Raw genomic sequence first — 54,684 nt, 5'->3', positions numbered from 1 at the left:
TCACGCAGGCTGACATCGACGCCGGACACGTTGCCAACGCGGCGACCACCACGGGAACCCCGCCCACGGGGCCCGCAGTGACGCCTCCGCCGGGAACCACGGATACTCCGTTGACCCCGGCTCCGGCCATGGAGTTCAGCAAGACTGCCGATGCTTCGGCTGTCCAGGATCCTTCCAAGGTTGGTGACGTCATTACGTACACCTTCACTTCGAAGAACTCCGGCAATGTGAAGCTCACCAACGTTTCCATCACGGATCCGCTGGCTGGCCTCTCGGCACTGACCTACACCTGGCCCGGTACCCCGGGCGAGTTGCTGCCCGGTCAGACGGTGACGGCTACGGCGACGTACGCGATTACGCAGGCTGATATCGACGCCGGACATATTGCGAACAGCGCCACGACCACCGGTACGCCTCCCACGGGGACGCCTGTCACGCCTCCTCCGGGAACCACGGATACCCCGTTGACCCCGGCTCCGGCCATGGCATTCACCAAGACAGCAGACGCTTCCGGTATTCAGAACCCGTCGGTTGTAGGCGATCGCATCGTCTATACCTTCACGGCCAAGAACACGGGAAACGTCACGCTGACTAACGTGTCGGTCACCGACCCGCTGGCTGGTCTCTCGGCTCTGACGTACACCTGGCCTGGAGCGGCAGGAACACTCCTGCCCGGTCAGACCGTGACGGCTACGGCAACGTATGCCATCACGCAGGCCGATATTGAAGCCGGCCATGTTGCGAACAGCGCTACGACCACCGGTACTCCGCCGGTTGGACCGCCCGTGACGCCTCCGCCGGGAACGACGGATACTCCGCTGACCCCGGCTCCGGCGATGCAGTTCACCAAGAGCTCGGATGCCTCCGCCGTTCAGAACCCTGCAGTTGTTGGCGATACCATCACCTACAACTTCACGGCCAAGAACACGGGCAATGTGAAGCTCACCAACGTTTCCATCACGGATCCGCTGGCTGGTCTCTCGGCCCTGACGTACAGCTGGCCGGGTACTCCGGGCGAGTTGCAGCCAGGCCAAACGGTGACGGCTACGGCAACCTACGCGATTACCCAAGCTGACATCAACGCAGGCCACGTGGTTAACGCTGCGACCACTACAGGCACTCCGCCGGTTGGTCCGCCTGTCACGCCTCCTCCGGGAACCACGGACACCCCGTTGACCCCGGCTCCGGCGATGCAGTTCACCAAGATGGCAGATGCCTCAGCCGTTCAGGACCCGTCTGTCGCAGGCGACAAAATCACCTACACGTTCACGGCCAAGAACTCCGGCAACGTGAAGCTCACCAACGTCTCCATCACGGATCCGCTGGCTGGTCTTTCGGCGCTGGACTACACCTGGCCCGGTACTCCGGGCGAGTTGCAGCCAGGCCAGACGGTGACGGCCACGGCAACGTACGCGATCACGCAGGCTGATATCGACGCCGGTCACGTCGCCAATGCGGCGACCACCACCGGCACTCCGCCCACCGGTCCGCCGGTGACGCCTCCTCCGGGAACCACGGACACCCCGTTGACCCCGAAGCCGGCCATGGAGTTCAGCAAGACTGCTGATGCCTCAGCCGTCCAGCATCCTTCCAAGGTTGGCGACGTCATCTCGTATGCCTTCTCCGCGAAGAATACCGGCAACGTCACGCTGAAGAACGTCTCCATCACGGATCCGATGTCGGGGTTGTCTGCCCTGGCGTACACCTGGCCGGGCACTCCTGGCGAGTTGCTTCCGGGCCAGTCGGTGACGGCGACGGCGACGTACAGCATCACGCTGGCTGATATCGACGCCGGCCACGTGGCGAACGCTGCCACCACAACAGGTACTCCGCCCACCGGTCCGCCGGTAACGCCTCCTCCGGGAACAACGGACACCCCGCTGACCCCGGCTCCGGCCATGGAGTTCACTAAGTCGGCGGACAGCTCGGCTGTTCAGAACCCGACTGTTGCAGGCGACAAGATCACCTACAACTTCACGGCGAAGAACACCGGCAACGTGACCCTGACCAACGTATCCATCACGGATCCGCTGGCTGGCCTCTCGGCACTGACCTACACCTGGCCCGGCGTTGCAGGAACACTGCTTCCCGGAGAGACCGTGACGGCTACGGCAACGTATGCCATCACCCAGGCTGATATCGACGCTGGGCATGTCGCGAACAGCGCCACGACCACCGGTACTCCGCCGGTCGGACCCCCTGTGACGCCTCCTCCGGGCGAGACGGACACCCCGTTGACCCCGGCTCCGGCGATGACCTTCACAAAGACGGCAGACGCTTCGGCGGTTCAGTCGCCGTCAAAGGTTGGGGATCGGATCACCTACAACTTCACGGCCAAGAACACCGGCAACGTGAAGCTCACCAAGGTATCCATCACGGATCCGTTGGCTGGTCTCTCGGCTCTGACGTACACATGGCCTGGTACTCCGGGCGAGTTGCTGCCGGGCCAGACGGTGACGGCTACGGCGACGTATGCAATTACCCAGGCGGACATCAACGCTGGTCATGTTGCCAACAGCGCCACCACCACCGGTACGCCTCCAACGGGAACGCCCGTTACTCCTCCTCCGGGAGAGACGGACACACCGCTAACGCCAAACTCGGGCTTGGAGTTCTCCAAGACGGCCGACGCTTCAGGGGTGGGGGACCCCACACACGTTGGAGACGTGATCATCTACAAGTTCACGATCAAGAACACCGGGAATGTGCCGTTGACCGGCGTCGCTGTCAACGATCCCATGGTGGGCCTCTCGGCATTGACCTACGCCTGGCCAGGGGTGGCAGGAACACTGCTTCCCGGGGAAACGGTGACAGCTACGGCGACGTACGCGATCACCCAGGCCGACATCAACGCCGGTGAAGTTGCCAACACGGCAACCGCATCGGGTAGGCCCCCGGTGGGACCCCCTGTCGCCACACCACCTGCAAGTGTTGTTGTGACCTTCCCGCCGGTGGTTCCGAGCCAACCCGGAGGTTCGCTGGCCAGCACGGGAGTTGTCCTCACCGTGTTGCCCATTAGCCTCCTGGTTGTTGGCGCGGGGCTGTTCCTGTTCCTTGTTGGACGCCGCAGGCGTTCCGAGGCATAGGACAAAAAGTGCGCGGCAATCGGGGCCCCAACCCCGGTTGCCGCGCATTTCATGAACGAATAAAACCCAGAAGAACCAGGAAGCCAGACCATGAAGAAGACAGTCGCATGCATTGCGGGTTTGCTGGTTTCGGCGGCCGCACTCGCTGGTTGCTCGTCGTCCCCGAGCAACGAAGCGGGCACATCGCCGTCGTCAACCACAACCCAAGCCGCCACCACAGGTGAGGCGAAACCTGCCAACCCGGGCGTCGGGATTATCGAGGCCACCACGATGACGTCCTGCGATACCGCGCCGGGAAAGGTGACAGCCAAAGGGACCGTCACACCTCCCGAGGGAACCAAGGGCGCGGTGAAGATCACCGTTAGCTGGGTGGATCCGTCCACCTCGGCGGTTCTGGCCCGCGGCGAGCAGACCTTCAAGGACGCGCAGCCAGGCAAGGCCCTCGACTGGGTTACCAGCAGCGAAGTGACCAAGCCTGCCGCCGCGATCAAGTGTGTTTTGGGCGCCACAGTGGTGTAGTTGGCCCCATTTATTGGGGGGGGCGGCCGATCAGGTAGTTGTTACCTGGTCGGCCGTTTCTTTTGCCACTGCGCCGCGTGCCAGAACAGGAGGGCGGCAGTGAGCAGGACCGCAGCCAGCAGCGCATACGGCGCGTTGGACAGCATCAGGAAGTTCAGTTGGGCGGACTCGGGCTCCTGGCTGGGTGTCGGGCTGATGATCGCTGAGGTGGCCGTGGTCAACGCCCACGCTCCGAACCACGCCAGGCCTACATTCAAAACCCACAGCGCAACGACGAATGGATTGATGGATGGGCGGGACCTCTCCGGGTCAACAGGCTCGGGTGCGTGCGGGCTGATCGCCGTGACGGCCTTGCCGTTCTCGTCAATCTCGCGGAAGCCGATGCGCTCGTGAACGTGGTCCTTCATGGGATCCCCCAGCCCGTGGCCGTTGATGTTCTCTGCACTCTACCCCGTCTGGTCGCACTCAGGATGGTGATCCCTCCGCGCTTCCACGTCAACAAAATCGGCCAACATTGTGCACTTCGGCCGGTGCCAAACAAAGTCAATGACGTACCCGCACGGCAAAAAACCGCAAGAAACCGCCTTCCAAGCGAAATAGGTCACAAAAGTTTGACGGAAAGGCTTACCTAAGTAAGGCTTGCCTTGCTAACAAGCGCCCCAATGCAATGGAAGGAAGCTGACGTGACGTCACCAAGTGTCGAAGAGCGGATCGCTCAGGAGCAGGATTTTGGCTCCAAAGTGGAACTGGCCCTCGCCGCCACCAACCAGCTGTTCAACGCAAGAAATTCGCCCAGTTACGTCGCGCAGGTTCTGCAAGGAGTCAACGCTGTCTCCACCAAAGTGCAGCGGACCGCCAAGCCGTTCACCGGCGTCGGGCATGCTGAGCTGAAAGCGAAGGTTGGCGCCGTCGACCTCGAACGCCCACTGCCTGATACGGCAGCGGCCCTTGAGGAACTCGACGAGCTGTACCTCAAGGACGCCATCTACTTCCACGACGCCCGCTATGCGGCCCACCTTAACTGCCCGGTCGTCATCCCGGCGCTGGTTGGTGAGGCTGTTCTCTCGGCAGTGAACTCCTCCATGGACACCTGGGACCAGAGTGCGGGTGCCACCATGATCGAGCGCCGCCTGATCGACTGGACCGCTGAGCGCATCGGCTTCACCGCCGACGCCGATGGCGTGTTCACCTCGGGTGGCAGCCAGTCCAACTTCCAGGCCCTTCTGATGGCGCGCAACCACGCGGTGGCCGCCCTGCGTGTCGGTAACCCTGACGCCCGTCTGCCGCACTTGCTTGACCGTCTCCGGATTTTCACCTCTGCCGACAGCCACTTCAGCATCCAGAAGTCCGCGTCCATGCTGGGCCTGGGCTTCGACGCCGTTGTTGCCATTCCCACTGCCGAAGACCACCGCATGGACCCCACCGCCCTTGCGGCTGCTTTGGCTGAAGCGCACGACGCCGGGCTGGTGCCGATGGCGGTTGTGGCCACCGCCGGGACCACGGACTTCGGTTCGGTTGACCCGCTTACCGAGCTCGCCGCACTGGTGCGCGCTTACGATTCGTGGCTGCACGTTGACGCCGCCTACGGGGGAGGGCTCATTGTTTCGGGTCGCCACCGGCACCTCCTGGACGGGATCCACCTGGCCGACTCCGTCACGGTGGACTTCCACAAGACGTTCTTCCAGCCGGTCAGCTCCAGCGCTGTGCTGGTCCGCAACGGCTCCATGCTGGGACACGTCACCTACTACGCGGACTACCTCAATCCTGAGAGCGCCGCCAAGGCCGAGATCCCCAACCAAGTGGACAAGAGCATCCAGACCACGCGACGCTTCGACGCCCTCAAGCTCTGGCTGACCTTGCGGATCATGGGTGCCGACGCCATCGGAGCGCTTTTCGATGAAGCGATCGACCTCACCGCCCGGGTAGGTACGTTGCTGGCCGACGACGGCGATTTCGAGCTCGCTGCTCCACCACAGTTGAGCACCCTGGTGTTCCGTTACCGCCCGGTGGTTAACGGTCTGGTCATCTATGAAGACGCGGCCGATGCCATCAATCCCGCGATCCGCGCAGCGATTTTCGCCTCGGGTGACGCTGTGGTGGCGGGCACCAAGGTGGCTGGCCGCCACTACCTCAAGTTCACCCTCCTCAACGCTGAGGCCTCCCTGCAGGACATCCAGGAAATCATCGAACTCATTCGCAGGACGGGCGCCAGTCTCCTCGCAAACACCACGGAGGCCGCCGCATGAGCACCCCAAACAACGGCAGGATTTACGACGTCGCAGGTATCGGCGTCGGGCCCTTCAACCTGGGCCTGGCGGCACTTAGCGAGCCGGTGGCGGATCTCGATTGCGTGTTCCTGGACCGCCGCGATTCCTTCGACTGGCACCCGGGCATGATGCTGGAGCCGGCACACCTGCAGGTTCCCTTCATGGCGGACCTCGTGACCCTCGCCGATCCGACGTCGCCTTTCTCTTTCCTGAATTTCCTGAAGCAGACCGGACGCTTGTACCGCTTCTATATCCGCGAGAACTTCTACCCCCTGCGCGCGGAGTACAACCAGTACTGCCAGTGGGTGGCGGGCCAGCTGGAGTCTGTTCGTTTTAGCACAGATGTGCTTGATGTGAGCTACGACGACGGCGTGTACCACCTTTCCGTTCAGGGTCCCCAGGGCGTTGAGGTGCTTCGCGCCCGGAAACTGGTCCTTGGCACAGGCACATCGCCCTATGTCCCGGACGCCTGTGCAGGAATAGTGGACGCCGGGGGACTGGTCCTCCACAACGCCGACTACCTGTCGAGGAAGAGTGAGTTGCAGTCCAAGCGCAGCATCACCATCGTGGGCAGCGGCCAGAGTGCGGCCGAGCTGTACTACGAACTCCTTCAGGAAATTGATGTCTACGGCTACCAGCTCAACTGGGTAACCCGTTCCGGCCGCTTCTTCCCGCTCGAATACACCAAACTCACGCTGGAGATGACCTCGCCGGAGTACGTGGACTACTTCCATTCGCTCCCCGGCGAGCAGCGCGACCACCTGATCAAGAACCAGAAGAACCTGTACAAGGGCATCAACTCGGACCTGATTGACGACATCTACGATCTCCTCTACACCAAGAGTCTCTCCGGCATGGTGGACACCCAGCTGCACACGCACTCGTCGTTGACTGCAGCCGAGTGGGACGGCTCCACCGGCACCCACACACTCCAGCTTCACCATGAAGAACACGGGCGGGACTACACCCTGGAGTCTGAAGCCGTAGTGCTCGCCACCGGCTACAGCTACAAGGAACCCGCCTTCCTGGCAGGGATCCAGGAACGAATCCGCCGCGACTCCAAAGGCCGTTTCGACGTCGAGCGCAACTACGGAACCGGCGTCGAACCCGGCGAAATCTTTGTCCAGAACGCCGAGCTCCACACGCACGGTTTCGTCACCCCGGACCTGGGCATGGCCGCCTACCGCAACTCCTGCATTCTGCGCGAAATCACCGGTCGCGAGGTCTACCCAATCGAGCGCAGCATCGCATTCCAGCAATTTGGCGCACCGGCTCCCGTGGCGGCCAGCCTGCCGGAGACAACTGGAGCAACCGTATGAGTTTCACATTTCGGCCCGTGGATCCCGTGGCCGATGCACCTGTCCTCCACAGCTGGGTCAGCCAGGAGTACGCCCGCTTTTGGGGCATGGTGTCGGCCACCGAACAGGACGTAGTGGAGGAGTACTCGCGAATAGCCGGATCGGACCACCACCAGGCGTTCTTAGGGCTCGACGACGGCGCCCCCGCCTTCCTGATGGAACGGTACCGCCCGGAATCGTCGCCTTTGGCGGACGCCTACGAAGTCCAAGCCGGCGACGTCGGAATGCACCTGCTCGTGTCCCCACCCAGCCGGGAACCGCAGCCGGGCTACACCACCGCCGTTATGCAGTCCGTCATGACGGAACTGTTCGATGACCCTGCAACCCAGCGGGTCGTCGTCGAGCCTGACGCCCGGAACCACAAGATCCACGTGCTCAACGAAAAGGTGGGCTTCAGGCCACACGGCGTGGTGAGGCTGCCCGCCGTCGATCCTGCCGAAGACCACAAAATGGGGCTCCTGAGCTTCTGCACCCGCGAGGATTTCCTCGCAACCCTGACCCCGATCCTGGCCGCGACTGCCGCGCCAACCAGAGGAGAATCCCTGTGACCACCACTGCCGATAACGTGACCACCGCGGCCGCTGCCTCGGTGTCCCACCTGACGCCCGAGCGCTGGGCCATTGCCAACCGGCACGTGGTCCGCAAGGCGATTGCCGAGTTTTCACACGAACGGATTCTGGTCCCGGAGTTGATCCGGGAGGAAGGCGCCGACGTCGGCCTGTACAAGGTGGTGAGCGACGACGACACCGTGGAGTACCGCTTCCGGGCGCGCGTCCTGCAGCTGGAGCACTGGTCTGTTGTCGCGGACTCCATCGTTCGGTTGCGGGATGGCCAGGAGCTTGGGGTGGACGCCTTGGACTTCATCGCCGAATTCCACGAAGCACTCGCCATCCGCCAGGAAATGTTGCCCGTTTACCTCGAGGAAATCAGCAGCACGCTGGCCAGCCACGCGTACAAGCAAGGCAAGCCGTTCTCCTCCGCGCAACTGGCGGCAGGCGTCAGCGGAGGCGCGTATCGTGCCCTTGACTTCCAAGCCATCGAGCACAGCATGACTGAGGGTCACCCCTGCTTCGTGGCCAACAATGGCCGGCTGGGATTCGGGATCGCGGACTACCATGCGTTCGCGCCGGAAACCGGCGCCACTGTGAAGCTGCAGTGGATCGCCGTGCATCGCAGCAAGGCAGTATTTACCTCGAGCGCCGGGCTGGATTACCGCACGCACTTCGAAGCTGAACTCGGGCCGGCCACGTTGGCTTGGTTCAACGCGGAGCTTTCCGCGTCAGGGCTGGATCCGGAGGACTACCTCCTCATGCCCGTCCACCCATGGCAGTGGGACAACAAGCTCACCGTGACGTTCGCGGCAGAAATCGCCCAGCGCCACATCGTGAACCTTGGCACCGGTGAGGATTCCTACCAGGCACAGCAGTCCATCCGGACGTTCTTCAATACCGACCACCCAGAGAAGGCCTACGTCAAAACGGCCATGTCCGTGCTGAACATGGGCTTCATGCGTGGTTTGTCACCGCAATACATGAAGGCAACACCTGCCATCAACGATTGGCTGCAGGAACTGATCGGCAATGACCAGGAGCTCCAGAACCGGGGCCTGGCCATGATCCGTGAAACAGCGGCCATCGGCTATCACAACCACTATTACGAGGCTGCTTCGGCCAAGGGTTCGCCTTACCGCAAGATGCTCTCGGCCCTGTGGAGGGAAAGTCCACTGCCGTTGCTCAAGGACGGGCAGCAGTTGGCCACTATGGCGTCGCTGCTGCACGTTGATGGCACGGGCCAGTCCATGGTTTCCGCCCTCATTGCGCGATCTGGGCTGGCTCCCACCGAGTGGCTGCGCCGCTACTTCGAGGCGTATCTTGTGCCGCTGCTTCACTGCCTCTACCAGTACGAACTCGCGTTCATGCCGCACGGCGAAAACGTCATCCTGATCCTTGAGGACGGTGTGCCGGTACGGGCGATCATGAAGGACATTGCCGAGGAAATCGTGGTGATGGGGGACCGGCTGGAACTGCCGGAAGAGGTTTCGCGCATCAAGGCCGAAATCCCGGCCGAGGAAATGGTCCTGGCCATATTCACCGATGTTTTCGACTGCATCTTCCGCTTCCTGGGAGCAATCCTTGTGGAGGACGGGACGCTGGGCGAGGACGGGTTCTGGGGCACTGCCGCAACTGTCGTGAAGGAGTACCAGGAGCGTCACCCGGAGCTCGCGGACCAGTTCGCCATGCACGATCTGTTTGCTCCGGACTTCGAACTGTCATGCCTCAATCGGCTTCAGCTGCGGAACAACCAGCAAATGCTGGACATCTCGGATCCATCGGGCGGGCTGCAGATGGCGGGGCGCCTGGCCAACCCCTTGGCGAAGTTCGCCTGACACCCCGCGAGGGGTTAGCTCTCGGCACTTTCGCGGCGCCCAAAGGGGTGGGAGCTAACCCCTCGGCGTGGGCAAGGGGGTGGGAGCTAACCCCTCGGCGTGCGGGCGGCTAGTCTTGGCCCATGACGACTCGAGCCAATGAACTCACCGCCCTGGTTACCGGTGCGACGGCGGGAATCGGTGCTGAATTCGCCCGCCAACTCGCCGAATCGGGGCACCACCTGGTGCTGGTGGCCCGTGACGAGCAGCGCCTGAAGGACAAAGCCGCGGAGCTCGAACGCGACTTCAGTATCTCGGCGGAGGTCCTGCCCGCAGACCTGACAACCGACGTCGGCGTTTCGGTAGTAGCGGACCGTCTCAGGGATGCCGAAAGGCCCGTGGACGTGCTGGTGAACAACGCCGGACGCGGGCTACTGAAGTCGTTCGAGCGCAACGATTTGGATGAAGAACGCCGGCATCTGAGGCTGCATGTCCAGACGCCCATGGAGTTGTGCCACGCTGCCTTGGAGGTGATGTTGCCTCGCGGAAGGGGCAGGATCATCAACGTTGCCAGCGTTGCCGCGTTCGCTAACCGTGGTACCTACTCCGCCGCGAAGGCCTGGCAGGTCACGTTCAGCCGCTGGGCAAACCTGGCCTACGCCAAGTCCGGTGTCCAGGTGACTGCGGTGTGCCCGGGTTTCACGCACACTGAATTCCACGATCGCATGGGGATGGACAAGTCCGTGGCTCCACGGTTCTTGTGGCTGACCGCAGAACGCGTGGTTCGGGCGGGGCTGGAGGACAACGCAAAGGGCAAAGGCGTTTCCATCCCCACCAAACGCTATAAAGTGGTCAGCTTCTTCGCCCGCATTCTTCCAGCAAAGCTCACCTCGGGACCGCCGCGGAGGCCGCTCAAGGTTTAGGCGCTGCCACCGGTGTGGCGTCCAGGCGCAGGAACAGTTTCCCTACTGAAAGTAGGTAACGAGTGCCTGGCTGAGAACCTCGTCCGGAACAGCGTGGCCCTGTCCGGCCAAGGTGAGCGCTTCTGCCGTGGGCGAGGCCGCGGCAATTGCGTGGATGACGTCCAGGGCCCACGGGCTGTGGCTTCCGGCCATGGCCAGGATCGGGGCCTGGATCCGGGCGAGTTCATCGGCGGGGATGCGACCTTCGTTGCAGAGGCGGACATCCGCGGGAAGCGTGTGGGCGAAAGCTTCAAGGTGGCCCCAGTGCGGTCCTTGTTTCATGCCCTGGATCGCCGGCGCGGGTGTGCCCATGAGGCCCAGGAATCTTTCCACCGCGCCGGTGCGGTCACCGGAGGCGACGAGTGCTGAGAGTTCGTCAGCGAATATGGAGCTGGGTCCGCTGGTGAACGGCGGTTCGTAAACGGCGATTTTCCGGAAATGCACTCCGGCAGCTGCGGCTGCAAGGGCCAGGGCCCCACCGGAGGAGTCTCCGAAAACAAAGGGTTCCTCTCCGGTCAGGGCAGCAACCGCGGCGAGGTCTTCGATTTCGAGTCTCGGATCGTTTTCGCCGAGGGGACCGCTGTTGCCGCGGCCCCGGCGGTCGTACTCGTGGACCGTGAACAGCCCCGTGAGCAGTGCGCTGAGGCCCTTCTTGGAATGCCGGTCGCAGAATGCTCCGGCCACGATCACCAGGGCCGGGCCGCTGCCCGTGATGTCGACTGCCAGCGTGGTGCCATCGTTCGACGTGATTGTTGTTGTCATTGCTTTGCTCCGTCTGCGAGGTGGTGGAGGTAATTGCTGAGCTTGTCCAATGTTGTCGCGAATCCCGCCCGGTTTTCGGGGCGCAGCACCTGGTCCGGTATGTCGCTTTGGTGCAGGCTGAAAAGGGTGCGCCCGCCCGGCAGTGCCGTGAAGGTGACGCGAACGGTCATGCCAGTGTGTTCTTCGTGCCACGCAAGGATGTCCGGGGCGTGCACCTCGAGAAACACGGACCGCGTGGCGTACGTGGCGCCCGTGGCGTCGTTGACGATGAGGGTTTCAAAACGCCCACCGGGGCGGAGGTCCACCAGGATTTCCGTTGTGGGTGCACTCGCTCCTTTCGGAGCCCAGAAATGCGTCAGGTGTCCGGGCTGGGTGAAGCAGTCGAACACCAGCTCGGGAGGAGCGTCCAGGACCCGGGAATACTGCAGCCCGGCCGCTGCGTCTTCGGCGCTAGGAGTCATCCCGTTCTTCCTTGCCGCCCTGGAGCTCTGCGAGGTGCTGGTCGAGCTTGTCCAGGCGCTCGTCCCATACCCGCCGATGGTCCTCTATCCAGTCGCCAACGCCATCCAAGGCCGCCCGTTCCAGATGGCATGGCCTGAACTGAGCGTTGCGTGTGCGGGAAATCAGACCGCTGGCCTCAAGTACTTTCAGGTGCTTGGACACCGCGGGCAGGGACATGGCGAAAGGTGCCGCGAGGTCGGAAACGGTGGCGTCGCCGTCTGCGAGGATGGTCAGGATCGCCCGCCTGGTTGGGTCAGCCAAGGCCGCAAACGCAGCATCGAGTGAGCCGGGCGGCCGATTTTTCAGCATGGACTCCATAAAGGCACTTTACCTTGCGGTTAATTAACCGTCTAGTTTAATGCGGTCATGCCCTAAGTGCAGCCTTAGGTGCGGCCCCGCCGCTGGACTACTACGGCGACAGCGATGCCCACCACCGCTCCCACGAATGTTTCGATGGCACGCTCCATCACCAGCACGCCCGGATCCATGGGTGACGCGAGTTGGGCGATCAGCAGGATCACGGGGGTGAAGAACACCATGGCCCAGCCGTAGTGCCGGGCCATGAACAGCTCCGTGGGGAACTGGCACAGGACCACCACCACGGCAAGGACTACGGCGGCGTGGCCGGGAAAGTACTGCAGGGGCGACAGCGGACTGGGGAAAAGCACGACGGCGACCACCACCAAACCGAGGAACGTCCCCACTATGCGGTGGATGCCCCGGTGCACGCGGCTGGGGAGGTCGGCCCCGGCAAGCGGCACCGCCGCCGCAGCCATGGCCCAATGGGGGTGGCCACTCACGCTCACCACACCGATGGCCCCTGCTACGCCAACCGCCAGCATGTAGCGGGCGGCGTGCACGAGTGCGGCTTGGCGCAGGGGGCCACTGAGCACCGGAACGTCGCGCGCAGCGCCGGCCACCCAGGCCCGGCGCCGGAACCAGCCGGCAAAGCCAACCACCACGGAAAAGGCGGCTGACGCGGCCCCGATGAGTATCGCCGTCGTCAACGGAATGCTGGTGGGCACCGAAGCGCAGGCCCCCAACGCGAGGATGCCGAAGAACGGGCCAATGGGCTTCAGCCGCACGGTGTCGGCATACAAGGAACCGAATCCGGCAAAGAGGGTAGCCACGAGCACCAACCACCACGAGTGGATGTGGTTCACGGACAGGAAGACGCCGATGCTCAGCCCGCCCACCAGGATCAGCGCGGCCTGTGCTTGGTGTTTGAGCCGTAACTGGTGGGTTTCGTTGCGGCCGTACATTCCGGTCAGCGCACCGAAGACTGCGTACATCATGAGGTCGGGACGTCCTATGAAGACCAGGACCAGCGCAGGCACGGCAACGCTGAGCGCAACGCGAACTGCTGAGAGGCGATCGTTGTTGGCCGGGCCGAGGCGGTGGAGTTCACGGGCGTGCGTCAGAAATGCGGGCACAGGGGAACACCACCAATCTTCCAGGGTTTGCTTTCGAAATTATCAGGGCGGGCAAACGTGCCGCTATAAGCGCGGTCACAAAACGTGGGTGAGCTGGCGCGCTCTGAGGCGGAAAGGTCTGGGAAGATCAACGTATGCCTGTTGCTTTCGTTTGCCGCACCCGCTCCACCATGCCGCCGCAGGAGCTGTTCGATCTTTCGCGGAACATCGACGCCCACGTGGGGTCGATGACCAAGAGCCGCGAGAAGGCCGTTGCCGGTGTCACGACAGGTTTGATCTCGGAAGGCCAGACCGTCACGTGGCAGGCATGGCATCTCGGAGTCCGGTTCCGCATGACCAGCCGTATTGTGCGGATGGAGGCCCCGGCGTCGTTCTCTGACGAACAGGTGAAGGGCCCCTTCAAGTACCTCCGCCACACCCACCAGTTCCGCCCGGACGGCAGCGGAACACTGATGGTGGACACGATCGAATTCGCTGCGCCTTTCGGCCCGTTGGGCCGCTTGGCGGAAAAACTGGTCCTCGCCCGGTACATGCAGAACCTCATTGAAAAGCGCAACGAATTCTTGGTGGCACAGGCACCGCCCGCGCTGGACGCACGGCAATGATCCGGCTCGCCCACGCCGATGACCTGCTAATGATGCAGGATATTGAGCGCGCCGCGGGGGAAGTTTTCCGGCAGCTTGGCATGGACCCGATAGCTGATGATGAGCCGTTTCCCGTGGAGGTATTGGGCGCCTACGCCGCTGCCGGGCGGGCGTGGGTGTACGTTGACGGGCTCGATTACCCGGTGGCGTATCTCCTGGCTGATGTCGTGGACGGTGAGGGCCACGTTGAACAGGTCAGCGTCCACCCCGACCAAGCCCACCAGGGCATTGGCCGCGAGCTCCTCCACGCCGCCCGCGTCTGGGCCAGGGGCCACGGAATGCATCGGCAGACCCTCAGCACGTTCCGGGATGTGCCCTGGAACGCTCCGTATTACCGGCGGCTCGGTTTTGAAATGCTCGACGCCGGTAGCTGGGGTCCGGAGCTCACCCGCCTCATGGAACACGAGGCGGAGTTGGGCCTGACCCGCTGGCCGCGGGTGGCCATGTGGCGCCCGGTGGTCCCGCCCACCTAGCCGGCAGTACACCTAGTCGGCGGCCACCAGCTCAACCTCGTAGCTGTCGGTGTTGATCAGGTAAGCGGCGTAGTGGTCCGGGCCGCCGGCGTGCGGGTACTTGGATTCGAACATTTCGTACCAACCCGCGTCCGCTCCGAGCTCGCGGATGCGGTCCACGTTTTCCCGGGTGCCAGCGTGGAAGGCAACGTGGTTCACCCCCGGATCGGTGCGGCGGTGAGCGGTGCCGGTGATGGCATCGGAGCACTCCACCACGACGTAGGTCCCACCAAGTTTCCAGCTGCAACCAGTGGGCCACTCCTGGAACGGCTCATAACCGAGCTCGCCCAGGAGCCATCCCCACTCCGCCCGTGCACGGTCCAGGAACGGCACCCAGATTTCAAGGTGGTGGACGGCCCCCACGGACCCAGCTGCAACCTCATGCATGCGCCGAGTCTACGAGGTCCGGGCCCGTTCCACATCGGCGGCGCTCGCAGAATCTCCACGGGCCCGAAGCCCGGCGACGACGCCATCGACGTCGTCGGCCGAACGGTTTTGGCTGAGTTTCGTTTTAGCCTCCACCCGGCTGATGACAAGTTCGACGCCGACGATCGCCCGCAGTTGCCCGGCAATGAACCGCTCGGGGGCTTCGTCCACCGTCCAGGGTTTGGGCAAGCCGGCCTCGTTCCGGTCGGACAGGTGACGGACGTGCGTTGCCAGCCAGTCGGCGTCGTCATGGATGACCAACTGGCCGTAAACATGCGCAGTGGAGTAGTTCCAGGTGGGTACCACCCGGCCGTGTTCGGCCTTGGACGCGTACCAGGACGGCGAGATGTAGGCGTCGGCGCCTTGCACGATCATCAGGGCCTCACCGGTGACAGGCAAGGACCACTGCGGATTGTTCCTGGCCATATGGGCTTGCAGCGCACCATGCTCCCCGACTGAGGGGTCGTATACAAAGGGCAGGAGGGTTGCCTGTAGTCCCTCCGGGGACATGGTGACCAGGTTGGCGGCGCTGGTCTGCGTGAGCAACGAGTCAAGTGCTTCCGGTGAGGCGGCGAAATGTGCGGGGGTGTACATGCGAGGTGTCCTTTCGGGGTGGCGGGTCTTAGGAAGCCGACGGCGGGTTGAGCCTGACGCGGACTGCAGCGCCTGCGCAGAGAATCACTGCAAGGCCGCCCACCACGGTGGTCCAGTTCAGGGATTCGCCCAGTAACAGTGCAGCCCATGCGATGCTCATGACAGGCTGGACCAGTTGGATTTGGCTAACCTGGGCCATGGGGCCGATCGCGAGCCCCCGGTACCAGGCGAAGAAGCCGAGGAACATGCTCACAACGCCAAGGTATGCGAAGCCCAGCCATTGAACGGGCGTGGCCGAGGGCACCCCCGATCCCAGGGTCAGGGCCGTCAGCAGGATCATCACGGGCGATGCCACAACCAAAGCCCAAGAGATGGTCTGCCAGGCTCCGAGTTCGCGGGCCAACAACCCGCCCTCCGCGTAGCCCACAGCGGCGGCCAGCACTGCGCCAAGAAGCAGCAGGTCGGCCCAGTGCAGTGAACCGAAACCGCCCGACTGGACCAGTGCGAAAGCGAGGGCCGCGATCACGCCTACTGCGGTGAGGACCCAGAACAGGAGGCGGGGCCGCTCCCGTCCCCGAATGACCGCTACCGTGGCGGTGGCTGCCGGAAGGAGTGCAATGACCACCGCTCCGTGGCTGGCGGACGTGCTGGTAAGGGCGAAGGTGGTGAGCAACGGGAACCCCGCAACGATGCCTCCGGCCACTACGGCCAGCCTGAACCATTGCCGGCCCCGGGGAAGGCGCTGCCGGCTCACGGCCAAGGCCAGTGCCGCGAGAAGGGCTGCCACTACGGCCCGGCCGGCACCAATGAACAGGGGCGACAACCCCTCTACGGCTACCCGGGTGAAGGGGACGGTGAAGGAGAAAGCGACGACTCCCAGGAGGCCCCACCATATGCCGGTTGAGGACTTGGGGGATATCACTGGCCGCGAAAGAGTAGTAGCGCTACTATTGTGACTCATGAATAACGATAGCAGTTCCCGCATCGCTGTGCGACTGAAAGAGTGGATCTCTGAAGCTGCTCCGGGATCGAAGCTGCCATCAACCCGCCACCTCGTGGCCGAGTACCAAGCCAGTCCAGTCACGGTCCAGAAGGCGTTACGGACGCTGACATCCCAAGGCCTGATCGAGAGTCGTCCGGGCGTGGGAACATTCGTCCGGGCGTACCGCACGGCGAGGCCATCGGACTACGGCTGGCAGACCGCTGCCCTCAGGTCGGCCCAGGCCCCGCGGCCCCTGAACTCTGCTGCCATGCGCAGCGCTTCCAACAATGCCATCGCTTTTCATTCCGGATATCCCGACCGCGAGCTTCTCCCGGAGCGGCTGGTCCGCGCCGCCCTCACGCGGGCTGCCAGGGGAGACGCTGCCCTCTCAAGGCCGCCGGCGCAGGGCATCCCTGAGCTGCAATCATGGTTCGCGCAGGAACTGGGCGCCTCCACGCCGGTTGGCGTCACGCCGCCCCAGCCGAGCGACGTCGTCGTTCTTCCCGGGAGCCAAAGCGGACTCAGCTCCATTTTTCGCGGACTGGTGGGCCACGGCCAACCACTGCTGGTGGAATCGCCCAGCTACTGGGGTGCGTTGCTGGCCGCGGGGCAGGCCGGCGTGAACATCATCCCCGTACCGAGCGGCCCAGAAGGTCCCGATCCCGACGAGCTGGACAGGGCCTTCGAGGAATCCGGGGCCCGGCTCTTCTACGCGCAGCCAAACTTCGCCAATCCCACGGGAGCGCAGTGGTCGGTCAAGCGTGGGGAAGAGGTGCTGCGGATCGTGCAGCACCATGGCGCTTTCCTTGTGGAGGATGACTGGGCCCACGATTTCGGGATCACGGCGCCTTCCGCGCCGATAGCTGCCAAGGACGATTCCGGCCACGTGGTCTACATCCGCTCGTTGACCAAAAGCGTGTCGCCGGCCGTTCGGGTTGCGGCGATTATCGCCCGCGGACCCGCCCGGGAACGGATCATGGGCGCACAGGCCGCAGAGTCGATGTACGTCAGCGGATTGCTGCAGGCGGCAGCGCTCGACGTCGTCACGCAGCCCGGGTGGCAAACCCACCTTCGCGGACTCAGCCATCAGCTGCAGTCGCGCCGCGACCTCCTGGTCTCCAGCCTCGCGGAACACGTTCCCGAAGCCCACCTCAGCAACCTGCCCAAAGGCGGCTTGAACCTGTGGCTGCGGATGCCGGACGGGTTCGACGTCGAGCAGCTCACCAAGGATTGCGAAGCGGCGGGGGTGCTCATCGCAGCAGGGACCGAGTGGTTCCCAGCAGAGCCGGAAGGGCCGCACATCAGGCTTAACTACGCTGGCCCCAACCCCGGTGCTTTCCCGGAAGGAGCGCGGATTATTGGGGAAGCGGTGCGGAAGTTGCTGTCGTCCTAAGGGCCCGTTGCAGGCCCGCAGTTCCGTCGTTGGCCAACAACGAAACAGCGGGTGAGCAACGTGCAGGTGGTGCCTTAACGACCGTAGCCACCAACCTCAAGGAGAGCGCCTTGGGGTTGGTGGCTACGTTGGGCGGCGCATGGCCGCGAACTATCCGTGTCGCTTGCAGTGGTTGTCACTGCGCAGAAGTTGCAGGCAAAGAGTTCCTAAGCGGGCGTCATGTCCTTCTTGCCTTTGCCGAACACTGCATCATCGATGGGCTGGCCGTCGAATGGCATCTCGTCCAGGTTGATGAGCGGGTTGGTGTCCTGCGTAGCTACGAGTTCGCGTGCTTCTGCCTGGGTGTCCACGCTGGGCATGGAGCCCGGCAGCGGCCGCTGGGCCGATTCACGCAGGAAGTAGATGGCGATCGCACCGATGATGGACGTGGCCATCAGGTAGTACGCCGGCATCATGTCATCACCGGTGCCCTCAATGAGGCCCTGGACGATGAACGGCGTGGTTCCGCCGAAGATCGCTACCGAGAAGTTGTAGGCGATGCCCATTCCGCCATAGCGGCTGGACGTCGGGAACAGCGCTGGCAGGGCTGAAGCCAGGTTGGCGATGTAGAACGTCACCGGGAAAGCGATCATCGCTAGGCCGGCCAGCGTGGACCAGATCTCTCCGATACCGATCAGGAGGAAGGCAGGGATGGCGAAGACGATGGTGCTGCCTGCACCAATCCACAGGACGGGGCGGCGTCCAATGCGGTCCGAGAGCTTACCGGTCAGCGGGATGCACACGGCCATGATCACCAGGACCGGGATGGTCAGCAGGGTGCCGTGGACGGGGTCGTAACCCTTGGAATCCGTGAGGTATGTAGGCATGTAAGACGTCAGGGCGTAGCCGACGGTGTTGGCTGCGGCTGCGAGGATCATGGCCAGGATGATTTGGCGCCAGTAGGCCTTGATGATGCCAACGGGACCCTTGGCAACAGCTGCGTCCTGCGAGGCTGCGTTCTTGGCCGTGGCCTCCTGGGCGTCCAGTGTTGCCTGGAACTGGGGGGATTCTTCGATCTTGCTGCGGAAGTACACGGCGATCAGGCCCAGCGGCCCGGCGATCAGGAACGGAATCCGCCAACCCCACTCCTCCATGGCAGCCTGTCCGAGCGTGAGCTGCAGGATGGAAACTAGGGCGGCGCCGAGGGCGAAGCCAATGTAGCTGCCCATATCCAGGAAGCTGGCGAAGTAGCCACGGCGCTTGTCCGGCGCGTACTCGCTGACGAAGGTAGTGGCACCGGCGTACTCGCCACCGGTGGAGAAGCCCTGGATCAGCTTCAGGATCACCAGCAACGCGGCGGCCCAGATGCCGATCTGCGCGTAACCGGGAAGGAGGCCGACGGCGAACGTACTTGCCGCCATGATCATCAGTGTTGCTGCAAGTACCTTCTGGCGGCCCACCTTGTCGCCGAGCCAACCGAACACGACGCCGCCGAGGGGGCGCGCGATGAAGGTTGCGGCGAAGGTGCCCAGCAGGAAGAGTGTCTGGACGGACTTGTCCGCTTCAGGGAGGAATACAGGTCCCATGGTGGTGATGAGGTAACCGAAAACGCCAACGTCGTACCATTCCATGGTGTTTCCGACGATGGTGCCGCCGAGAGCTTTCCTCAGCATGGGCTTGTCCACCACGTTGACGTCGGACTCCTTGAGCCGGCGCTTCGGGCGAAGCTTTGTCTTCTTCGCCGCGTTCTTTACTGCGTTCATTGCGTTTGCTGCGTTTGCGGCGGCCGGGTTGCGGCCTGCCGATACCTGCTGTCCGGTGGCGTTCCTTGCGCCATCCGGAGAGACGGTGTTGCTTTGGTCTGTGGGCATTTGGGCTTCTCCTAGGGAGGTCATTTGCTTGCGACTTCTGCTGCCCCGCTCTGGGCAGGCCTTCAATTTTACGCGGTTTTGGCTCAAAACCCGAGTTGAGATCCGATTTTTGGGCCGTCTGGGGGTGCAAATTGCCTAGCTGTGTTGCATCTCATTGCCCGCTCTTGCCCCGCAAACACGCGGATGTCGGCCCGGTTTTGCCCACAAAGCGCGTTGTTACCAAATTGTTTAGCCAAGCCCACCAAAAGGGGTGGAAACGGAGTCAAAAACTGACGGATTGCTTGGTCATCGTGGTGCTCATCGCGTGGCGGAACGGTGCGTCCAAGCGTGGTCGGTAGAAGGTGCCGGTACGGAAGCACGATCCGACCTGGCAAGTTCCGATCTTCCGATCATCTGATCGTTCGGACTTCCGCGCAGGCACCTACGGGTACGGAGGGGTGGCCGAAGAGGACGAAGTGGGTTCCATCTTTTTCTTTCACTGCTACATTGCTGGGCTGGTAGAGCTGAACTGCGGACTCGCAAATTGCTATGGCTGTCTTCGCTGCATCACTGTCCGCTGCTCCGCGCGGGTCAATGAGTGTGGTGTCGATGCTGAGCCTGCCTGGTTCCGTCTCGGTCACGGCGGTGATGCTACCTGCCCAAGCCGCAGAGGCGTTTGCCGTCTTAAAGTCTGCAGTCTTGTCGACCTCGCCAGATGCGGTCGGGACAGCCTCAGTGGCTACTGCCGGCTGGCTGGCCTCCGTCTTTGTTACAGGCGCGCTGGGCGCGGATCCGGCTTGGGTCGCGGCTGATGAACATCCCGCGAGCAGAAAGCCGGCAACGGCGAGTGGGATGAGTTTCTTGTTCATTGTTGTCCAATGTCCGAAGGCCCCAGGTGAAGTGAACCCTGCACCACGGTTGCCCCGAGCGACTCATCCGAAAGCACTGTGGCCGCGAGCCCCGCACCCACCATGATCGCGGCCGTTTCGGATGCCTGTGCCGTGGATGTCTCGATCAGCAGGGCACCACGCGGCGCCAGCCACTCAAGTGCCCCCGACGCGACCCGACGCTGCACCGCTAAACCGTCAGCGCCGCCGTCGAGCGCTACCATCGGCTCGTGGAGCCGGGCCTCCGGCGGCATCATCCCGATGGACCCGGTGGGCACGTAGGGTGCGTTGGCCAGGAGCACATTGACTCGGCCCCGGAGCCTGCGGGGGAGTGCCTGGTAGAGGTCACCTTGGTGGACGTGGCCGCCGCGGGGTTCCACATTGCGCCGGGCACACTGGACCGCGGCCGGATCGATGTCGGCAGCGTGCAGCTCGAGCCCACCCACCAGTTCAGATAAAGCTGCGCCTATCGCGCCGGAGCCACAGCAGAGGTCGACGACGGCGGCGCGGCGCCCCTCGGTTGACGGCCGGACGATGGCCGCTGCCTGCCGGACCAGGAACTCCGTTCGACGCCGCGGAACGAATACGCCGGGTCCCACAGCCATCCGCTGCCCGCAGAAATCGACCCACCCCACGATGTGTTCGAGCGGGAGTCCGCGGACCCTGTGATCCACCATCCGGGCCAGTTCGTCCGGAGTCCGGGCTGCGCTGATCAGGAGCTGGGCTTCGTCTTCGGCGAAGACACAGCCCGCAGCCCGCAAGGTGGTGACGATCGAAGCGATGCTGGTCACGGGAGCCATGCTAGCCGAGGGGTTCACAAACACGGAGGAACTTGGTTAGGGTATGACGCATGGGAACACTGATTTTTGAGTAGACCGGCCAGTGCCCGTCATGGTGCACCTGCTGCGTTTCAGAAGACAAAAATCCACGCCTGTTGAGGCTTGCCTCCATGCCGTTCCCGTTGTCGACGCCCTTTTCTTGAACCGCAACGCACGGGATAGGTGTCTCTTCAGGACTCACACACTTTAGGAGTCCATATGACCGCCAACCCTTCCGACAACAAAAACCAAGCCGCTTCTGGCGGTATCAAATCCAAGCTCACGGACGCCCAGCGGGCGATGCTCGCCAGCAAGTCCGGTGGCGGAGCGCCAGCAGGATGGCAGAGCACCGGCAAAGGCCACAAGCCCACGTCTGCCAGCGGCAAGCAAGCCAAGACCGAGAAGAAGGTCCGCTGGTGAATCCAACGGACAGGCACACTGAAAGGGAAGAACCATGACTGCGAAGCATTCTGCAGAAAACATCAATCCTGAGGTTGCAAGCCACTTGGTGGAGTCCATGGACATGGCTCCGATGCCCGAGCCCGCTGCCATTGCGTTGGCACTCGGCACGGATCAAAGCCAGCAGTGGCCGGACGGTAACGGCAAGCGCCGCCACCCGAAGGACCGCGACCAGGCCCACGGTCGTATGGGCCAGGGGGCCGCTGTGACTGCGGTCCACCGGACCAGCCGTCCGCAGATGCCCCACTCCTCCTAGCCGCAAATACTCTGACGTGGAAGCCAGCCCAACTGCCACTCAGTTGGGCTGGCTCACGTCCGAGGGGGACTTGTCCGGGCGCCAACCACGCCACACCGGATGGCGCAGCCGGCCAGGCCCGGTCCAGTTGCCGAAAGTTACCTCAGCCACCAGGTCCGGGCGCACCCAGTGGGCGCCGGCCGCGTCCTCACGAGGGATGTCCGCGAACGGGGATTCGCTGGTGCCCCGTGATTCCAGTTGCCCGATGATGTCCCGCAGTTGCCAGTCCTTGAACCCGGTCCCCACCCTGCCCACATAGTGCAGTTGGTCCCCGTCGGGGATGCCCAGGAGCAGCGCCCCGAAGGTTCCGCTCCGCGCGCCGGCCCCTGGCCGCCAACCGCCCACCACAACCTCCTGGCTTTGCTCCAGTTTGAGCTTGAGCCAGGCCCTGCTGCGGCGTCCCACGGCGTATCGGCTGTCCGCTTTCTTGGCCATGACCCCTTCAAGGCCCAACTCGGCGGCGCTGGACATGAGGTCTTCGACATCGTGGTCCAGGACGGCCGACAGATGCAGCGGACATCCCGCCTTCAGGCGGCCCGCAAACGCCGACAGCCTTTCGCGGCGCTCAACGTAAGGCAGTCCGCTGAGGTCCGTGCCGTCGTCGTACATCAGGTCGAAAAGCATGAGCTGCACCGGAACGGAAGCCCGGGCGCGTTCGATGTCGGCAGCCTTGACCAGGTTCATCCGGAGTTGCAGCCGCCCGAAGTCAGGCCTTGAGCCCTTGCCGAGTGCCACGATTTCCCCGTCGGCAACAAAGTCGCCTTCCGGCCAGCAGGAGCGGTCGGTGAGCTCCGGATAGGTGGCTGTGAGGTCGTTGCCGTTGCGGCTCATGAGCCGGATCTTGCCCTCCGTTCCGGTGATGACGGCACGGATGCCGTCCCATTTGAGCTCGTACAGCCAGTCATTCCCGCTAAGGTCCGCAGTGGTCCCGGACGTGGCCAGCATGGGGGCGTAATCGCGGAGGGGCTGCTTGGCCGGGGGAGCGGCGGCCTTCGGGTCCTTCACCGGCGGAGTTCGGCGCGCTCCCGGCTGCTCCTTCATCAGGTGGATCAGCCAACGGTCTCCCGTATTGATCAACGCGAAGCGCTTGGTGCCGCCCAACCCGCCGCCTGGTTGGCCGGTCAGGGTGGCAATGACTTCCTTGCCGTCGCGCCACTTCTCGCAGGTGTACTCGCCGCGGTCCCAAATGGTCATGGTTCCCGCCCCGTACTCGCCCTTCGGAATGATCCCGGCGAACGTTGCGTACTCCATGGGGTGGTCTTCGGTATGGACGGCCAGATTGTTCCGCTCGGGTGTTTCCGGAACACCACGGGGCAATGCCCAGGATGCCAGGACACCGTTGTGCTCCAAACGCAGGTCCAGGTGGTAGCGCCGTGCATGATGCTCCTGGATGACGAAGATGCCGCCGGGCGGCGGAGGGTCGCCCGGTTTTGGCTGTTCGGAGGATGTCGCGCTGGGCGCCGTCGCGGCAGCGGCCGACGACGACGGAAACGGCTCCGGGGTTTTGTCCGGATCGCGCATCCCGACATATTTGGCGAGACGGCTCTCCACCGTCACCACCCTGCCGCGCGAACCGCCCGAAGCAGCATCGCCGTCGTCGGTGTCTTCGCCGTGCGGCGGCAGGTGCCGGTCCGAGATGGGGGCGAAATGGTCCTTGCCGGTCCGGACCCGTTCCATCACGGCGGTGTAGTCCAGATGGTCGAGCGTGGGGGAATCCAGCTCCCGCCAGGTTCGGGGCGCAGCAACCGTGGGGTGGGCTTTGCCGCGCAGGGAGTACGGCACGATGGTGGTTTTGTTGCCGCTGTTCTGGCTCCAATCCACCAGGACCTTGCCTGCGCGCAGGGACTTCTTCATGTCGCTGACCACCAGCCCCGGGTGGTCGGACTCCAAAGCGCGGGCAAGTTCATGGGCGAAGGCCGCAACCTGCTCCGACTTGAGGGTCCCGTCCAAACCTGTGTAAAGGTGGATGCCCTTGCTTCCACTGGTGACGGGGACGGGGTCCATGCCCATGTCCTGGAGGATGGAGCGGGCCAGCCTGGCCACTTCGACGCATTCAGGCAGCCCCGCGCCCGGGCCGGGATCGAGGTCCAGCACAAAACGGTCGGGGCGGAGCGGGTTGCCTGCGGCGTCAACCTGCCACTGTGGAACGTGGATCTCCAGCGAGGCGATCTGGGCCATCCATGTGAGCGTGGCCAGGTTGTTCACCATGGGGTAGTCGTTGGTGTGGTCCGAATGGTGGATGGTGGCGCGCGGTATCCATTTGGGCGCGGAGTCCTCCAGGTTCTTCTGGAAGAAAACCTGGCCCGGATGCTCGGCAGTGCCCACTCCGTTGACCCAGCGTTTGCGGGTGACGGGCCTGTTGGCCGCCGCGGGGATGAGGAACGGCGCCACGGCAGCGTAGTACTCCAGCACCTCGGCCTTGGTGGTGCCGGTTTCGGGGTAGATGATTTTGCCCAGGTTGGTGAGGGTGAGCTCGTGGCCCTCCACCACGACACGCTCCTTCTGCTTGCTTGCCACCTCTTCTCCTCTGCGTGCTTGTGCTGTTGACTGGGTTCATGAGGGCCATATGGAAGGGATCTATCGCGTTCGGTCTGGTCAACGTACCAGTGAAGCTCTACAGTGCCACGGAGGATCACGATATAAGCCTTCACCAGGTCCACAATAAGGACGGCGGCCGCATCAGGTACCAGCGGAAATGCGAAGTCTGCGGTGAAGTGGTGGCGTATGAGGACATTGATAAGGCCTACGAAGAGGAAGGCCAGACCGTAGTCCTGACGGCGGCCGAGTTGAAGTCCCTCCCGGAAGAGAGCAGCCGGGAAATCGAGGTGGTGGAGTTCATCCCTGCCGAGCAACTGGACCCCATCATGTACGAGCGCAGCTATTTCCTTGAACCTGACTCCAAGTCGCCCAAGGCCTACATGCTGCTGCGGCAGACCTTGGAAGACACGGACAGGATTGCCATAGTCCAGTACGCGCTGCGCCAGAAAACCCGTTTGGGGGCGCTCAGGGTCCGCGGCGACGTGCTCCTGCTGCAGGCGTTGTTGTGGGGGGACGAGGTCCGGGAAGCGAAGTTCCCGTCCCTGGAGACCGACGTCAAGATTTCGGACAAGGAGCTCGAAATGTCCTCGGCCCTGGTGGACTCCATGGCGCACGATTTCGATCCCGACGAATACACCGACGACTACCAGGCGCAGCTGAAGACGCTGATCGAGGCCAAGCTGGAGAAGGGCGAGGCCCTGGACACGGAGGCCACCTTCGGCGTCGTGGAAGGCGAAGGCGAAGGCGGCGACGTCATCGACCTCATGGAAGCGCTCAAGCGCAGCCTCGACAAGAAACGCGGCAAGGAAAAAGCGTCCGACGACGACGCTGCCGCCAGCAAGACTGCCAGCAAGCCAAAGGCGCGGGCCAAGAAAAAGGCGTGATCCGGCGTCGTCTTTCAGCACAAAAGCGGTGGCTGCCTATCCAGGCCGCCACCGCTTTTTGTTTGCGTCTTTGACTAGTGGTTCCGCAACATGGAGACCAGTTCGGCCTTCTTCTTTCCGGAATAGCCGGTAATGCCCAGTTCCTTGGCGCGGGCTTTCAATTTGTCCACGGTCCAGTCGTCATAGTCGCCGGACTTTCCACCTTTACGGCCCACGGCCTTGCGCCCCTGCGCAGCAGCGGCGTTTGAGATGCGGGCGGCCTTTTCCTTGGATGCGCCATCATCGCGAAGTTCTTCATACAGTTCGGGATCTTTGATGCTGGGATTCTTCTTTTCCGGCATGGTTCGTTTCCTTTCCCTGGTTAGGCGCTTGTCTTGTAGTGGGGTTCGGCAACGGGCTTGCCGCGTTCGCTGGGTTCAGCCTTCATGTGAAGTGCCGTTGGTTGTCCCGGCCTGTTGTTGCAGCCACAGCGGCATGCCCACCACAAAAACCAGCAGGACCAGGATGATGCCGCCGCCGGCCACCAACCCCGCAGTCCTGCCGGCTGTCACGTCGAAGACCAGGGAGGCGGAGCCGGTAATCAGAAGGGCAACTCCTGCCAGGGCAAATTTGGTGATGACGTCAGCGCTGGAGACAAGGGTGGCTTTGAGCCCCCGCCGGAACAGCCGGCGGTGCACGCTCACCGGGACGACGATGAGCACAGTCGTCAAAGCTGCGGTCATGACGTTGAAGAGGTAAAGGTTCTGCTGCCAGTCGTCCAGTTCACTGAACCGGGCCTGGAAAGGGAGTGTCAGCAGGAAGCCCCCCAGGATCTGGACTCCCGTTTGGAGCACGCGCAGCTCCTGGATCAATTCCATCCAGTTCCGGTCCATCCGCTCTTCGGTGGACTCGTTACGTCCTACCCGGGGAATGTGATCCGGCTCCGTCATTGATGCACCTCGCAACTCTTGCTGGTCAATGGAAGCGGCCGAGGACTGCTCCGTCGTGCTGTTCCGTGCAGCGGGGCAGCCCTCGGGCGAACCTGGCTTCAGACCGTGTGACCCCGGCGCCCTGACATGAAGCTCAGGAGCCAGCCAATGGCCGCCACAACGAGGAGGACTATTCCCACCCACAGCAGCCAGCTCAGGGCCTGGGAGAAACCGCCCACGAGGAGAAGGACAATTGCTACTACACCAGCAATGATCAGAAGCGTATTCATGGTCAGCACATTCCTTTCTGGGGGAATCAACGGATTCCCAACTATGCATTCCGTTTTACTTCGATTTGGTTATGCCGGTACTTAGGGGCGTTCCGCCGCCCTCAAGTGCCTTTCCGCTATCCCGAACAGGTCTTCACCGTAGGATGAAGTTCGCCAGTTGTGAACAGCAACACTCTTCATTGTACTACTAAGCAACCTTATGAAAGGCTTGTTGAAGTCGTCACTTGATGATTGGGCAGTGCCGCGATAAACAGGTGGCACGTATTGGCTCAGATGAACGTCCATGAGAGGAACACATGAAAGCGTCACAGCAGCTTGCAGACAACCTTCAGATCGTCCTGACAGACCTTATCGAGCTGCAGCTCCAGGGCAAGCAGGCCCACTGGAACATTGTGGGACCCAACTTCCGGGACCTTCACCTTCAGCTGGATGAGCTGGTGGTGGCAACGCGAGAATTCGCCGACGACACCGCGGAGCGGATGAGGGCCCTTCACGCACTCCCCGATGGCCGCAGCGCCACCATCGCCAAGGGCACCCGGCTCGAGGAATTCCCCGCGGGCCTGGTCAACACCAAGAACGCCGTCAAGCTGGTGACCGATCGCGTGGAGCGTGCAGTCCAGACCATGCGCGACGTCCATGATGAAGTGGATGAGGAAGACCCCACCACGGCGGACCTCCTGCACGCATTCATCTCCAGGCTCGAGCAGCTGGTGTGGATGATCAACGCCGAAATCATGAACGCAGGCGCATCCGTGACGGATCCGGACGAGGCCTAGCAAGCGCCCGGACCAGGCTGATCGCGGCCAGGCAGCCCGGCATGCCCCGGCTTAAACGAAGCGACCTTTCCAAGCCCGGCATTGTCCGCCGCAAGGTGGGCAAGGGTTTCAGCTACCGCCACCCCGACGGGAGCCTGGTCAGTAAGGAGGATCGCCAGCGCATCAACGCGCTGGCGATCCCGCCCGCCTGGACTGAGGTGTGGATTTGTTCCTACGAGAACGGACACATCCAAGCCACCGGCGTCGACGCGGCGGGCCGCAGCCAGTACATGTACCACCCGCGCTGGCGTGAACGTAAGGACACCGAGAAGTTCCAGCGCGCAGCGGAGTTGGGCTCCGTGTTCCCCGCAGTCCGCCGGGCCGTCACGCTCCATCTCAAGGACACCTCCTCGCCCAAGCAGCAAACCATCGCAGCAGCGGTGCGGTTGATGGACCTCGGTGCTTTGCGCGTAGGCTCCGAAAGTTACATGCGCCAGAATGGCTCCTACGGGCTGACTACCCTCCGCTGCCGGCATGCCCGGGTCAAGGGCGATGTTGTGGCGCTGAAGTTCCCCGGCAAGAGTGGGCAGCTGTGGGACACCTCCATTAATGACCCCGCGCTGGCTGCGTTCCTGGAGCCCTTGGCCCGACGACCGGGCAAAGAGCGCTTGCTTTCGTACAAGGTGGATGGTTCCTGGGTCTCCCTGGATGCCTCCATGATCAACGAGTACCTTCGCACCATTGCCGGGGCGGCTTACACGTCCAAGGATTTCCGGACTTGGAAGGGTACCGCGGCTGCCGCCCTCAGCCTGTTGAGTTCCGATGGCACCATGACGCGCCCCCAGGCGCTGGTAAAAGCCATGAAGGATGCGGCGGCCCTCCTGGGCAACACTCCAACAGTGGCGCGTACCTCGTATGTTGACCCTCGGATCGTGGAGGCCTACTTGTCCGGGGAACTGCAGGAAGTCAAAGCCACGGAACCTTCCATTGCGGCATTCCTGATCGAAAAACAGAGCTAGCGCCGCCGGGGAGGGTGGCCCCCGTTTCATCGTCGCGTTTTATGAGTACACTCGTACTAATAAAACGCGGGGTCCGGTGCTCTTTGGAGTGCGGCGTTGAGGAGCGGTGAATGATTCTGGTTGCAATCGTGGTCTGCGAAGTGGCTTTCTGGGTGGCGATTCTCGCCGGCCTTACAGCGCGGTATGTGCTGCAGCGCCGCCGCCTGGGCGGAGCCCTCTTGCTCATGGCTCCTTTGATCGATGCTGTTCTGCTGGCCCTGGTGGCCGTCGATCTGCTGGGCGGGGCAACGGCCTCCTGGCACCACGGGCTGGCGGCAATCTACATTGGCGTCTCCATCGCCTACGGCAAACGCATGGTGGCGTGGGCCGACGCGCACTTCCAGCACCGGTTCGCGGGCGGGCCCGCTCCGGAACGCCTCAGCGGGGCCGCCTACACGGTCAAGTGCTGGCGCGACGTACTCCTCACCGCGTTGGCGATGACCATCGCCGCTGCGACGTTGGGGGCGATCATCGTCCTGGTGAACGATGCCGATCGAACCGCCGCCCTCTCTGAATTCTTTCGCATCCTGGGCATCATCTTCGCCATCGACTTCCTCTGGGCTGTGAGCTACACGATCTGGCCCAAGAAGCCCGCCAGGGCATTGCCGGCCGCTACTGCCTCGCGCTGAGACCATGCCGCGGAGGATAGACACAGAGGCACGTACCGCCGCGATTGCGGAAGCTTCCCTTCGAGTCCTGGAGCGTGATGGACTGGCCGGCCTGTCCGTGCGCGGGGTCGCGGCGGAAGCCGGCATCGCCGCTGCCTCGCTGCGGAGGGCCTTTGCCACGCAGCATGCCCTTCGGGAGTATTGCCTGCAACTCATCGAGGACCGGGTCACGGCCAGGGTGGCCGCGCTTGAGCTCACCGGGCGGGCCCTGGTTGAGGGTTTGCTGATGCAATTGCTCCCCCTTGACAACGAGCGACGCCTGGAATTGGTGGCGCAAGTACAGCTTGGCGTCCTTTCCCTCACTGACAGCGGACTGCGACCTGCTGCGGTCCGGCTTAGCGAGGCCGTTGATCGCGCATGCCATGCCGCCCTGCAGATCCTGGCGGAAGCAGGGCAGCTCCACCGGGACCGCGACCCGGAGTATGAAGCACAACGGCTGCGCGCGCTGCTGGACGGAATTGCGATGAACGGACTATGGAGCGGGGAGTTGCCGGCGGAAAGTCCCATGCTCGGCATGCTGGCGCGTCACCTCGACGCGCTCGCCAAGCCATAGCGGGACGCGAAAAGAGCCTGGTGCCGCCCTCTTCCGGGGTGGCACCAGGCTCTTCTTCAGTATTGGGGAGCTTGCGCGTCCCTGCTACGCGTCGTGGTCCGTTTCGAGGATCTTGACCAGGCTGTCCAGGGCCGCGTCAGCGCCCTCGCCCTCGGCGCGCAGGACCACCACGTCGCCGTGGGCGGCGCCCAGGCTCATCAGGGACAGGATGCTGGCTGCATCCATGGCGTCGTCAGCCGGCTCGCCCTGGCGGGCAATGGTGACATCGAGGTCAAGGTCGCCGGCGGCCTCCGCGAAGATGGCTGCCGGGCGGGCGTGGAGGCCGACGCGGCTTGCGATGGTGGCTGTACGTTCGGGCATTGGTGCTCCTTAGGTGTGGGTGGCTTTGTGGGAAGTCTAGACGCTGGCGGTGGCGGTAGCGGGGACTGGCTCTGCTTCAACCGGCTTCCGAACGGCCCAACGCTTGAGGGCAATGACCAATAGTGCCGTGATGACTACGCCGACTGCGATCGAGAGGAAGAACAACACGAAGTTGTCGATCGCGAAGAAGACGAAGAGGCCGCCGTGGGGAGCCTTGGACGTGACTCCAAAGGCCATGGAGAGGGCGCCGGTTACAGCACCGCCCACCATGCTGGCCGGGATGACCCGCAGGGGATCTGCGGCTGCGAAGGGAATGGCACCTTCGGAGATGAATGAAGCGCCCAAGAGCCACGCGGCCTTGCCGTTTTCACGCTCGGCCAGGGAGAAGAGCTTCTTGTCCAAAACGGTGGCCAGGGCCATTGCCAGCGGGGGAACCATGCCTGCAGCCATGACTGCGGCCATGATCTGCCAAGGAGCCTGGTTGGTAACACTCGCGGCACCGAGGCCCGCAACGGCGAAGGCGTAAGCAACCTTGTTGACGGGACCGCCCAGGTCGAAGCACATCATGAGGCCCAGGATGATGCCCAGGACGACTGCCCCGGCGCCGGTCAGGCTGGAGAGCCCGGTGTTCAGGGCGTTGGTGAGGGCAACAATGGGAGCGCCCAGGATCAGGAACATCAAGCCGGACGCCACCAGGGACGCGATCAGCGGGATGATGACCACTGGCATCAGGCCGCGAAGCCAGCGCGGGACATCCAGCTTGCCGATTTGGTAGGCAACGTACCCCGCGAGGAGGCCGCCGACGATACCGCCAAGGAAGCCTGCGCCCATGAACCCGGACACGGCACCGGCCACGAAACCGGGGGCGATGCCGGGACGGTCAGCGATGGCGTAGGCGATGTACCCGGCCAGCGCGGGAACCAGGAACCCGAGGGACAGGGCGCCGATCTTGAACAGCACCGCTCCGATGTAGGCACCCAGCGGACCCCAGGCATTGTCCGGGAATTCGGTGGGCAGGTTGAAGATGCTGTTTTCGACAACGATCTTGTCCGCGAAGCTGGTGATGAGGTAGCCGCCCATGAGGAACCCCAGGGCAATCAGCAGGCCGCCACCGGCAACGAACGGGATCATGTAGCTGACGCCAGTGAGGAGTGCGCGCTTCAGCTTCTGGCCGATATGCTCGCCCTTTTCCTCCTCGGCACGCTCAGCTTGCTCTTCGGCACCGAAGTGCGGAACGCGGCGTGCATGCGGGTCTTCCGCAGCGGCGAGGGCTTCCTGGACCATCTTGGTGGGTTCGTCGATGCCCCGCTTGACTGGAGCATTGATGACGGGCTTACCGGCAAAGCGCTCCTTGCCGCGAACATCGACATCGACGGCGAAGATGACCGCGTCAGCTGCAGCGATCACGGCCGGGTCCAGCGGCTTGGCGCCGGAGGAACCCTGGGTCTCCACCTGCAGGTCCACGCCCATTTCCTTGGCAGCTGCAACAAGCGAATCGGCCGCCATGTAAGTGTGCGCAATGCCTGTGGGGCAAGCGGTAACTGCAACGATGCGCTTGGCTGCCGGCGCGTTCGAGGCTTCGCCGGCGATGGGGGTCGTGCCCGCTTCGCGATGCCCAACCACTCCGCGACCCCCATCCCCGGCTTCGCTCGTCTTTGGAGCGTCACCAATGGCGCCGTCCACCAGGTCCACGATTTCCTGTTCGGACGAAGCCGCGCGCAGCGCTGCCGTGAAGTCCTTCTTGATGAGTGAGCGGGCCAACTTGGAGAGCAGCTTCAGGTGTTCCTGGTCGGCTCCGTCCGGTGCCGCGATGAAGAAGATCAGGTCCGCCGGGCCGTCCTTGGCGCCAAAGTCCACCTTGTGGGACAGGCGCGCCATGGCCAGGGCAGGCTCCGTGACCGCGGCTGAACGGCAGTGCGGGATGGCGATCCCGCCGGGGACGCCGGTGGCGGTCTTCTGCTCGCGGGCAAAGGCATCCGTGAAGAGCCCTTCAACCTCGGAAGCACGGCCGGCCGCGGCGACTTTGCCGGCCAGGACGCGGATGACGTCGGCGGGGGAGTCGCCCAGGTTCTGGTCAAGGGTGACCAATTGGGGTGTGATCAGCTGGGTCACTGTTAGTCCTTCTGGAGGGCCGTGATGGTTACGGCGTCGGGGGTTGTCTGGTGGACTGCCGGGACAGTGGAGCCCGGCAGCGAAGCAGCAGCGGCACCATGTGCCACGGCTTGACGAAGGCAGTCCTGAGCGGAACCACCCTGGGTTGCGGCCAACAGGTAGCCGGCCAAGGATGAATCCCCTGCGCCCACTGTGCTGACGGCCTTGATGGGCGGATGCGTGGCGAACCATGCTCCGTCCGTGGTCACCAGGACTGCGCCCTTGGACCCGAGTGTTGCGAGAACGGCGCCTACACCGCTGGCGACGACGGCGGCAGCAGCTTGGGCGGCTTTGGCCGGGTCTGCTTCCAGTTGCTCAGCTGTATAGACGTTGGTGAAACCTGCGGCGGCTGCAAGCTCGGCGAGCTCTTCCGCGTTCGGCTTGAGGAGGTCCGGCTTTCCTGCGGCATCGCCCACCAGGGCTGCCGCAAGCGGCGCCCCGGAGGAGTCGATGGCGATGCCCGGGGCCGCCGTTCCATCTGCGTTCGACCGGAGCCGACGCGCGATTGTGGCGTAGAAATCCGCAGGCACCCCTGGTGGGAGCGAGCCCGCGAGAACCACCCAGCTGGCGCCACGGGAGCGGTCCAGCAGCAGCCCGATCAGGGCTTCCTGCTGTTCACCGCTCAGCTCCGGGCCGGGTTCGTTGATCTTGGTGGTGATGCCATCCGGTTCGGTGAGCGTGACATTGCTGCGCAGCGCCTGGCCGATGGGGAGCGCCGCAAACGGCACGCCGCCGTCGTGCAGTCCGGAAAGGACGGGGTCCGAGTCGGCGCCCGGAAGGACGGCCAACGTTTCGAGGCCGGAGGCTACAAGGGCCCGGGAGACATTGACGCCCTTGCCGCCGGATTCCTGGTGGACGGCCACGGCGCGCTGGACTTCCCCGCGGGCCAGTGCGCCGGGGAGTTCCACCGTCCTGTCCAGGCTGGGGTTTGCTGTCAGTGTGACGATCATGCGATCACCACGTCGACGCCGGCATCGGCCAGGGCGGCCGCGAGTTCCGCGGACGGTTCGTTGTCTGTTATCAACGTGTCAACATCCTTCAACGTGGCGAACTGGACCAGCGTTTCAGCGTCCAGTTTGGAAGAATCGGCCAGGGCAACAACTCGCCGGGCAGACTTGACGAAGGCGGCCTTGACCGCTGCTTCCTCGGGGTCGGGTGTGCTCAGGCCGAAATCGGCGTGGATCCCGTTGGTCCCGACAAAAGCGATGTCCGGACGGAGCCGGTACGCGGCCTCAACGGTGGATTGCCCGACCGCCGCCTGGGTCAGGCCGCGGACACGGCCGCCCAGGATCTGGAGCGCAATTCCGGGAGTGGAAGAGAGCTTGCCGGCGATGGGGATGGCATGCGTGATGACGACGAGTTCGTCGCTTCCGTGGGCAGCCGGCGTCCGCTGGGCGAGCAAGTCCGCGAGGGTTTCCGTGGTTGATCCGGCGTCGAGGAGGATGCTGCCGCTGGTGAGTTCCGGAATCAGTGCGAGTGCTGCGTTGGCGATTCGTAGTTTTTGGGACTGGCGCTGAACTGCACGCTCAAGGATGCTCTCTTCCCTGGTGCTCAGCCGGTCCGAAGGAACCGCGCCGCCATGCACCCGCCGCAGGTTTCCGGAAACTTCGAGGGCTGCGAGGTCACGGCGAATGGTCTCAGTGGTGATGCTGAAACGGTCGGCGAGGTCAGTGACGCTCACCCGTCCGCGCTCGACGACGAGGGCGGAGATCAGTTGTTGGCGCTCTTCTGCGAACACTTACCCTCCATTGCGGTAAAGCCAGGAATTCAGTTCAGCCACGTCCGTGACTGCTGTCACAACGATGTGGAATTGATTGACTCTATCTTTGTTTATGTGGGTACGTCAAGAGAAAACCAACATAAACAAAGATCTGCTCGCGGCGGCGCCTGAAGGCGCCTGGACACGCTAAAGGGCATGCCGCACTCCCTGTAGCGCGGCATGCCCTACTTCGGATCCTGACTGGGGGATTTGCCAGGATCCGGTCCATGGGGTGGAGGTGCCAACGGACCGCTTAGGGTCGGGGCTCGCCTCCCGGTGCGGCCGGCCCCGGCGTGGGTTCCGGAACCGGCGGTGGCCCGGGCTCTGGAAGGGGGACGGGCTCGGGGGTCGGACGCGATTCGCGACTGGGATCCGTACCGGGACTGCGGCTGGGATCAGGATGCGGTGTGCCCTGCGGATCCATGGTCACACGCTCTTGTGGTGGGCGGCAGGCCGGGGCCGTAGGGCTGGAGGAACATGGGTGGGGTAGCTGCCCGAATCCCACCCGGATCCCGGATAATCGATGGGCAGGTTGTCCGGATCCGGCGGATCAGGAAGCTTCCGCTTCCTGCTTTGGCTGCTCTTCCCGGCGGTCACTGCGGACTCTCTTCCGTGTGGTTCTGCGTGCATGGTGTTCCTTCCGGTCGCCAGAGGGCTATGTCGCTCCGGGGCTGTGTTGTGGGGGCCGAAGCCAAATGGTCGGGTTCAGTCCGGAATCTCCATGCGGAAGCCGCAGTGACATCCGAGAATCCGGGTGTTGATCAACACCTCGTACATCCGTAGCTGTCCCTTGGGCTTCAACACCAGGGGAGTCTGTATCCTGCGCAATTCGCAGCTCTTGGTCTTCATGGGTTCGCCGCAGTGAAGATACTGGCCGCCGAACTGCAGCACACCCTGGGTGATGCCTGGTCGGTTGAGCACCGCAGCCACTTTCTGGACTGAGGCAGTCTGCGTGTAGGAATATCTGCAACTGCAGCATTCGTAGGCGACATCGACCATGTTGGGGGCCGGTGGGTAGTGGGACTGGATGGAATTGACCAGGAGATTCCTGTCCGTGTTGCAGCGCTTGCACCACAGTGGTTCATCAGGAGGTTGGTGGGCTTCGTCCGGGACTCGGGACGCTGGCTGGGCCGGCATGGGTCTGTACCTTTGCATCAAAAAATGCGGGACGCCCGTCTGCATGAGCTGGAAAGCCTTCATCCCTCAATGGGGACGTAGCAGAATTGTGCACATAGGTGCACCGCATATGCAAGGATTCTGTTGTCATTCATTAAGGGGTGGCGGTGCAGTACCACCCCGACCCTAAACTAAGGCATGGACGAAATGAACGTAGATCTGGCGCGGCTGGAATCCGACCCGGCGCCCGACGAAGTTTCGGTCCCCGAGCAATTGCAGGACCTCGTGATCGACAGCGAGGACGTGGGCGGATTCCTTAATGAACTCGCGGCGTTCTCGGCGTCCGCGGTCTCCCAAGCTGTGGGAGTCGATGTCCTCTGCGGCATCACCTTGAGTCGTCGTCGACGCACCGCCACCGTGGCCGGCAGTACCCACGAGGCGCGCCTGATTGACGAAGTCCAGCAGGCCTATGGCGACGGCCCCTGCCTGGAAGCCATGCGAAGCCACAAGACGGTGCACGTTCCCGACACATCCACCGAAGAGCGGTGGTCCGAGTACTGCACGGTCATCGCCGAGCGCGGCCACCTTTCAGCCCTTTGCGTGCCGCTCGAACTGGACGAGGGCGCTACCGCGGCACTGAACTTCTTCGCCCCGCAGGCACACGTCTACGATGACGCCACCATCCGCAGTTGCGAGCTCTACGCAAGCCAGGCCGAACGGTCGCTCAGGCTTGCCGTACGGATCGGCGCCAAGCAGCAGCATGCCGAGGACCTCCAGGAAGCAATGCACTCACGTACAGTGATCGACCTCGCCTGTGGCGTCATCATGGGCCAGAACCGCTGCTCGCAGGACGAGGCATTTCAAATCCTCAAGAAGGCATCCAGCACCCGGAACCAGAAGCTCCGGGACGTCGCGGAGTCCTTGGTAACGTCCGTGGCGAACCATGCGCCCGTGGCCCACTTCGAGCCCTAAGCGCAGGCCGGCAGCCGGTCTTGGGGCTTCCCATCCCTTGTGACCCTCGCCACTGGTGAACTACATTCATACATGGGTTAAGCAGATAGCCCTTGGAGCCTCATGCCGATCGCCATCAAGGATGGTCCAAGAACTGCACTGAAGCCGTGGCCTCTATCGGCCGGCTCACCGCGTGCATGCATGCAGGCTCCTTGAAGGAGCAAAAGGAGAATGGCAATGACGCTTGGATCCCCGATTCCCGCCCCGAAACCCCTCTCGGGGCCGGTGCCCGCAGTCGCTGATACCGACGCACGCCCATGGTGCACTGTCTGCGACACGGATTCGTACGTTTTCGTCGAAACGGTCGTGGAGTCTGCCCCCAACCAGTCCCAGTTGGTGGACGTCAGCTACACATGCAGCGAGTGCGATACCTTCTACGCCCACACCGTCCGCCTGGACGCGCTGGTGCCGGAGATCCAAAGGGAATTCCTGTCAACGTCCGCCGCTGGGCTCTGGTTCAGCTGCACCCACTGCGGCGAGCCCATGACGTTGGGACGCCCCACGGAGCGCGTCATTGAGGCACCCCGGACCACGGACGGTCCCGGGACCCCCAACCTTCTTGAGGTGTACCTGCAGACCCAGGTGCTCCACTGCCGGTGCGGATTCCAGATGGAGGTTCCGCGGCACGTCGGCTGACTGCCGTTCCTGAATAACTCGTCGTGGGGAGGGGTGGCCATGCGCACCTTTGGTGTCGAGGAAGAGTTGCTGATTGCCGACCCTTCGGATGGGACGCCCTTGGCTTTGGCCGCCGGGATCCTGGATGTGGCAGGCACTCCGGCTGAGGAGGCCGACGATGACGCACCATCCTTGAAGTCGGAATTCAAGCAGGAACAGATTGAAGTCAATTCGCTCCCTTGCCGGACAGCGTCCGAACTCCGGGCAGAAATCCGCGCGGGCCGGGCCCTCGCGGATAAGGCCGCGAGAGCTGTCGGGGCCAGGGTGGCAGCACTGGCAACGCCGCCGGTCTTCCATGCGACGCCCACCGGTGGCAACCAGCGGTACGCGGCCATGGGCAACGAGTTCGGCCTCATTTCGCGCGAACAGCTGACCTGCGGTTTCCATGTCCATGTTTCCATCGAGTCGCCGGAGGAGGGCGTAGCTGTCCTGGACCGGACGCGGCACTGGCTTCCCGTGCTTCTGGCTTTGAGCGCAAACTCGCCGTTCTGGATGGGCGCCGACACCGGGTTCGCCAGCTATCGAACCCAGATCTGGAACCGTTGGCCTACGGCGGGTCCCATGGATGTCTTCGGATCCGCCGAGGGCTACCAGGCCATGGCCTCAAGCCTCCTCGCCACGGGTGTACCCCTTGATGAGGGCATGATCTATTTTGATGCGCGTCTTTCCAAGGGGCATCCCACCGTTGAGTTCCGGGTTGCCGATGTTTGCCTTTACGCCGAGGATGCGTTGACCATTGCGCTGATCGCGCGGGCCCTGGTGGAGACCTCGGTGGGCGAGTGGCGCGAGGGGGTCCCGCCGTCGGACGTTTCCACCCCGGTCCTGCGGATGGCCAACTGGAAAGCCAGCCGCTTCGGCGTTGACCAGCAGTTGCTGCACCCGCTGGAACAGACGCCCTATCCCGTGGCCGACGTCGTGGCTGCCCTCCTACGGCACGTCCGCCGGGCCTTGGTGGAGGCCGGGGACCTGACCGCTGCACGCGCGGGGGTGGCAAACATCCTTCGCCGGGGAACGGGCGAACGGTTGCAGCGCGAGGCCTACCGTCGTCGGCACCGCTTGTCCGACGTCGTTTCCGCCGCCATCGCCTCCACTCATCAGGACGGCGATTTGTCGGACGCCAAGTACCTGCTTGGCCGCTGACAGCGACGCGGCACGCAGCAGGAGAAGTACGACGGCGAAAGGTCACCGTGGGTGCCCAAGGTGACCTCCCGCGGTCGTACTCCAGGGGCCTTAGCCCTGGTTGATGCGGATCATGTTGCCCGAAGGGTCGCGGAAAGCGCAGTCGCGCGGACCCCACGGCTGGACGATCGGCTCCTGCAGGACCTCGGCACCGGTGGCGCGGAGCTTTTCGAAAGTTTCGTCGAGGTCGTCGGTGCTGAACACGAGCATGGGCATGACGCCCTTGGTGAGGAGTTCCTGGATGGCGTCGCCGTCTGCCTGGGAGCGGCCGGCATGCGGTGGGGACAGGACCAGTTCAAGATCCGGCTGGGCATCGCTGCCGAGCGTGACCCAGCGTTGGCCGTCCGAGCCGACATCGTTACGGACCTGCAAGCCCAGGCCATCACGGTAGAAGGCCAGGGATTCATCGACGTCGTTGACAGTGACGTGTGCGTACTTCAGTGAAATGTTCATACCGCACACGCTATTTCAGCTACGTGGCGGGCGCTTCTTCGATCCTGCTCAGGTTGTTGCCACCCTTGCGGTCGGGGCGGGTGTGCTGCTTGGCGATGCACGTGGGCATGGCTTTCACGGCGTGGTGTTCGCGGGAGCGGTACTCGCTGGGAGTTATGCCCACGATCTCGGTGAATCGGGAGCTGAACGAACCCAACGATGTACAGCCAACCTCCATACAGGCATCCGTCACGCTGGTTCCTGACCGAAGCAATGCCATGGCCCGCTCAATCCGCCTGGTCATGAGGTAGTTGTAGGGCGATTCGCCATACGCAGCCTTGAATTGCCGGGAGAAATGCGCCGGAGACATGAGCGCGCCGGCGGCCATGGTGGGAACGTCCAGCGGGCGGGCGTACTCACGGTCAATGAAGTCGCGCGCTCGCCGCAGATGGGCCAGGTTGGCCAGTTCCTGCGGAGTCATGCGGCAAGTCTACTAGTCTCAGTTCCATGGAATCAGTGGTTTGGTCGAAGCCTGAAAACGAGCGAGCAGGCACCCCGTTGCTGGTGATGTTGCACGGTTATGGGACAAGCGAGCAGCGCATGGAGAAGCTGTTCCCGCATTTGCCTGCCGACTTCAGCTGCGCTGCGCTGCGCGGGCCTAAAGTCATTGGCGACGACTACGGTTGGTTCCTGCTGGACTACTTCCTCACCAACGACTTTGCGGACGTCATCGCCTCCACCAACCGGGTGTTCGACTGGATCAACTCCGTCAAAGGGAACCACAGCAGCGTCAGCCTGCTGGGCTACTCCCAGGGCATGGCGATGGCCAGCACGCTGCTGCGCTTGCGTCCCCAGGAATTTACGGCCACGGTGGGCCTGTCCGGATTCGTGCTGGACAACGACCTCCTTGCCCTCAGCGAGTCCTTCGACAGTCCGCCCCCGTTCTTTTGGGGCAGGGACAAAGCCGATCCGGTCATCAACGAGGACGCGATCGCGCACACCGAGGAGTGGCTGGAGGCGAACGTCGCGCTGACAGCGCGGACCTATCCGGGGATGGGGCACCGGATCGAGCCACAGGAACTGGTGGATGTCAGCGCGTTCCTTAAGTACTACGTGTTGCGGTAGTTCGCCGGATTAGAAAACATCCCGGGTCCAAAATCAAGGCGCCGGTGAGAGTCGCGTCACAATTTCGAGTTCGGCTGTACTCTCTTGAATGACAAAATTGTAAGCGCTTACACTTTGGGCTGTTGGCCGACGTGGGCTTGCGAAATGTTCCGTGGGACAATGGAGGTATCGATGACGAACACGTGGCCCGGCAGGCAACCCAACACCTGCGGCGCCCCGCCCACGGCAGTGTCCGCCCGTAACGACCAAGCGGCTTCGGAGCATTGACTACGCTCCGCGACGACGGCCCGTCTGTCCCCCAGCACGTAGCCGCACCCGCCCGATACCCAGCTCATCGAACGCAAAACCACGCGCCCACAAGCGCTGAACGGAATGACGCACATGACTGATCTTCGTAATGCCTGGACCGGCGCCTCGGCGCTGCTGTTCGACCTCGACGGCGTGCTGACGCCAACTGCCGTGGTGCACGAGCATGCGTGGCAGGAACTGTTCGACGACTACCTCGCACGGACAGGCCATTCCCAGGGCTACCAGGAAAGCGACTACTTCGATCACATCGATGGCAAGCCGCGATTCGATGGCGTCCGGGATTTCCTGGCCTCGCGCGGCGTCACGCTGCCTGAAGGTCCTGTCCACGACCACCCGGACAACCAAACCGTGCAGGGCCTGGGCAACAGGAAGAACGCCATCTTCAACGAGATCGTGAACTCCCGTGGCGTCGAGCCCTACCCGGGATCAGTCAAGTTCATCAACGCCGCGGTGGAGCTGGGACTGAAGGTCGCCGTCGTATCTTCATCCCGCAACGCGCCCGCTGTGCTCAAGGCCGCTGGCCTTGACCACCACTTCGAGGTGGTGGTGGACGGCCAGGTGGCTGCCGGCGTCGGACTTCCGGGTAAGCCGGACCCGGCAACCTATGTTTACGCGGCGGGCCTGCTGGGCGTGCCGGTTGAGGAATGCATCGTGGTGGAGGACGCCGTTTCCGGCGTGCAGGCCGGCGCGGGCGCCGACTTTTATGCCGTGATCGGGGTGGACCGCGGAGCGGGCCGCCAAACTCTGCTGGACGCCGGGGCCACGCTGGTGGTCGACGACCTCAACGATCTTCTCTGACCCTACTTTTTCGAAGGACCTCTTTAGCCCATGGCACTCATCAGCTCCGATCGGCTGCGCTTCCCCTGCGAGCCCTGGAAGCTCGTGGAAAACATCCACGTCCCCGGCGACGAGGGGACCCTGGAGACACTGTTCGCGCTCGGCAACGGCCACCTGGGCATCCGCGGCTCACATTCGACCGCGGGCGACAGTGAGCTTCCCGGTACGTTCATCAACGGTTTTCATGAGATCTGGGACATCAAGCACGCCGAGAATGCCTACGGTTTCGCGCGCACCGGCCAACGGATCGTCTACGTGCCGGACGCCAACAACTTCACCGTTTCCATCGACGGCGAGGCGCTGAGCCTGGCCGATTCCACCGTGCTGGACTACCACCGTTCCGTGGACTTTTCCACCGGCGTCTACGAGGAAAGCACCACCTACGCCTGCCGCTCCGGCGCTACCGTCACCACGGTGGAGCGCCGCGCAGTGGGGTTCGACAACCGCGGATGCCTTGGCCTGGAGCTGTCCATTTCGGCTGATCGCGACGTTTCCGCAGACATCATTTCCGGCGTCGTCAACCGCCAGGACCAGCCTGTGGAGGACCACTCGGTCCATGACCCGCGCCGATCCGGCCGGCACGCCGGACGTGTCCTCCTGCCCCTGCACCTCCAAGGTGCCGATGGATCGCTCCGGATGGCATGGGAGACCTCTGAATCCCGCCAGCGCGTCGCCATGGCCGTGGACCACTGGATCTCCGCCGAAGGCCAGCCGTTTGAAACGCTCGTGGCGGAAGACGACTCGTCCGTCCGTTACGTTTTGGCGATTCACGGGGGCGAAGCTTTCCGCGTGGAGAAGACGGTCAGTTACCTGGTGGCCGGTTCCAGCGACGCCGAGGACCGTGGCGAGAGCCTGGCCGCCGACGCCGAAGCCAACCTTGTGTCCTTCTCCGAAATCCTTGCCCAGAGCAAAGCCCACTACGGGCAGTACTGGACCACGGCGGATATCTCGATCGGCGGTCAGCCGGAGATGCAGCAGGCCGTCCGGTGGGGACTCTTCCAGCTGGCGCAGGCCACTGCCCGCGCCGGGGTGGCTGGCATCCCCGCCAAGGGCGTCAGCGGATCCGGTTATGAGGGCCACTATTTCTGGGACCAAGAGATCTACCTCCTGCCGTACCTGACGTACACCAACCCATGCGGTGCCCGAAAAGTGCTGGAGTCCCGCCACGCCATGCTGCCGGATGCCCGTGTCCGGGCGAAGGAGCTCAGCGTTGACGGCGCACTGTTCCCGTGGCGGACCATCAACGGCCTGGAAGCCAGCGCCTATTACGCCGCGGGAACGGCCCAGTTCCACATCGCCGCAGCCATCGCTTTCGCCGCAAACCGCTACCAGTGGGCCAGCGGGGATGACTCGTTCCGGGCCGAACTGGGGGCGGACCTGCTCATTGAAACAGCCCGGATGTGGGCATCTCTGGGCTTCTTCGGGAAAGACGGCATGTTCCACATCCACGGCGTGACCGGCCCCGACGAGTACACAGCCGTGGTCAACGACAACCTGTATACCAACGTCATGGCGCGCTTCAACCTGCGGGCTGCCGCTGCGCTGGAGCACGAGGGGATCGCCGATACCGAGCGGATGGTGTGGCGGCAGGCAGCCGAGCGCATGTCCCTCCCGTACGATCCCCACCTTGAAGTGTTCAGCCAGGACAACGACTTCATGACGCTGGAACCGTGGGACTGGAACACCCCCAAGTCCAAATACCCTTTGCTGCTGAACTTCCACCCCTTGGTGATCTACCGGCACCAGGTCCTCAAGCAAGCCGATACGGTGCTGGCCATGTTCCTCCAATGGCAGGACTTCACAGCCGAACAGAAGCAGCGGGCGTTCGACTTCTACGACCCCATCACCACCGGCGACTCCACCCTCTCCGCGTGCGTGCAGGGCATCATGGCGGCCGAAGTCGGCTACGGCGATATTGCGCTGCAACACTTCACCGACGCCCTGTTCATCGACCTGGACAACTCGCACGGCAACACGATCGACGGCGTCCACATCGCCTCCACCGGCGGTATCTGGAGCTCCCTGGTCTGCGGTTTCGCGGGCATGCGGGACCAAGGCGACGTGCTGCGTTTCGACCCGCGCCTGCCGGTCGAATGGGAGGACCTGTCCTTCCGGCTCAAGGTTCAAGGCCGCCTGCTGTCCGTGGAACTCGCGCAGGGCTCCATTGCGTTGGCGCTTGAATCCGGGCCGGATTACAGCGACGAGCCGTTGCGCATCACGGTGCGCGACTACGACGTCACCGTCGGGACGGAAACGGTCACGGTTCCGCTGGACAGCGTTCCCGTGCCGCCGCCGTCGATCTTCCCCAGCGTCTTCCCGACGGCGGGCCTTCCCATCATCCGTTAGGTCGCGTTGGGGGGAGCTACTTCGCGGCCAACTCCATGGTGGTAATCCGCAGCCACAACCACAGCCGTTTCTGAGGGTCCGCCAGGTCGAGGTTGAAGTCCTCGGCCAGGCGGCCCACGCGGTACCTGACGGTGTTGTTGTGCACGTGGAGGTGGGTGGCCATGGCGGAAATGTTGCCATTGAAGGCCAGATAGGCCCGCAGGGTCTCCAGGTACTCCGTTTGCTGCTCGGCGTCCCGGGCCTGGATCCTGGCGATGTCGTCTGTTCCGGCCAGGCCGTTCTCCTCGATGAACTCCCCAATCCTCAGCAGGTTCAGCGGAACCTGGAAGTCCTCGAAGAGCGCAACGCCCGGCACTTTGTTGTTGCCCGGGGACTTGCCCTGGCGTGCCTGCAGGTTCAAAAGATGGTGCAGCGTGCGCATGGCTTCGGACCGGGACCGCGGCAGCTCGTCGATGGTCGCTGCGATTCCACCCACTGTCGCAATGACCGGGAACGAACTGATGGTGTGCGAATAGGCCTCGATCTCCTGGATGATCCGGGCATGCAGGGCCCGCGGGGACGGGCCATTGCCGGGCAGGAGTGCGTAGACCACTGAGCCGATCAGGGCGCTGTGGCCGGAGCCGAACTGGACGTTGCACACGGTGGTCACCAAGTGCAGAAGCCGGTGGATTTCCCGGACGGACTCCAGGCTTCCCGTCTCCGGGCGGACAATCGAGAAGGCTGCCACGGCCAGCCCGTTGGCGGTATCGAGGCCCAGCTGCGCGGCGGCGAAGGAGGCGTGGGGAGTGTCATCCATGAGCGTGCGGATGAGGTCCGCATTTCGTCGCTCCCCGAAGTCTGAGGCCGAGCGGGCATGGAGCATGTGCAGCCCTGCCAGGGGCGCCATCCGATCCAGCGCGTCCAATGCCGTGGCGCGTTTTTCCTCACCCGGGTCGATGATCCAGATGGAACCCAGCAGCTCACCACCGGCCCTGACGGCCAGCGCGAGGCGGGCCATTCCGTCGTCGAGCGCTGGAACAAGCACAGCCCCCGGCGCGGCGTAGACCGCTTTGAAGTCCTGGTCGAACGCCGGCTGGACTGTTTCCTGCAGCGTCAGGGTTGTGATGCGCCGGAGTTCGTCGATGGGCTGGCCCGGAAGGGTGGAATAGCCAAGGATGCGGCCCAGTGGGTCCACGATGCTGGCGGCGCCGTTGGTGATGGACGCTGCGGCGTTGGCAAACGCGTAAAGGTCCCCCAGCCGCACACCTGACACCGAGTCCGCGGCAGCGCCCACAACCGATGCCCGAGCCAGGGCAACCAGTTGCGTCCAGTCCGCGTCATCCGGGGCCACGAGGACCGAGAGGGTATGCCGAACCGCCGCGGAACGCAGTTGTTCCATCCGGGCGCCATGGGCTTTGACGATCACTGCTGCGGCGTTGCTGTTCGCTGCCCGGTGGAGGAGCTGGTCGAAGTCCGGTGAACCATATGTGCACCCGACCGCGAGGATGATCCGGTTGTCCACGCTGGACCAGGTATCCAGGGGGTCGTACATGAGGACGTCCGATACCAGGTGGCCCAGGTTCTCGGGAGTGGGGTTGGCGTGCACCAGGTCGGCCTGCATCAACTGGATGCAGTCCGAAAGGCGGACGGCCGATTGCTGTATCCCTGACTGCGCCACGGTATCCATGGTTGGACGTTATCACAGGCATGCGAGCGATCTTATGGAGGATTTTACATATAGAGCGAAGGAGATCTGCGTCACTATTGGGAGTGACGCCGGGCAGGTGAGCCCGTCAGGAACACAGAGGACACACCATGAAAATCAAGGACATCAGGGCGCTCGCCTCGGTGCAGGGACCAGCCCGATCCACCGCCGAGCGGCTCTCCCGGAAGTGCTACAGCGTTGAGGACATGCGGAAGCTGGCAGCCAAAAGGCTCCCCAAGAGCATCTTCGAATACATCGAAGGCGGCGGTGAGGACGAGGTCTCGCTGCGCCGGAACCGGTCCTCCTTCGATGACTGGTCATTCCTTCCCAAATGGGGATCAGTGGACAACCTGGACCTCAGCACCACCATCCTTGGCGGCCCGTCGGCGATGCCGGTGACGCTCTCGCCGACGGGCGGAACCCGGCTGTTCCACCCCGAGGGTGAGTCCGCCGTCGCCCGCGCAGCGCTCGCCGCCGGTATCCCCTACGGACTGGCGCACCTGAGCACCACCACCATGGAAGCGGTCAGCGCTGCGGCGCCGGGACTTCGCCGCTGGTTCAACCTGGAACCGACGTCGGACAAAGGGCTCCTGCAGGCTGTCCTGGACCGGGTGTCCAAGGCTGGTTACGAAGCCCTCCTGGTCAACGTCGACTGCAGGGCCATCGGGCACCGCGAGCGCGATTACCGCAACGGCTTCACCGCCCCGCCGTCCATCAAGCCAAAGACGGTGGTTGAGGGGATGTTGCACCCGACATGGGCCCTGGGATTCCTGGCCAACGACGCGATCGCTTTCCCCAACCTCGATGCCCAAATTCCCGATGGTCCGCTGGCCAGCTCGCCAGATATGTGGCGGACGTTGCTGGCCGGTTCCTACGAACCCACCGACTGGGACGACATCCGGGACCTGCGGGAACGCTGGAACGGTCCGATCGTGCTGAAGGGCGTGGTGAACGCGAACGACGCCGCGCTGGCAGCTTCCATGGGTATCGATGCCATCCAGGTCAGCAACCACGGTGGACGGCAGCTGGACCATATGGCGGCACCCCTTGATGTCTTGCCGGAGATCGTTGCGAAGACCGCTGGACGGATGGAAATCATTGTCGACGGCGGCATCCGCCGGGGTTCCGACGTGGTCAAGGCGCTGGCCCTCGGCGCGGACGCCTGCTCCATCGGACGCCCCTACCTGTACGGCCTTGCTGCCGCCGGCCAAGCCGGCGTGGAGCACGTGCTGAAAATGTTCACAGCCGAAATGACCCGCACCATGATGCTCCTCGGAGTCTCAACCATCGAAGAACTGCGGGCGGAAGGCCGGGACCTGATCCGGCACCGCAACGAAGCATTCGTCCGCAACCAACCAACCCGTATCCCCGAGGCCCCTTTGGCCTTGCAGAAATGAGGAATCCGACATGAACAATCCAACAGCGGTCCTCCGCGCGAAACCCGTCTTATCGGCCGTCGTCGCCACTGCTGCCCTGATGTTGACGGTGACGGCGTGCAGCCCAACTGGCAACGCATCGGCGTCGAACCCGTCCGGCGACGCTGCCGCAGCGGGAACCGGCGTCCCCGCGCTGGCAGTCAACCAGGCCGCCGTCGACCTTCTGCCCGAATCCATCAAGGCTTCCAAGGTGCTGCGCGTGGCCATCCCCACCAACGAACCTCCTACGCAGTTCTACCGCGAAGGCACGCAGGAAATGACCGGAACCAACCCGGACGTGGCCCGTCTCATCGGTGAGGCATTGGGTGTCAAAGTGGACATCCAGGTGGCCAACTTCGACTCCATCATTCCCGGCCTCGCAGCCAACCGCTACGACATGACCGTCTCCTCAATGACACCCACGCAAAAGCGCATGGAAGTGCTGGACTTCGTGGACTACATGCAGATCGGCAACGCCATTGCCGTCCCCAAGGGAAACCCCGGCGGCATCAAGGACGAGAACGCGCTCTGCGGCAAGAAGGTGGGGCTCCTGACGGGTTCGTACCAGCTGACGGTGAACGTGCCTTCCTATGACGAGGCCTGCACAGCCGCCGGCAAGGAAACCATCCAAAGGAGTGAATTCCAGGACACCCGGCAAGCCATATCCGCGCTGACAAGTGGTCGGTTGGATACCGTGCTGGCTGACTCGCCCATCCTGAACTTCGCGGCTACCCAAAACCCCGGCATCGAGGTGGCCCGGACGTACGAGTTCGCGCCGGTTGGTGTGGGCGTGCCCAAGCAGTCCGGGTTGGTGAAGTCGGTCTCCGCTGCCCTGGACGCTGTGATCAAGAGTGAGTCCTACACCAAGGTCCTCGCGAAGTACGGTCTTGAGACCAGCGCCATCACCGACGCCCGCGTCAACTTCGCCCAGTAATGCATTCGAGTAGAGAGGTGACGGCTGTGCAGAAGCAACCCTCAGTCCCCGGCACCCGGGAGCCGGCCACAGCGTCCGGTGATTCCATTCCCGTGGTACCGCTGAAGCACCCGGTCCGGCTGGTCCTTGCAGTGGTGCTCATCCTGGTAGCACTCAGTGCCGCGTGGGACGTGGCGGTGAACCAGCGGTACCACTGGGATGTTGTGGTGTCCTACCTGTTCGCACCGCAGATCCTGGCCGGCGCGGGTTTGACGCTGGTTTTGACCGTGGTTTCCATGACAGTGGGCATCGCACTGGGCACGGTGCTGGCGATCATGCGGCTCTCCGACAATCCGATCCTCAGCACCATCAGCCGCGCGTACATCTGGTTCTTCCGGGGAACGCCGCTCCTGGTCCAGCTGATCTTTTGGTACAACATTGCGGCGCTCTACCCGGTGATCGCGTTCGGGCTGCCCTTTGGTGGACCGTCCGTGGTGCTGGGATCAGCGAATGTGTTGATCTCCCCGCTGGGTGCAGCGCTCCTGGGCTTGTCGCTGAACGAGGCCGCGTACATGGCCGAGATCATCCGTGGTGGCATCGGTTCGGTAGACAAGGGCCAGTACGACGCCGCCCGGGCCCTGGGAATGAGCGGTGGCAAGCTCATGAACCGGGTGATCCTGCCCCAGGCGATGCGCGTGGTTTTGCCGCCCACCGGCAACCAGGTCATTTCGATGCTGAAAGGCACGTCCCTGGTGAGCGTCCTCGCGATCTCGGACCTGCTCTACTCAGCGCAGATCATCTATGCGAATAACTACCAGACCATTCCACTGCTGATTGTGGCCAGCCTCTGGTACCTGCTCATGACCACCGTCCTGAGCTTCTTCCAAAACAAACTCGAACGCCGGTACGGCCGCGGTTTTGACTCAGCGCCGCGACGGATCCGCAAGCCCAAGACAAGGACAGCATGATGACTACTGCCATGGTGGAAGCCCGGGGAGTCCGGAAGAACTTCGGCGTTATCGAAATCCTCAAAGGCATCGACCTCAGGGTTGAGAAGGGTTCCGTGACCTGCCTGATCGGCCCGTCCGGTTCCGGCAAAACCACCTTCCTGCGCTGCATCAACCACTTGGAGAAGGTGGACGCTGGCCGGCTCTACGTGGACGAGCACCTGGTGGGCTATGCCGAACGCAACGGGAAGCTCTATGAAATGAAGGAACGCCAAACGGCACGCTCGCGGCTCAACGCAGGCATGGTGTTCCAACGCTTCAACCTTTTCCCGCACATGACAGTGCTGGAGAACATCATCGAGGCGCCCGTGCATGTGCTCGGCCGGCCCCGGCGTGAGGTGGTGGTGGAAGCGCAGGCACTCCTGGACCGGGTGGGCCTGGGCAACCGCGGACACTCCTACCCCCAGGAGCTCTCGGGCGGGCAGCAGCAGCGCATCGCGATTGCACGGGCGCTGGCCATGAAGCCCAAGCTGATGCTGTTCGATGAGCCCACGTCGGCGTTGGACCCCGAATTGGTGGGTGAAGTCCTGGACGTCATGAAATCCCTCGCAGAAGCGGGGATGACCATGGTGGTGGTGACGCACGAGCTCGGCTTTGCCCGGCAGGTCGCTGACCAGGTGGTGTTTATGGACGGCGGCGTGGTGGTCGAAAGCGGCCCTCCGGAGGACGTCCTGGACAACCCGCAGCAGGAGCGCACAAAAGCTTTCCTCTCCAAGGTCCTTTAGCAATTTCCATCGCAACGAAAGGCAATACATGTCCCGCCAGCAAGTCGTCACCAACCTCGCCCCCAGCCCGGCCGGTCCCTATTCCCAAGCCATCGTGGCCAACGGGTTCCTCTTCACCGCAGGCCAAACGCCCCACGATCCCGTGACCGATGAACGGGTTGGCATCACCATTGAGGAACAGACCATTCAGGCCATGACCAACCTCGGTGAAGTCCTGGGCGCGCACGGACTGGATTTCTCGCACGTGGTCAAAGCCACCGTCCACCTGCACCACCCCGGGCGCGATTTCGACGGCTTCAACAGCATCTACGAAAAGTATGTTGTAGCCCCGTACCCGGCACGAACCACCGTGGGCTCGTTCCTGGGCGACTTCCTGGTGGAGATCGATGTGGTGGCAGCCCTCCCGTAGTCAGTTGCTGCTGGCGTCTTCCTGCCGGGATTTTGCCAGTAGACGACGCCGGTCCAACTCGCAGTTGATCAACTCGAGGAGCGCTTGGGCCGGCTCTGACAGATGGTGGGTGTCCGGGGAGCCCAGCTGATCGCAGTGCAGGAGGACGTGGCGGATCCGTTCCAATTCCCGGGATGGCACCAAAGGCCAGCGGTGGAACAGCTGCCGGACGGCTATCGCTCCAAGCAGGGCGTCGGGTTTGTTGGCCGCGCCATGCGTGCCATGGTTCGCGGCTGCTCTTCGTCGAGCAACGCTGGCCGCGGAAGGAGTGACACCGTGGGCCATGAGGATCTCGGCCTTCAGCGGATTGGGGGCCATGGGGACCTCCCTGGGTAGAGCAAGAGTAAGCCGTCTGCGTGACTTGGAATTCAGCTTACAGAATGTGACGTACCGCCGGAAAGCCCGCCGTTCTTCGTTCGCCCCGCGCTTGTACGAGGCGTGGGGCGGACAAGACCGGGACGTCATCCCAGCGGCGAAGCCTCGCCCTTAGCGCCCGGCCGGAGCCTGCCCGGCCGACACCAGCCGGACCCGCACCGTGATCGCCGCACCGAGGACCAGGGCAGCAGCAACGGCTGCGGCAATCGCCGTCGGGAATGACTCGGGTGCGTTGGAGCTGCGGCCGACCGTGATCCAAGCGAGGCCCCACGCGATGGCTGCCGCCAGTGCGATGCGCCCGTGTCCCTTGATGGCCAAGGCGATTCCGACGACGGCCACCACAGCCAGCACCGTGACGGACCAGATCTCGGGTCGCAGCCCCAAGCCCGCAAAGCCTGAGGCTTTCAAGGCCGCGGCTATGTTGGCGCAGACGGCCACGCTGGTCCAGCCCAGGTAGAGCCCCAGCGTTCCATCCACCACCACAGACTCAACCCATGAGCCGGCACGGGTCCGGCTGTAGCGCAGGAACGCCAGGACCAGGGTGACCAGGAGGGCGAGGATCACAAGGACGCTGACCAGGAGCCAACCAGCCTGAACGGACAGGATCCAGGCAGCGTTCAGGACCATGGAGGCGGCGACGATCCAACCAAGCGATCGCTGCCGCTCAGTTGAACGTTGGGAGGGCAGCCACTGCCACACGGTGAAAGCAACCAGCCCGGCGTACACCACGGACCAGATGGAGAAGGCCGGTGTCGCTGGAGCGAGGAGAGTGGAGTCGGCGGCCAAGGCACCGCCGGCGGCCTGCGCGATGGGGGTCCCGCCAAAGACTCCAACGCCGATCATTGATCCCACAATGCATATCACCAGGCTCGCGGTAACTGTCGTCTGCCGGGCCAGGTCTGAGCTTCGCGATGCCATGTTTCGAGCCTCTTTCCTTGGGAAATGTGCGGAGTCCTGCATTCGCGGGGCGGGTGACTTAGTATCAAAATGCTAGTGAAACAAGCTTTACGTTTATCAAAGGAACATCGGATGGACTCGGTAGGCCACGCACACGGCTACTGGTACGGGAAAGACCCGGGGCAGAAGGCCATTGCCGTTGACGTCCTGAACGCGCTGCGGGACTACCGTGCCTCCGAACAAGCGATGCGGCGACGGACGCGTTCGTCCATGGGGATGGGTGAGAAGGACCTGCTGGCCCTCCGGTATTTGTTCGAAGCCGAGGCTGCAGGCAAGTTGATGAAGCCCAAGGACCTGGGCGACAAACTCGGCATAACGTCCGCTTCCATGACCACGCTGATCGACCGTCTGGTGGAGTCCGGCCATATTCGCCGTGAGCCGCACCCCACGGACCGTCGGGCATTGATTTTGAAGGCAACCACCGGTTCAGACCAGGAAGTCCGGCATACCTTGGGCGGAATGCATCGTCGTATGCTCGACGCGGCATGCGCATTGAGCCCGGAAGAGTCGCAGATCGTGGTGAACTTTTTGCAGCACATGCGCGAGGCGCTGGACGCCATCGATGAAGAGGAACCGCCCCACTCATGAGGTGAGGCTCCACTGCAGGATGAAGATCAGCGTCACCAGGAATCCTGAGCCGTAATTGAGCCAGATAAACCGGCGCCACGCAACATTGGTGCGGGCCGCCGTCGTATCCGTGACGTTCCAGTACGGGGCGCAGTTGATGATGTACGGGACGGCGATGATCGCCGCCAGCGGGCCGGGCCACGGCGTGGCCAGCATAGCGAGCCCGGCAACAAGCCACAGTACGACGGCGAGCCGCACCGTCCGGCGGGCACCGATGACTGTTGCTATGGAGCCGATGCCTGCCTGCCGGTCGGGCTCGATGTCCTGTACCGCGCCGAACGCGTGGGCGGCCATGCCCCATAGGAAGAACGCGGCCAGGAGGATCAGCAGCCCGGGCGTCACGTTTGCGCCGGCCAGCGCCAAACCCACGACGGCGGGACTGACGAAGTGCGTGCTGGAGGTCAGCGAGTCCAGGACAGGGCGTTCTTTGAAGCGGAGTCCGGCCGCGGAATAGGCCACTACGGCGAAGGCGCTCACCGCCAGGCTGACCCATGCGGCAGGCCCGCCGGCGAAGGCCAGGACCACCAGGAAAGGCACGTTGGTGATCGCCGCCAGCCACAGCATGGGCCGGTGCAGGTGGGGCTGCAGGAGCGCACCTTCGATCCCGCCCTTTCGCGGGTTTTTGAGGTCCGACTCATAGTCGAAGACGTCGTTGATCCCGTACATGGCCAGGTTATACGGGATCAGGAAGTAGAAGGTGCCCACGATCACGACCCAGTCAATCTCGCGGGTGGTCAGGAGCATGGCTGCTGCGAAAGGGTAGGCGGTGTTGATCCAGCTGACCGGCCGGGAGGCGAGCAGCGCTTGTGGGACGAGGCCTTTGAGGTTGGGTTGTGGGGCGCGGCTGCGACGCGTCAGCCAGACCCACAAGCCGGGGAGTGCCACCACGCCGGCCAACGGGTAGGCGAAATCCTCAATCGGGGCGAGGCCCACCCTGAGCCCCAAAATGTGCGCGGGATCGTAGTGGAAGAGTTCCAGGCCGATCATGACTGAGTCGAATACTGCCGTCAGCACGGCCAGCGCAGCGAAAGCGAGGCCCACGGCTTTCCAATGCCGCCCTCGCTCGCCGGGCGCGCCATCCTTTCCGGCGAACGGTGGCCGCGCGAAGGCTGCCCGGGTGAACGCCGCTCCGGCGATGACGGCTGCGGCGATGAAGAGGAGCGCGAGCACTAAGTAGGTCACGCGTTCTCCTTCTCCCTCTCGCGCTGCCGGGCGGGAATCCGCTCCAGCATGCGCCTGGCTCCGGTGTAGAGGACCATCGTGCAGAGCACCAGGAAGAGGAGGAACACCGGCTCCTCTATGGGCAACTCGGGAGCGATCAGCAGGCCAGTGGCTATGGTGCCTTCACCGCGCAGGAAAATCCCCAGCCCGATGCCGGCCAGGTCCCAGGCGAGCAGGAACAAAACCCCGACGGCGGTCACTATGGCCGCCGCTGTGGCGTCCCGCCAAAAGAACAGCCGGAAACGGTGGTCGAGCAGGAGCATGCACCCGATGCCAAGCAGTAACGAGCCTAAATAGAGGACACCCATCAGCCAATCCTGCTAGCTACTGGCCTCACAGCGGTAGGGCCCGGGCTATGGTCTCCGCGGATCCGCTTCAGCACCAGCTCTGCACTGATGAGGCACATGGGGACACCTACGCCCGGAGCAGTGGTGGCCCCTGCGTAATACAGGCCGCGGACCCGCTTGGAGGCATTCTGGGCCCGGAACATGGCGCTTTGGCGGAGCGTATGGGCCGGTCCGAGCATGCCGCCGCGCCAGGAGTTGTAGTCCCGGGCAAAGTCCGCCGGGCCGATGGTCTGGCGTACCACGATCCGTCCACGGAAGTCGGGGATGTCGGCCCACTGGGCGATCTGGTCAATCGCTGCGTCCGCGGCCCGTTCTATCAGCGCATCGCCTGTGCCGTCCGGACCCCCTGCCCCGAGCGTGGGATCGGCGGGGACGGGAACCAGGACAAACAGGTTCTCATGGCCTTGCGGGGCCACCCCGGGATCGGTGGCGCTGGGTTTGCAGACGTAGATCGACGCCGGATCCGGAATGCGGGTGTCCGCACAGAAGATCGAGGCGAAGTTTGCCTCCCAATCCCGGGTGAATAACAAGGAGTGGTGTGGCATCTGCGGCAACGTGCCTTTGACACCCAGCATCACCAGGACGGCGCCCGGCCCGCTGGTGCGGCTTTGCCAATACTTGCTGTCGTAGCTTCGGTCCCGGACGCCAAGGAGTTGGGTTTCGGTGTGGTGCAGGTCGGCACCGGAGACAACCTGGTCGGCAACGCTGTAGTGCTCGGCTCCTGAGGCGTCGCGCCATTTCACGCCGGTCACTTCCCGGCTGTCCTTGCCGGTAAAGGGGGCCGGGAGCTTCACTCCGTCGAAGCGGCCCACCTTCTTGGTCCGGGTTGCTTCCCGCGTAGTGATCTTGAGTGCTTCGGCACCCGTATGGATCCGGACCCCGGCCTCGGTGGCCAAGGCTTCGAGTCGCTCCACCAATTCCCGGAACCCGCCCATGGGGTACTGCACTCCGTCGCCAAGGTCCAGGGCGCTCATCAAGTGGTACATGGCCGGAGCGGCCGAAGGGCTGGTGCCTAGGAACACGGCAGGATAGCCCAGCACCTGCCGCAACACCGGGTGCTGGAACCGTTGGGAAACGTACTTGTCCAACGGCGTCAGGAGGAGCTGCGCCAGCCGGGGAAGGTTCCGGACGACCTCCGGGTGCAGCAACTCTGAGAGCTTGGTGAAGGGGTTGTACAGGAAAAAGCGTTCGGCCATGTCCGTGGTGTGCCGCGCCGAGTCAAGGTAGGCCGACAACTCCCTGGCACTTCCGGGCTCCACCCTTTCGAAGGTGTCCAGAACCTGTTCGCTGCCCAAGGGGACCGTGAGCGGTTCCGGCGTTACGCCGTCGTGGCCTGGTTCGCTGAAGACGCGGTACGCGGGGCTGAGCGTCCGCAGGTCGAGCTGTTCGGCGGCGCTGGTGCCCAGGAGCTTGAAGAAATGATCGAACACGCCGGGCATGAGGTACCAGGAGGGGCCGGTGTCGAAGCGGAATCCGTCCCGTTCCAGGCTGCCTGCCCGGCCACCTACGTGATCTTGCTGCTCAAGGAGCTGGACCTCGTGTCCTTCATGGGCGAGAAGTGCGGCGGTGGCAAGCCCAGCGATGCCACCGCCGATAACTACCGTGCGGGTCATCGGCGAAGCTCCATCCAGGTTGAGGCGATCGCACGGGCAGCGAGCCCGGCTTTGACGGTGTCCGGCACGCGCACCCGCGAACGGTACAGTTCGTCCACTGTTGTCTGCTCGATCCTGTCAGTCAGCGCCGCAAACAGGGCCAGTGCGCTGCGGACAGCGGCCCGGGCGTCCCGTGGCAAAAGGGGAATGGCCGCGTTGGCGTCGGCAAGCTGGCCGCGGATGGTCCGTACCCATTCCATCCGGTCACGGTCCTCGAGATGCTCGGCAGTACCCAGATAGCTGCGGCCAAGGCGTTCGGTGTCGTCG

58 protein-coding genes (2 of these 58 cut by a window edge) are annotated in these 54,684 nt (G+C 63.6%); 29 read left to right on the top strand and 29 right to left on the bottom strand.

Annotated elements, in window-relative coordinates:
* Positions 1–3,086, top strand: partial view of a DUF11 domain-containing protein gene (locus tag LRQ04_RS11435; protein WP_235520279.1) — the 3' portion only. The gene continues 4,999 nt to the left of window position 1, outside the view; only the last 3,086 of its 8,085 coding nucleotides appear in the window; the start codon falls outside the window, past its left edge; its stop codon occupies positions 3,084–3,086.
* A gap of 90 nt (positions 3,087–3,176) precedes the next feature.
* Complete coding sequence (locus tag LRQ04_RS11430; protein ID WP_235520278.1) at positions 3,177–3,605, top strand: hypothetical protein; 429 nt, start codon at positions 3,177–3,179, stop codon at positions 3,603–3,605.
* A 41-nt stretch (positions 3,606–3,646) separates the two neighbouring features.
* Here LRQ04_RS11430 and LRQ04_RS11425 read toward each other — a convergent pair whose 3' ends face one another.
* Positions 3,647–4,012, bottom strand: a complete 366-nt coding sequence (locus LRQ04_RS11425; RefSeq protein WP_235520277.1) for a hypothetical protein — start codon at positions 4,010–4,012, stop codon at positions 3,647–3,649.
* Positions 4,013–4,288: 276 nt separating this feature from the next.
* On the opposite strand from LRQ04_RS11425, the gene LRQ04_RS11420 reads away from it, so the two are divergent.
* The 5 genes from LRQ04_RS11420 to LRQ04_RS11400 all read left to right on the top strand — a co-directional run bounded on the left by LRQ04_RS11420 (position 4,289) and on the right by LRQ04_RS11400 (position 10,518).
* Positions 4,289–5,851 carry an aspartate aminotransferase family protein gene (locus tag LRQ04_RS11420; RefSeq protein WP_235520276.1) on the top strand — a complete coding sequence of 521 codons (1,563 nt, stop codon included), beginning with the start codon at positions 4,289–4,291 and terminating at the stop codon, positions 5,849–5,851.
* Positions 5,848–7,191, top strand: coding sequence for a lysine N(6)-hydroxylase/L-ornithine N(5)-oxygenase family protein (locus LRQ04_RS11415; RefSeq protein ID WP_235520275.1), 1,344 nt, complete (start codon positions 5,848–5,850; stop codon positions 7,189–7,191). The genes LRQ04_RS11420 and LRQ04_RS11415 overlap by 4 nt, the downstream gene beginning before the upstream one ends.
* The gene (locus LRQ04_RS11410; RefSeq protein WP_235520274.1) at positions 7,188–7,778 is read left to right on the top strand and encodes a GNAT family N-acetyltransferase; all 591 of its coding nucleotides are present in this window, start codon (positions 7,188–7,190) and stop codon (positions 7,776–7,778) included. The genes LRQ04_RS11415 and LRQ04_RS11410 overlap by 4 nt, the downstream gene beginning before the upstream one ends.
* Positions 7,775–9,616, top strand: a complete 1,842-nt coding sequence (locus LRQ04_RS11405) for an IucA/IucC family siderophore biosynthesis protein (protein WP_235520273.1) — start codon at positions 7,775–7,777, stop codon at positions 9,614–9,616. The genes LRQ04_RS11410 and LRQ04_RS11405 overlap by 4 nt, the downstream gene beginning before the upstream one ends.
* Before the next feature lie 122 nt (positions 9,617–9,738).
* Positions 9,739–10,518, top strand: coding sequence for an SDR family oxidoreductase (locus LRQ04_RS11400; protein WP_235520272.1), 780 nt, complete (start codon positions 9,739–9,741; stop codon positions 10,516–10,518).
* A gap of 42 nt (positions 10,519–10,560) precedes the next feature.
* Here the strand turns inward: LRQ04_RS11400 and LRQ04_RS11395 are convergent, their stop codons facing one another.
* From LRQ04_RS11395 to LRQ04_RS11380, 4 genes are all read right to left on the bottom strand, one after another.
* Complete coding sequence (locus tag LRQ04_RS11395; protein WP_235520271.1) at positions 10,561–11,319, bottom strand: alpha/beta fold hydrolase; 759 nt, start codon at positions 11,317–11,319, stop codon at positions 10,561–10,563.
* The gene (locus LRQ04_RS11390) at positions 11,316–11,780 is read right to left on the bottom strand and encodes an SRPBCC domain-containing protein (RefSeq protein WP_235520270.1); all 465 of its coding nucleotides are present in this window, start codon (positions 11,778–11,780) and stop codon (positions 11,316–11,318) included. Before LRQ04_RS11390 ends, LRQ04_RS11395 begins: the two co-directional genes overlap by 4 nt.
* Positions 11,770–12,138 (bottom strand): helix-turn-helix transcriptional regulator, encoded by a 369-nt coding sequence (locus LRQ04_RS11385; protein WP_235520269.1) that lies wholly within the window; start codon positions 12,136–12,138, stop codon positions 11,770–11,772. Before LRQ04_RS11385 ends, LRQ04_RS11390 begins: the two co-directional genes overlap by 11 nt.
* Positions 12,139–12,203: 65 nt before the next feature.
* Positions 12,204–13,253, bottom strand: a complete 1,050-nt coding sequence (locus LRQ04_RS11380; protein ID WP_235520268.1) for an FUSC family protein — start codon at positions 13,251–13,253, stop codon at positions 12,204–12,206.
* Between the two features lie 134 nt (positions 13,254–13,387).
* Between LRQ04_RS11380 and LRQ04_RS11375 the strand changes: the two genes are divergently transcribed.
* A complete protein-coding gene (locus tag LRQ04_RS11375; protein ID WP_235520267.1) occupies positions 13,388–13,858 on the top strand; it encodes an SRPBCC family protein in 471 nt (156 codons plus the stop codon).
* Positions 13,859–13,887: 29 nt separating this feature from the next.
* On the top strand, positions 13,888–14,370 hold the full coding sequence (locus LRQ04_RS11370; protein WP_235520266.1) for a GNAT family N-acetyltransferase: 483 nt from the start codon (positions 13,888–13,890) through the stop codon (positions 14,368–14,370).
* A 12-nt stretch (positions 14,371–14,382) separates the two neighbouring features.
* Here LRQ04_RS11370 and LRQ04_RS11365 read toward each other — a convergent pair whose 3' ends face one another.
* From LRQ04_RS11365 to LRQ04_RS11355, 3 genes are read right to left on the bottom strand one after another with little or no spacing between them, the layout of a single operon-like run.
* Entirely contained in the window at positions 14,383–14,796 is a 414-nt protein-coding gene (locus tag LRQ04_RS11365; RefSeq protein ID WP_235520265.1) for a VOC family protein, read from the bottom strand.
* Between the two features lie 9 nt (positions 14,797–14,805).
* Positions 14,806–15,429, bottom strand: a complete 624-nt coding sequence (locus LRQ04_RS11360) for an FMN-binding negative transcriptional regulator (RefSeq protein WP_235520264.1) — start codon at positions 15,427–15,429, stop codon at positions 14,806–14,808.
* 28 nt (positions 15,430–15,457) lie between these two features.
* The gene (locus tag LRQ04_RS11355) at positions 15,458–16,390 is read right to left on the bottom strand and encodes a DMT family transporter (RefSeq protein ID WP_235520263.1); all 933 of its coding nucleotides are present in this window, start codon (positions 16,388–16,390) and stop codon (positions 15,458–15,460) included.
* Between LRQ04_RS11355 and LRQ04_RS11350 the strand changes: the two genes are divergently transcribed.
* Positions 16,389–17,804, top strand: a complete 1,416-nt coding sequence (locus LRQ04_RS11350) for a PLP-dependent aminotransferase family protein (protein ID WP_235520262.1) — start codon at positions 16,389–16,391, stop codon at positions 17,802–17,804. The two genes, LRQ04_RS11355 and LRQ04_RS11350, sit on opposite strands and share 2 nt — an antisense overlap.
* Before the next feature lie 206 nt (positions 17,805–18,010).
* On the opposite strand, the gene LRQ04_RS11345 is transcribed toward LRQ04_RS11350, so the two are convergent.
* The 3 genes from LRQ04_RS11345 to LRQ04_RS11335 form a co-directional block, all read right to left on the bottom strand.
* Positions 18,011–19,654, bottom strand: coding sequence for an MFS transporter (locus tag LRQ04_RS11345; RefSeq protein WP_235520261.1), 1,644 nt, complete (start codon positions 19,652–19,654; stop codon positions 18,011–18,013).
* Positions 19,655–20,043: 389 nt separating this feature from the next.
* A complete protein-coding gene (locus tag LRQ04_RS11340) occupies positions 20,044–20,502 on the bottom strand; it encodes a hypothetical protein (RefSeq protein ID WP_235520260.1) in 459 nt (152 codons plus the stop codon).
* Positions 20,499–21,320 (bottom strand): putative protein N(5)-glutamine methyltransferase, encoded by an 822-nt coding sequence (locus LRQ04_RS11335; RefSeq protein WP_235520259.1) that lies wholly within the window; start codon positions 21,318–21,320, stop codon positions 20,499–20,501. Before LRQ04_RS11335 ends, LRQ04_RS11340 begins: the two co-directional genes overlap by 4 nt.
* A 237-nt stretch (positions 21,321–21,557) precedes the next feature.
* Between LRQ04_RS11335 and LRQ04_RS11330 the strand changes: the two genes are divergently transcribed.
* Positions 21,558–21,758, top strand: coding sequence for a hypothetical protein (locus LRQ04_RS11330; RefSeq protein ID WP_211710949.1), 201 nt, complete (start codon positions 21,558–21,560; stop codon positions 21,756–21,758).
* A 34-nt stretch (positions 21,759–21,792) separates the two neighbouring features.
* The gene (locus LRQ04_RS11325; protein WP_211710948.1) at positions 21,793–22,053 is read left to right on the top strand and encodes a hypothetical protein; all 261 of its coding nucleotides are present in this window, start codon (positions 21,793–21,795) and stop codon (positions 22,051–22,053) included.
* A 39-nt stretch (positions 22,054–22,092) separates the two neighbouring features.
* On the opposite strand, the gene LRQ04_RS11320 is transcribed toward LRQ04_RS11325, so the two are convergent.
* Positions 22,093–24,609: an ATP-dependent DNA ligase gene (locus LRQ04_RS11320; protein WP_235520258.1), complete on the bottom strand. Its 2,517-nt coding sequence runs from the start codon at positions 24,607–24,609 to the stop codon at positions 22,093–22,095.
* A 38-nt stretch (positions 24,610–24,647) separates the two neighbouring features.
* Between LRQ04_RS11320 and LRQ04_RS11315 the strand changes: the two genes are divergently transcribed.
* The gene (locus LRQ04_RS11315) at positions 24,648–25,514 is read left to right on the top strand and encodes a Ku protein (protein WP_235520257.1); all 867 of its coding nucleotides are present in this window, start codon (positions 24,648–24,650) and stop codon (positions 25,512–25,514) included.
* Positions 25,515–25,588: 74 nt separating this feature from the next.
* On the opposite strand, the gene LRQ04_RS11310 is transcribed toward LRQ04_RS11315, so the two are convergent.
* The 3 genes from LRQ04_RS11310 to LRQ04_RS11300 form a co-directional block, all read right to left on the bottom strand.
* Complete coding sequence (locus tag LRQ04_RS11310; RefSeq protein WP_235520256.1) at positions 25,589–25,855, bottom strand: Rho termination factor N-terminal domain-containing protein; 267 nt, start codon at positions 25,853–25,855, stop codon at positions 25,589–25,591.
* A 75-nt stretch (positions 25,856–25,930) separates the two neighbouring features.
* Positions 25,931–26,443, bottom strand: coding sequence for a DUF6328 family protein (locus tag LRQ04_RS11305; protein WP_235520255.1), 513 nt, complete (start codon positions 26,441–26,443; stop codon positions 25,931–25,933).
* A 98-nt stretch (positions 26,444–26,541) separates the two neighbouring features.
* Positions 26,542–26,712, bottom strand: coding sequence for a hypothetical protein (locus LRQ04_RS11300; RefSeq protein ID WP_235520254.1), 171 nt, complete (start codon positions 26,710–26,712; stop codon positions 26,542–26,544).
* Between the two features lie 296 nt (positions 26,713–27,008).
* On the opposite strand from LRQ04_RS11300, the gene LRQ04_RS11295 reads away from it, so the two are divergent.
* From LRQ04_RS11295 to LRQ04_RS11280, 4 genes are all read left to right on the top strand, one after another.
* On the top strand, positions 27,009–27,488 hold the full coding sequence (locus LRQ04_RS11295; protein ID WP_235520253.1) for a Dps family protein: 480 nt from the start codon (positions 27,009–27,011) through the stop codon (positions 27,486–27,488).
* Between the two features lie 41 nt (positions 27,489–27,529).
* Entirely contained in the window at positions 27,530–28,486 is a 957-nt protein-coding gene (locus LRQ04_RS11290; protein WP_235520252.1) for a DNA topoisomerase IB, read from the top strand.
* 110 nt (positions 28,487–28,596) lie between these two features.
* Complete coding sequence (locus LRQ04_RS11285) at positions 28,597–29,154, top strand: hypothetical protein (RefSeq protein WP_235520251.1); 558 nt, start codon at positions 28,597–28,599, stop codon at positions 29,152–29,154.
* Positions 29,155–29,158: 4 nt separating this feature from the next.
* A complete protein-coding gene (locus tag LRQ04_RS11280; protein ID WP_235520250.1) occupies positions 29,159–29,746 on the top strand; it encodes a TetR/AcrR family transcriptional regulator in 588 nt (195 codons plus the stop codon).
* Between the two features lie 84 nt (positions 29,747–29,830).
* On the opposite strand, the gene LRQ04_RS11275 is transcribed toward LRQ04_RS11280, so the two are convergent.
* The 5 genes from LRQ04_RS11275 to LRQ04_RS11255 form a co-directional block, all read right to left on the bottom strand.
* Positions 29,831–30,106: an HPr family phosphocarrier protein gene (locus LRQ04_RS11275; RefSeq protein ID WP_235520249.1), complete on the bottom strand. Its 276-nt coding sequence runs from the start codon at positions 30,104–30,106 to the stop codon at positions 29,831–29,833.
* Between the two features lie 36 nt (positions 30,107–30,142).
* Positions 30,143–32,218 (bottom strand): fructose-specific PTS transporter subunit EIIC, encoded by a 2,076-nt coding sequence (locus tag LRQ04_RS11270; RefSeq protein ID WP_235520248.1) that lies wholly within the window; start codon positions 32,216–32,218, stop codon positions 30,143–30,145.
* Positions 32,219–32,220: 2 nt separating this feature from the next.
* A complete protein-coding gene (locus LRQ04_RS11265; protein ID WP_235520247.1) occupies positions 32,221–33,207 on the bottom strand; it encodes a 1-phosphofructokinase family hexose kinase in 987 nt (328 codons plus the stop codon).
* Positions 33,204–33,995: a DeoR/GlpR family DNA-binding transcription regulator gene (locus tag LRQ04_RS11260; protein WP_235520246.1), complete on the bottom strand. Its 792-nt coding sequence runs from the start codon at positions 33,993–33,995 to the stop codon at positions 33,204–33,206. The genes LRQ04_RS11265 and LRQ04_RS11260 overlap by 4 nt, the downstream gene beginning before the upstream one ends.
* A gap of 726 nt (positions 33,996–34,721) precedes the next feature.
* Positions 34,722–35,153 carry a hypothetical protein gene (locus LRQ04_RS11255; protein WP_235520245.1) on the bottom strand — a complete coding sequence of 144 codons (432 nt, stop codon included), beginning with the start codon at positions 35,151–35,153 and terminating at the stop codon, positions 34,722–34,724.
* 177 nt (positions 35,154–35,330) lie between these two features.
* Between LRQ04_RS11255 and LRQ04_RS11250 the strand changes: the two genes are divergently transcribed.
* The 3 genes from LRQ04_RS11250 (at position 35,331) to LRQ04_RS11240 (ending at position 37,958) form a co-directional block, all read left to right on the top strand.
* On the top strand, positions 35,331–36,104 hold the full coding sequence (locus LRQ04_RS11250) for a GAF and ANTAR domain-containing protein (protein ID WP_235520244.1): 774 nt from the start codon (positions 35,331–35,333) through the stop codon (positions 36,102–36,104).
* Positions 36,105–36,320: 216 nt separating this feature from the next.
* On the top strand, positions 36,321–36,779 hold the full coding sequence (locus tag LRQ04_RS11245) for a hypothetical protein (RefSeq protein ID WP_235520243.1): 459 nt from the start codon (positions 36,321–36,323) through the stop codon (positions 36,777–36,779).
* A 39-nt stretch (positions 36,780–36,818) separates the two neighbouring features.
* A complete protein-coding gene (locus LRQ04_RS11240) occupies positions 36,819–37,958 on the top strand; it encodes a glutamate--cysteine ligase (RefSeq protein WP_235520242.1) in 1,140 nt (379 codons plus the stop codon).
* Positions 37,959–38,048: 90 nt separating this feature from the next.
* On the opposite strand, the gene LRQ04_RS11235 is transcribed toward LRQ04_RS11240, so the two are convergent.
* Both LRQ04_RS11235 and LRQ04_RS11230 read right to left on the bottom strand, forming a co-directional pair.
* Positions 38,049–38,450, bottom strand: coding sequence for a VOC family protein (locus LRQ04_RS11235; RefSeq protein WP_235520241.1), 402 nt, complete (start codon positions 38,448–38,450; stop codon positions 38,049–38,051).
* Positions 38,451–38,469: 19 nt separating this feature from the next.
* Positions 38,470–38,910, bottom strand: a complete 441-nt coding sequence (locus LRQ04_RS11230) for a helix-turn-helix transcriptional regulator (protein WP_235520240.1) — start codon at positions 38,908–38,910, stop codon at positions 38,470–38,472.
* 26 nt (positions 38,911–38,936) lie between these two features.
* Here LRQ04_RS11230 and LRQ04_RS11225 point away from each other — a divergent pair, with 26 nt between their 5' ends.
* The 3 genes from LRQ04_RS11225 to LRQ04_RS11215 all read left to right on the top strand — a co-directional run bounded on the left by LRQ04_RS11225 (position 38,937) and on the right by LRQ04_RS11215 (position 43,046).
* Positions 38,937–39,554 (top strand): alpha/beta hydrolase, encoded by a 618-nt coding sequence (locus LRQ04_RS11225; protein ID WP_235520239.1) that lies wholly within the window; start codon positions 38,937–38,939, stop codon positions 39,552–39,554.
* 381 nt (positions 39,555–39,935) lie between these two features.
* Positions 39,936–40,661, top strand: coding sequence for an HAD family hydrolase (locus tag LRQ04_RS11220; protein ID WP_374198931.1), 726 nt, complete (start codon positions 39,936–39,938; stop codon positions 40,659–40,661).
* Positions 40,662–40,691: 30 nt separating this feature from the next.
* The gene (locus tag LRQ04_RS11215) at positions 40,692–43,046 is read left to right on the top strand and encodes a glycoside hydrolase family 65 protein (protein ID WP_235520237.1); all 2,355 of its coding nucleotides are present in this window, start codon (positions 40,692–40,694) and stop codon (positions 43,044–43,046) included.
* 16 nt (positions 43,047–43,062) lie between these two features.
* Here the strand turns inward: LRQ04_RS11215 and LRQ04_RS11210 are convergent, their stop codons facing one another.
* Positions 43,063–44,712, bottom strand: a complete 1,650-nt coding sequence (locus tag LRQ04_RS11210) for a CdaR family transcriptional regulator (protein ID WP_235520236.1) — start codon at positions 44,710–44,712, stop codon at positions 43,063–43,065.
* A gap of 128 nt (positions 44,713–44,840) precedes the next feature.
* Here LRQ04_RS11210 and LRQ04_RS11205 point away from each other — a divergent pair, with 128 nt between their 5' ends.
* The 5 genes from LRQ04_RS11205 to LRQ04_RS11185 are packed head-to-tail and all read left to right on the top strand — an operon-like array spanning position 44,841 to position 49,199.
* Positions 44,841–46,127 carry an alpha-hydroxy acid oxidase gene (locus tag LRQ04_RS11205; protein ID WP_235520235.1) on the top strand — a complete coding sequence of 429 codons (1,287 nt, stop codon included), beginning with the start codon at positions 44,841–44,843 and terminating at the stop codon, positions 46,125–46,127.
* A gap of 10 nt (positions 46,128–46,137) precedes the next feature.
* Positions 46,138–47,079 (top strand): ABC transporter substrate-binding protein, encoded by a 942-nt coding sequence (locus LRQ04_RS11200; RefSeq protein WP_235520234.1) that lies wholly within the window; start codon positions 46,138–46,140, stop codon positions 47,077–47,079.
* A 26-nt stretch (positions 47,080–47,105) separates the two neighbouring features.
* The gene (locus tag LRQ04_RS11195) at positions 47,106–48,026 is read left to right on the top strand and encodes an amino acid ABC transporter permease (protein WP_235520233.1); all 921 of its coding nucleotides are present in this window, start codon (positions 47,106–47,108) and stop codon (positions 48,024–48,026) included.
* Positions 48,026–48,790, top strand: a complete 765-nt coding sequence (locus LRQ04_RS11190; protein ID WP_305082607.1) for an amino acid ABC transporter ATP-binding protein — start codon at positions 48,026–48,028, stop codon at positions 48,788–48,790. Before LRQ04_RS11195 ends, LRQ04_RS11190 begins: the two co-directional genes overlap by 1 nt.
* A gap of 28 nt (positions 48,791–48,818) precedes the next feature.
* On the top strand, positions 48,819–49,199 hold the full coding sequence (locus tag LRQ04_RS11185) for a RidA family protein (protein ID WP_235520232.1): 381 nt from the start codon (positions 48,819–48,821) through the stop codon (positions 49,197–49,199).
* Here the strand turns inward: LRQ04_RS11185 and LRQ04_RS11180 are convergent, their stop codons facing one another.
* Positions 49,200–49,556 carry a hypothetical protein gene (locus LRQ04_RS11180; RefSeq protein WP_235520231.1) on the bottom strand — a complete coding sequence of 119 codons (357 nt, stop codon included), beginning with the start codon at positions 49,554–49,556 and terminating at the stop codon, positions 49,200–49,202.
* 168 nt (positions 49,557–49,724) lie between these two features.
* Positions 49,725–50,531: a tryptophan-rich sensory protein gene (locus tag LRQ04_RS11175; RefSeq protein WP_235520230.1), complete on the bottom strand. Its 807-nt coding sequence runs from the start codon at positions 50,529–50,531 to the stop codon at positions 49,725–49,727.
* Positions 50,532–50,642: 111 nt separating this feature from the next.
* Here LRQ04_RS11175 and LRQ04_RS11170 point away from each other — a divergent pair, with 111 nt between their 5' ends.
* Complete coding sequence (locus LRQ04_RS11170) at positions 50,643–51,158, top strand: MarR family winged helix-turn-helix transcriptional regulator (protein WP_235520229.1); 516 nt, start codon at positions 50,643–50,645, stop codon at positions 51,156–51,158.
* On the opposite strand, the gene LRQ04_RS11165 is transcribed toward LRQ04_RS11170, so the two are convergent.
* The 4 genes in view from LRQ04_RS11165 to LRQ04_RS11150 are tightly spaced (each overlapping or abutting the next) and all read right to left on the bottom strand, a layout consistent with a single transcriptional unit that may run on beyond the window.
* Positions 51,153–52,379: a prenyltransferase gene (locus tag LRQ04_RS11165; protein WP_235520228.1), complete on the bottom strand. Its 1,227-nt coding sequence runs from the start codon at positions 52,377–52,379 to the stop codon at positions 51,153–51,155. The genes LRQ04_RS11170 and LRQ04_RS11165 overlap by 6 nt on opposite strands.
* Positions 52,376–52,726, bottom strand: coding sequence for a lycopene cyclase domain-containing protein (locus LRQ04_RS11160; protein ID WP_235520227.1), 351 nt, complete (start codon positions 52,724–52,726; stop codon positions 52,376–52,378). Before LRQ04_RS11160 ends, LRQ04_RS11165 begins: the two co-directional genes overlap by 4 nt.
* The gene (gene crtI / locus LRQ04_RS11155; RefSeq protein ID WP_235520226.1) at positions 52,726–54,378 is read right to left on the bottom strand and encodes a phytoene desaturase family protein; all 1,653 of its coding nucleotides are present in this window, start codon (positions 54,376–54,378) and stop codon (positions 52,726–52,728) included. The genes LRQ04_RS11160 and crtI overlap by 1 nt, the downstream gene beginning before the upstream one ends.
* A protein-coding gene (locus tag LRQ04_RS11150; RefSeq protein ID WP_235520225.1) for a squalene/phytoene synthase family protein crosses the window boundary here: on the bottom strand, positions 54,375–54,684 show its final stretch. Its footprint extends 596 nt past the window's final position; the window shows 310 of its 906 coding nt (coding positions 597–906); its start codon lies beyond the right edge, outside the window; it ends in the stop codon at positions 54,375–54,377. The genes crtI and LRQ04_RS11150 overlap by 4 nt, the downstream gene beginning before the upstream one ends.

Source organism: Paenarthrobacter sp. AR 02, assembly GCF_021538675.1.
Lineage (GTDB): Bacteria > Actinomycetota > Actinomycetes > Actinomycetales > Micrococcaceae > Arthrobacter.
This window is presented reverse-complemented; position numbering and strand designations above follow the sequence as displayed.

What these genes read in the sequence shown, in the direction of transcription:
- LRQ04_RS11430 (WP_235520278.1), top strand. Translation starts at nt 3,177, where the DNA reads ATGAAGAAGACAGTCGCATGCATTGCGGGTTTGCTGGTTTCGGCGGCC.
- LRQ04_RS11425 (WP_235520277.1), bottom strand. Translation starts at nt 4,012, where the DNA reads ATGAAGGACCACGTTCACGAGCGCATCGGCTTCCGCGAGATTGACGAG.
- LRQ04_RS11415 (WP_235520275.1), top strand. Translation starts at nt 5,848, where the DNA reads ATGAGCACCCCAAACAACGGCAGGATTTACGACGTCGCAGGTATCGGC.
- LRQ04_RS11410 (WP_235520274.1), top strand. Translation starts at nt 7,188, where the DNA reads ATGAGTTTCACATTTCGGCCCGTGGATCCCGTGGCCGATGCACCTGTC.
- LRQ04_RS11400 (WP_235520272.1), top strand. Translation starts at nt 9,739, where the DNA reads ATGACGACTCGAGCCAATGAACTCACCGCCCTGGTTACCGGTGCGACG.
- LRQ04_RS11395 (WP_235520271.1), bottom strand. Translation starts at nt 11,319, where the DNA reads ATGACAACAACAATCACGTCGAACGATGGCACCACGCTGGCAGTCGAC.
- LRQ04_RS11390 (WP_235520270.1), bottom strand. Translation starts at nt 11,780, where the DNA reads ATGACTCCTAGCGCCGAAGACGCAGCGGCCGGGCTGCAGTATTCCCGG.
- LRQ04_RS11385 (WP_235520269.1), bottom strand. Translation starts at nt 12,138, where the DNA reads ATGGAGTCCATGCTGAAAAATCGGCCGCCCGGCTCACTCGATGCTGCG.
- LRQ04_RS11375 (WP_235520267.1), top strand. Translation starts at nt 13,388, where the DNA reads ATGCCTGTTGCTTTCGTTTGCCGCACCCGCTCCACCATGCCGCCGCAG.
- LRQ04_RS11370 (WP_235520266.1), top strand. Translation starts at nt 13,888, where the DNA reads ATGATGCAGGATATTGAGCGCGCCGCGGGGGAAGTTTTCCGGCAGCTT.
- LRQ04_RS11365 (WP_235520265.1), bottom strand. Translation starts at nt 14,796, where the DNA reads ATGCATGAGGTTGCAGCTGGGTCCGTGGGGGCCGTCCACCACCTTGAA.
- LRQ04_RS11360 (WP_235520264.1), bottom strand. Translation starts at nt 15,429, where the DNA reads ATGTACACCCCCGCACATTTCGCCGCCTCACCGGAAGCACTTGACTCG.
- LRQ04_RS11350 (WP_235520262.1), top strand. Translation starts at nt 16,389, where the DNA reads ATGAATAACGATAGCAGTTCCCGCATCGCTGTGCGACTGAAAGAGTGG.
- LRQ04_RS11355 (WP_235520263.1), bottom strand. Translation starts at nt 16,390, where the DNA reads ATGAGTCACAATAGTAGCGCTACTACTCTTTCGCGGCCAGTGATATCC.
- LRQ04_RS11345 (WP_235520261.1), bottom strand. Translation starts at nt 19,654, where the DNA reads ATGCCCACAGACCAAAGCAACACCGTCTCTCCGGATGGCGCAAGGAAC.
- LRQ04_RS11340 (WP_235520260.1), bottom strand. Translation starts at nt 20,502, where the DNA reads ATGAACAAGAAACTCATCCCACTCGCCGTTGCCGGCTTTCTGCTCGCG.
- LRQ04_RS11335 (WP_235520259.1), bottom strand. Translation starts at nt 21,320, where the DNA reads ATGGCTCCCGTGACCAGCATCGCTTCGATCGTCACCACCTTGCGGGCT.
- LRQ04_RS11330 (WP_211710949.1), top strand. Translation starts at nt 21,558, where the DNA reads ATGACCGCCAACCCTTCCGACAACAAAAACCAAGCCGCTTCTGGCGGT.
- LRQ04_RS11325 (WP_211710948.1), top strand. Translation starts at nt 21,793, where the DNA reads ATGACTGCGAAGCATTCTGCAGAAAACATCAATCCTGAGGTTGCAAGC.
- LRQ04_RS11315 (WP_235520257.1), top strand. Translation starts at nt 24,648, where the DNA reads ATGAGGGCCATATGGAAGGGATCTATCGCGTTCGGTCTGGTCAACGTA.
- LRQ04_RS11310 (WP_235520256.1), bottom strand. Translation starts at nt 25,855, where the DNA reads ATGCCGGAAAAGAAGAATCCCAGCATCAAAGATCCCGAACTGTATGAA.
- LRQ04_RS11305 (WP_235520255.1), bottom strand. Translation starts at nt 26,443, where the DNA reads ATGACGGAGCCGGATCACATTCCCCGGGTAGGACGTAACGAGTCCACC.
- LRQ04_RS11300 (WP_235520254.1), bottom strand. Translation starts at nt 26,712, where the DNA reads ATGAATACGCTTCTGATCATTGCTGGTGTAGTAGCAATTGTCCTTCTC.
- LRQ04_RS11295 (WP_235520253.1), top strand. Translation starts at nt 27,009, where the DNA reads ATGAAAGCGTCACAGCAGCTTGCAGACAACCTTCAGATCGTCCTGACA.
- LRQ04_RS11290 (WP_235520252.1), top strand. Translation starts at nt 27,530, where the DNA reads ATGCCCCGGCTTAAACGAAGCGACCTTTCCAAGCCCGGCATTGTCCGC.
- LRQ04_RS11285 (WP_235520251.1), top strand. Translation starts at nt 28,597, where the DNA reads ATGATTCTGGTTGCAATCGTGGTCTGCGAAGTGGCTTTCTGGGTGGCG.
- LRQ04_RS11280 (WP_235520250.1), top strand. Translation starts at nt 29,159, where the DNA reads ATGCCGCGGAGGATAGACACAGAGGCACGTACCGCCGCGATTGCGGAA.
- LRQ04_RS11275 (WP_235520249.1), bottom strand. Translation starts at nt 30,106, where the DNA reads ATGCCCGAACGTACAGCCACCATCGCAAGCCGCGTCGGCCTCCACGCC.
- LRQ04_RS11265 (WP_235520247.1), bottom strand. Translation starts at nt 33,207, where the DNA reads ATGATCGTCACACTGACAGCAAACCCCAGCCTGGACAGGACGGTGGAA.
- LRQ04_RS11255 (WP_235520245.1), bottom strand. Translation starts at nt 35,153, where the DNA reads ATGCCGGCCCAGCCAGCGTCCCGAGTCCCGGACGAAGCCCACCAACCT.
- LRQ04_RS11250 (WP_235520244.1), top strand. Translation starts at nt 35,331, where the DNA reads ATGGACGAAATGAACGTAGATCTGGCGCGGCTGGAATCCGACCCGGCG.
- LRQ04_RS11245 (WP_235520243.1), top strand. Translation starts at nt 36,321, where the DNA reads ATGACGCTTGGATCCCCGATTCCCGCCCCGAAACCCCTCTCGGGGCCG.
- LRQ04_RS11240 (WP_235520242.1), top strand. Translation starts at nt 36,819, where the DNA reads ATGCGCACCTTTGGTGTCGAGGAAGAGTTGCTGATTGCCGACCCTTCG.
- LRQ04_RS11235 (WP_235520241.1), bottom strand. Translation starts at nt 38,450, where the DNA reads ATGAACATTTCACTGAAGTACGCACACGTCACTGTCAACGACGTCGAT.
- LRQ04_RS11230 (WP_235520240.1), bottom strand. Translation starts at nt 38,910, where the DNA reads ATGACTCCGCAGGAACTGGCCAACCTGGCCCATCTGCGGCGAGCGCGC.
- LRQ04_RS11225 (WP_235520239.1), top strand. Translation starts at nt 38,937, where the DNA reads ATGGAATCAGTGGTTTGGTCGAAGCCTGAAAACGAGCGAGCAGGCACC.
- LRQ04_RS11220 (WP_374198931.1), top strand. Translation starts at nt 39,936, where the DNA reads ATGACTGATCTTCGTAATGCCTGGACCGGCGCCTCGGCGCTGCTGTTC.
- LRQ04_RS11215 (WP_235520237.1), top strand. Translation starts at nt 40,692, where the DNA reads ATGGCACTCATCAGCTCCGATCGGCTGCGCTTCCCCTGCGAGCCCTGG.
- LRQ04_RS11210 (WP_235520236.1), bottom strand. Translation starts at nt 44,712, where the DNA reads ATGGATACCGTGGCGCAGTCAGGGATACAGCAATCGGCCGTCCGCCTT.
- LRQ04_RS11205 (WP_235520235.1), top strand. Translation starts at nt 44,841, where the DNA reads ATGAAAATCAAGGACATCAGGGCGCTCGCCTCGGTGCAGGGACCAGCC.
- LRQ04_RS11200 (WP_235520234.1), top strand. Translation starts at nt 46,138, where the DNA reads ATGAACAATCCAACAGCGGTCCTCCGCGCGAAACCCGTCTTATCGGCC.
- LRQ04_RS11190 (WP_305082607.1), top strand. Translation starts at nt 48,026, where the DNA reads ATGACTACTGCCATGGTGGAAGCCCGGGGAGTCCGGAAGAACTTCGGC.
- LRQ04_RS11185 (WP_235520232.1), top strand. Translation starts at nt 48,819, where the DNA reads ATGTCCCGCCAGCAAGTCGTCACCAACCTCGCCCCCAGCCCGGCCGGT.
- LRQ04_RS11180 (WP_235520231.1), bottom strand. Translation starts at nt 49,556, where the DNA reads ATGGCCCCCAATCCGCTGAAGGCCGAGATCCTCATGGCCCACGGTGTC.
- LRQ04_RS11175 (WP_235520230.1), bottom strand. Translation starts at nt 50,531, where the DNA reads ATGGCATCGCGAAGCTCAGACCTGGCCCGGCAGACGACAGTTACCGCG.
- LRQ04_RS11170 (WP_235520229.1), top strand. Translation starts at nt 50,643, where the DNA reads ATGGACTCGGTAGGCCACGCACACGGCTACTGGTACGGGAAAGACCCG.
- LRQ04_RS11160 (WP_235520227.1), bottom strand. Translation starts at nt 52,726, where the DNA reads ATGGGTGTCCTCTATTTAGGCTCGTTACTGCTTGGCATCGGGTGCATG.
- crtI (WP_235520226.1), bottom strand. Translation starts at nt 54,378, where the DNA reads ATGACCCGCACGGTAGTTATCGGCGGTGGCATCGCTGGGCTTGCCACC.